This is a genomic window from Curtobacterium sp. NPDC090217 (assembly GCF_044746705.1).
Classification (GTDB): domain Bacteria; phylum Actinomycetota; class Actinomycetes; order Actinomycetales; family Microbacteriaceae; genus Curtobacterium.
Genome location: NZ_JBIVCR010000004.1, coordinates 328,783 through 386,453, shown reverse-complemented (window position 1 = coordinate 386,453; position 57,671 = coordinate 328,783). Strand labels below are relative to the sequence as shown.

56 protein-coding genes and 2 tRNA genes (2 of these 58 only partly in view) are annotated in these 57,671 nt (G+C 69.8%); 27 read left to right on the top strand and 31 right to left on the bottom strand.

Annotation, left to right across the window (positions count from 1 at the left end):
• The 19 genes from ACIPJ2_RS16085 to ACIPJ2_RS15995 all read left to right on the top strand — a co-directional run.
• Positions 1–183, top strand: the 3' portion of a protein-coding gene (locus ACIPJ2_RS16085) for a P22 phage major capsid protein family protein (RefSeq protein WP_402729646.1). 708 nt of this gene lie to the left of the window's left edge; only the last 183 of its 891 coding nucleotides appear in the window; the start codon falls outside the window, past its left edge; its stop codon occupies positions 181–183.
• Complete coding sequence (locus tag ACIPJ2_RS16080; RefSeq protein ID WP_402729645.1) at positions 183–650, top strand: head-tail connector protein; 468 nt, start codon at positions 183–185, stop codon at positions 648–650. Before ACIPJ2_RS16085 ends, ACIPJ2_RS16080 begins: the two co-directional genes overlap by 1 nt.
• 12 nt (positions 651–662) lie before the next feature.
• Positions 663–1,073: a DUF6093 family protein gene (locus ACIPJ2_RS16075; RefSeq protein ID WP_402729644.1), complete on the top strand. Its 411-nt coding sequence runs from the start codon at positions 663–665 to the stop codon at positions 1,071–1,073.
• Entirely contained in the window at positions 1,073–1,531 is a 459-nt protein-coding gene (locus tag ACIPJ2_RS16070) for a hypothetical protein (protein ID WP_402729643.1), read from the top strand. The genes ACIPJ2_RS16075 and ACIPJ2_RS16070 overlap by 1 nt, the downstream gene beginning before the upstream one ends.
• A complete protein-coding gene (locus ACIPJ2_RS16065) occupies positions 1,528–1,947 on the top strand; it encodes a hypothetical protein (RefSeq protein WP_402729642.1) in 420 nt (139 codons plus the stop codon). The genes ACIPJ2_RS16070 and ACIPJ2_RS16065 overlap by 4 nt, the downstream gene beginning before the upstream one ends.
• A 77-nt stretch (positions 1,948–2,024) precedes the next feature.
• Positions 2,025–2,531: a hypothetical protein gene (locus ACIPJ2_RS16060; RefSeq protein ID WP_402729641.1), complete on the top strand. Its 507-nt coding sequence runs from the start codon at positions 2,025–2,027 to the stop codon at positions 2,529–2,531.
• Positions 2,532–2,623: 92 nt separating this feature from the next.
• Positions 2,624–3,181 (top strand): hypothetical protein, encoded by a 558-nt coding sequence (locus ACIPJ2_RS16055; RefSeq protein WP_402729640.1) that lies wholly within the window; start codon positions 2,624–2,626, stop codon positions 3,179–3,181.
• Between the two features lie 113 nt (positions 3,182–3,294).
• Positions 3,295–3,486, top strand: coding sequence for a hypothetical protein (locus ACIPJ2_RS16050; protein WP_402729639.1), 192 nt, complete (start codon positions 3,295–3,297; stop codon positions 3,484–3,486).
• Between the two features lie 27 nt (positions 3,487–3,513).
• Entirely contained in the window at positions 3,514–6,612 is a 3,099-nt protein-coding gene (locus ACIPJ2_RS16045) for a phage tail tape measure protein (RefSeq protein WP_402729638.1), read from the top strand.
• Entirely contained in the window at positions 6,612–7,472 is an 861-nt protein-coding gene (locus ACIPJ2_RS16040) for a hypothetical protein (RefSeq protein WP_402729637.1), read from the top strand. Before ACIPJ2_RS16045 ends, ACIPJ2_RS16040 begins: the two co-directional genes overlap by 1 nt.
• Positions 7,473–7,486: 14 nt before the next feature.
• On the top strand, positions 7,487–8,458 hold the full coding sequence (locus tag ACIPJ2_RS16035; RefSeq protein ID WP_402729636.1) for a hypothetical protein: 972 nt from the start codon (positions 7,487–7,489) through the stop codon (positions 8,456–8,458).
• 18 nt (positions 8,459–8,476) lie between these two features.
• On the top strand, positions 8,477–9,943 hold the full coding sequence (locus ACIPJ2_RS16030) for a hypothetical protein (protein WP_402729635.1): 1,467 nt from the start codon (positions 8,477–8,479) through the stop codon (positions 9,941–9,943).
• Positions 9,940–12,600 (top strand): hypothetical protein, encoded by a 2,661-nt coding sequence (locus ACIPJ2_RS16025; RefSeq protein ID WP_402729634.1) that lies wholly within the window; start codon positions 9,940–9,942, stop codon positions 12,598–12,600. Before ACIPJ2_RS16030 ends, ACIPJ2_RS16025 begins: the two co-directional genes overlap by 4 nt.
• A 24-nt stretch (positions 12,601–12,624) precedes the next feature.
• Complete coding sequence (locus ACIPJ2_RS16020; protein ID WP_402729633.1) at positions 12,625–12,813, top strand: hypothetical protein; 189 nt, start codon at positions 12,625–12,627, stop codon at positions 12,811–12,813.
• A gap of 65 nt (positions 12,814–12,878) precedes the next feature.
• Positions 12,879–13,016, top strand: coding sequence for a hypothetical protein (locus tag ACIPJ2_RS16015; RefSeq protein WP_402729632.1), 138 nt, complete (start codon positions 12,879–12,881; stop codon positions 13,014–13,016).
• Complete coding sequence (locus ACIPJ2_RS16010; RefSeq protein WP_402729631.1) at positions 13,013–13,801, top strand: hypothetical protein; 789 nt, start codon at positions 13,013–13,015, stop codon at positions 13,799–13,801. The genes ACIPJ2_RS16015 and ACIPJ2_RS16010 overlap by 4 nt, the downstream gene beginning before the upstream one ends.
• Positions 13,801–14,076, top strand: coding sequence for a hypothetical protein (locus tag ACIPJ2_RS16005; RefSeq protein WP_402729630.1), 276 nt, complete (start codon positions 13,801–13,803; stop codon positions 14,074–14,076). Before ACIPJ2_RS16010 ends, ACIPJ2_RS16005 begins: the two co-directional genes overlap by 1 nt.
• A gap of 30 nt (positions 14,077–14,106) precedes the next feature.
• Positions 14,107–14,442 (top strand): hypothetical protein, encoded by a 336-nt coding sequence (locus ACIPJ2_RS16000; RefSeq protein WP_402729629.1) that lies wholly within the window; start codon positions 14,107–14,109, stop codon positions 14,440–14,442.
• Entirely contained in the window at positions 14,439–15,146 is a 708-nt protein-coding gene (locus ACIPJ2_RS15995; RefSeq protein ID WP_402729628.1) for a hypothetical protein, read from the top strand. The genes ACIPJ2_RS16000 and ACIPJ2_RS15995 overlap by 4 nt, the downstream gene beginning before the upstream one ends.
• 59 nt (positions 15,147–15,205) lie before the next feature.
• Here ACIPJ2_RS15995 and ACIPJ2_RS15990 read toward each other — a convergent pair whose 3' ends face one another.
• From ACIPJ2_RS15990 to ACIPJ2_RS15980, 3 genes are read right to left on the bottom strand one after another with little or no spacing between them, the layout of a single operon-like run.
• Positions 15,206–15,394 (bottom strand): hypothetical protein, encoded by a 189-nt coding sequence (locus ACIPJ2_RS15990; protein ID WP_402729627.1) that lies wholly within the window; start codon positions 15,392–15,394, stop codon positions 15,206–15,208.
• Between the two features lie 29 nt (positions 15,395–15,423).
• A complete protein-coding gene (locus ACIPJ2_RS15985; protein ID WP_402729626.1) occupies positions 15,424–15,564 on the bottom strand; it encodes a hypothetical protein in 141 nt (46 codons plus the stop codon).
• A gap of 29 nt (positions 15,565–15,593) precedes the next feature.
• Positions 15,594–15,992, bottom strand: a complete 399-nt coding sequence (locus tag ACIPJ2_RS15980; RefSeq protein WP_402729625.1) for a helix-turn-helix domain-containing protein — start codon at positions 15,990–15,992, stop codon at positions 15,594–15,596.
• Positions 15,993–16,282: 290 nt separating this feature from the next.
• Here ACIPJ2_RS15980 and ACIPJ2_RS15975 point away from each other — a divergent pair, with 290 nt between their 5' ends.
• Positions 16,283–16,627, top strand: coding sequence for a YciI family protein (locus tag ACIPJ2_RS15975; RefSeq protein WP_402729624.1), 345 nt, complete (start codon positions 16,283–16,285; stop codon positions 16,625–16,627).
• 298 nt (positions 16,628–16,925) lie between these two features.
• On the opposite strand, the gene ACIPJ2_RS15970 is transcribed toward ACIPJ2_RS15975, so the two are convergent.
• Together ACIPJ2_RS15970 and ACIPJ2_RS15965 are read right to left on the bottom strand one after the other, a co-directional pair.
• Complete coding sequence (locus ACIPJ2_RS15970; RefSeq protein ID WP_402729623.1) at positions 16,926–17,366, bottom strand: helix-turn-helix domain-containing protein; 441 nt, start codon at positions 17,364–17,366, stop codon at positions 16,926–16,928.
• Between the two features lie 174 nt (positions 17,367–17,540).
• Positions 17,541–18,479 (bottom strand): helix-turn-helix domain-containing protein, encoded by a 939-nt coding sequence (locus tag ACIPJ2_RS15965; protein WP_402729622.1) that lies wholly within the window; start codon positions 18,477–18,479, stop codon positions 17,541–17,543.
• An 864-nt stretch (positions 18,480–19,343) separates the two neighbouring features.
• Between ACIPJ2_RS15965 and ACIPJ2_RS15960 the strand changes: the two genes are divergently transcribed.
• Complete coding sequence (locus ACIPJ2_RS15960) at positions 19,344–20,399, top strand: BLUF domain-containing protein (protein ID WP_402729621.1); 1,056 nt, start codon at positions 19,344–19,346, stop codon at positions 20,397–20,399.
• A 96-nt stretch (positions 20,400–20,495) separates the two neighbouring features.
• Here the strand turns inward: ACIPJ2_RS15960 and ACIPJ2_RS15955 are convergent.
• The 10 genes from ACIPJ2_RS15955 to ACIPJ2_RS15910 all read right to left on the bottom strand — a co-directional run bounded on the left by ACIPJ2_RS15955 (position 20,496) and on the right by ACIPJ2_RS15910 (position 28,948).
• Positions 20,496–20,571 (bottom strand) — tRNA-Thr (locus tag ACIPJ2_RS15955).
• 44 nt (positions 20,572–20,615) lie between these two features.
• Positions 20,616–21,251, bottom strand: coding sequence for a TetR/AcrR family transcriptional regulator (locus ACIPJ2_RS15950; RefSeq protein WP_402729620.1), 636 nt, complete (start codon positions 21,249–21,251; stop codon positions 20,616–20,618).
• Between the two features lie 80 nt (positions 21,252–21,331).
• Positions 21,332–22,474: a DNA polymerase III subunit delta' gene (locus ACIPJ2_RS15945; protein WP_281265066.1), complete on the bottom strand. Its 1,143-nt coding sequence runs from the start codon at positions 22,472–22,474 to the stop codon at positions 21,332–21,334.
• Positions 22,475–22,526: 52 nt separating this feature from the next.
• Positions 22,527–23,159, bottom strand: coding sequence for a dTMP kinase (gene tmk / locus ACIPJ2_RS15940; protein WP_402729619.1), 633 nt, complete (start codon positions 23,157–23,159; stop codon positions 22,527–22,529).
• Complete coding sequence (gene topA, locus ACIPJ2_RS15935; RefSeq protein ID WP_402729618.1) at positions 23,156–25,921, bottom strand: type I DNA topoisomerase; 2,766 nt, start codon at positions 25,919–25,921, stop codon at positions 23,156–23,158. Before topA ends, tmk begins: the two co-directional genes overlap by 4 nt.
• The gene (locus ACIPJ2_RS15930; protein WP_402729617.1) at positions 25,897–26,400 is read right to left on the bottom strand and encodes an Rv3654c family TadE-like protein; all 504 of its coding nucleotides are present in this window, start codon (positions 26,398–26,400) and stop codon (positions 25,897–25,899) included. The genes topA and ACIPJ2_RS15930 overlap by 25 nt, the downstream gene beginning before the upstream one ends.
• Positions 26,397–26,747 (bottom strand): TadE family type IV pilus minor pilin, encoded by a 351-nt coding sequence (locus ACIPJ2_RS15925; RefSeq protein ID WP_402729616.1) that lies wholly within the window; start codon positions 26,745–26,747, stop codon positions 26,397–26,399. Before ACIPJ2_RS15925 ends, ACIPJ2_RS15930 begins: the two co-directional genes overlap by 4 nt.
• Positions 26,731–26,943: a DUF4244 domain-containing protein gene (locus ACIPJ2_RS15920; RefSeq protein ID WP_281265070.1), complete on the bottom strand. Its 213-nt coding sequence runs from the start codon at positions 26,941–26,943 to the stop codon at positions 26,731–26,733. Before ACIPJ2_RS15920 ends, ACIPJ2_RS15925 begins: the two co-directional genes overlap by 17 nt.
• A gap of 83 nt (positions 26,944–27,026) precedes the next feature.
• Entirely contained in the window at positions 27,027–27,836 is an 810-nt protein-coding gene (locus tag ACIPJ2_RS15915) for a type II secretion system F family protein (RefSeq protein ID WP_402729615.1), read from the bottom strand.
• An 86-nt stretch (positions 27,837–27,922) separates the two neighbouring features.
• Entirely contained in the window at positions 27,923–28,948 is a 1,026-nt protein-coding gene (locus tag ACIPJ2_RS15910; protein ID WP_402729614.1) for a TadA family conjugal transfer-associated ATPase, read from the bottom strand.
• 626 nt (positions 28,949–29,574) lie between these two features.
• Between ACIPJ2_RS15910 and acs the strand changes: the two genes are divergently transcribed.
• Positions 29,575–31,542, top strand: a complete 1,968-nt coding sequence (acs, locus tag ACIPJ2_RS15905; RefSeq protein ID WP_402729613.1) for an acetate--CoA ligase — start codon at positions 29,575–29,577, stop codon at positions 31,540–31,542.
• Positions 31,543–31,619: 77 nt separating this feature from the next.
• Here acs and ACIPJ2_RS15900 read toward each other — a convergent pair whose 3' ends face one another.
• Positions 31,620–32,081, bottom strand: a complete 462-nt coding sequence (locus ACIPJ2_RS15900; RefSeq protein ID WP_281265074.1) for a RidA family protein — start codon at positions 32,079–32,081, stop codon at positions 31,620–31,622.
• Positions 32,078–32,236: a hypothetical protein gene (locus ACIPJ2_RS15895; RefSeq protein ID WP_022907077.1), complete on the bottom strand. Its 159-nt coding sequence runs from the start codon at positions 32,234–32,236 to the stop codon at positions 32,078–32,080. Before ACIPJ2_RS15895 ends, ACIPJ2_RS15900 begins: the two co-directional genes overlap by 4 nt.
• A gap of 50 nt (positions 32,237–32,286) precedes the next feature.
• On the opposite strand from ACIPJ2_RS15895, the gene ACIPJ2_RS15890 reads away from it, so the two are divergent.
• Positions 32,287–34,920 carry a transglycosylase domain-containing protein gene (locus tag ACIPJ2_RS15890; RefSeq protein WP_402729612.1) on the top strand — a complete coding sequence of 878 codons (2,634 nt, stop codon included), beginning with the start codon at positions 32,287–32,289 and terminating at the stop codon, positions 34,918–34,920.
• The gene (locus tag ACIPJ2_RS15885; protein WP_402729611.1) at positions 34,917–35,870 is read left to right on the top strand and encodes a metallophosphoesterase; all 954 of its coding nucleotides are present in this window, start codon (positions 34,917–34,919) and stop codon (positions 35,868–35,870) included. Before ACIPJ2_RS15890 ends, ACIPJ2_RS15885 begins: the two co-directional genes overlap by 4 nt.
• A gap of 18 nt (positions 35,871–35,888) precedes the next feature.
• Here ACIPJ2_RS15885 and ACIPJ2_RS15880 read toward each other — a convergent pair whose 3' ends face one another.
• Positions 35,889–36,278 carry a peptidoglycan-binding protein gene (locus ACIPJ2_RS15880; protein ID WP_402729610.1) on the bottom strand — a complete coding sequence of 130 codons (390 nt, stop codon included), beginning with the start codon at positions 36,276–36,278 and terminating at the stop codon, positions 35,889–35,891.
• 129 nt (positions 36,279–36,407) lie between these two features.
• Here ACIPJ2_RS15880 and ACIPJ2_RS15875 point away from each other — a divergent pair.
• The 3 genes from ACIPJ2_RS15875 to ACIPJ2_RS15865 all read left to right on the top strand — a co-directional run bounded on the left by ACIPJ2_RS15875 (position 36,408) and on the right by ACIPJ2_RS15865 (position 38,239).
• Positions 36,408–36,481 (top strand) — tRNA-Pro (locus ACIPJ2_RS15875).
• 112 nt (positions 36,482–36,593) lie between these two features.
• Positions 36,594–37,619, top strand: coding sequence for a sensor histidine kinase (locus ACIPJ2_RS15870; protein ID WP_402729609.1), 1,026 nt, complete (start codon positions 36,594–36,596; stop codon positions 37,617–37,619).
• Positions 37,616–38,239, top strand: a complete 624-nt coding sequence (locus ACIPJ2_RS15865) for a response regulator transcription factor (protein WP_402729608.1) — start codon at positions 37,616–37,618, stop codon at positions 38,237–38,239. Before ACIPJ2_RS15870 ends, ACIPJ2_RS15865 begins: the two co-directional genes overlap by 4 nt.
• Here ACIPJ2_RS15865 and ACIPJ2_RS15860 read toward each other — a convergent pair.
• The 13 genes from ACIPJ2_RS15860 to ACIPJ2_RS15800 form a co-directional block, all read right to left on the bottom strand.
• Positions 38,236–38,856, bottom strand: coding sequence for a hypothetical protein (locus ACIPJ2_RS15860; RefSeq protein ID WP_402729607.1), 621 nt, complete (start codon positions 38,854–38,856; stop codon positions 38,236–38,238). The genes ACIPJ2_RS15865 and ACIPJ2_RS15860 overlap by 4 nt on opposite strands.
• 116 nt (positions 38,857–38,972) lie before the next feature.
• Positions 38,973–40,013, bottom strand: coding sequence for an LLM class flavin-dependent oxidoreductase (locus tag ACIPJ2_RS15855; RefSeq protein ID WP_281265084.1), 1,041 nt, complete (start codon positions 40,011–40,013; stop codon positions 38,973–38,975).
• Between the two features lie 357 nt (positions 40,014–40,370).
• Positions 40,371–41,003, bottom strand: a complete 633-nt coding sequence (locus tag ACIPJ2_RS15850) for a thymidine kinase (protein ID WP_402729606.1) — start codon at positions 41,001–41,003, stop codon at positions 40,371–40,373.
• On the bottom strand, positions 41,003–41,704 hold the full coding sequence (locus ACIPJ2_RS15845) for a response regulator (protein ID WP_281265086.1): 702 nt from the start codon (positions 41,702–41,704) through the stop codon (positions 41,003–41,005). The genes ACIPJ2_RS15850 and ACIPJ2_RS15845 overlap by 1 nt, the downstream gene beginning before the upstream one ends.
• Positions 41,691–42,851, bottom strand: coding sequence for a hypothetical protein (locus ACIPJ2_RS15840; RefSeq protein ID WP_402729605.1), 1,161 nt, complete (start codon positions 42,849–42,851; stop codon positions 41,691–41,693). Before ACIPJ2_RS15840 ends, ACIPJ2_RS15845 begins: the two co-directional genes overlap by 14 nt.
• Positions 42,852–42,880: 29 nt before the next feature.
• On the bottom strand, positions 42,881–44,110 hold the full coding sequence (locus ACIPJ2_RS15835) for a sensor histidine kinase (protein ID WP_402729604.1): 1,230 nt from the start codon (positions 44,108–44,110) through the stop codon (positions 42,881–42,883).
• A 157-nt stretch (positions 44,111–44,267) separates the two neighbouring features.
• Positions 44,268–45,404 (bottom strand): Rv2578c family radical SAM protein, encoded by a 1,137-nt coding sequence (locus ACIPJ2_RS15830; RefSeq protein ID WP_402729603.1) that lies wholly within the window; start codon positions 45,402–45,404, stop codon positions 44,268–44,270.
• A 37-nt stretch (positions 45,405–45,441) separates the two neighbouring features.
• Positions 45,442–46,929, bottom strand: a complete 1,488-nt coding sequence (locus ACIPJ2_RS15825) for a malate:quinone oxidoreductase (RefSeq protein ID WP_402729602.1) — start codon at positions 46,927–46,929, stop codon at positions 45,442–45,444.
• Between the two features lie 96 nt (positions 46,930–47,025).
• On the bottom strand, positions 47,026–48,081 hold the full coding sequence (locus tag ACIPJ2_RS15820; protein WP_402729601.1) for an aspartate-semialdehyde dehydrogenase: 1,056 nt from the start codon (positions 48,079–48,081) through the stop codon (positions 47,026–47,028).
• 11 nt (positions 48,082–48,092) lie between these two features.
• Positions 48,093–49,355, bottom strand: a complete 1,263-nt coding sequence (locus tag ACIPJ2_RS15815) for an aspartate kinase (protein ID WP_281265092.1) — start codon at positions 49,353–49,355, stop codon at positions 48,093–48,095.
• A 145-nt stretch (positions 49,356–49,500) separates the two neighbouring features.
• Positions 49,501–50,100: a recombination mediator RecR gene (gene recR / locus ACIPJ2_RS15810; protein ID WP_144763514.1), complete on the bottom strand. Its 600-nt coding sequence runs from the start codon at positions 50,098–50,100 to the stop codon at positions 49,501–49,503.
• Positions 50,100–52,787 (bottom strand): DNA polymerase III subunit gamma and tau, encoded by a 2,688-nt coding sequence (locus ACIPJ2_RS15805; protein ID WP_402729600.1) that lies wholly within the window; start codon positions 52,785–52,787, stop codon positions 50,100–50,102. The genes recR and ACIPJ2_RS15805 overlap by 1 nt, the downstream gene beginning before the upstream one ends.
• A 162-nt stretch (positions 52,788–52,949) precedes the next feature.
• Positions 52,950–57,671, bottom strand: partial view of a beta strand repeat-containing protein gene (locus ACIPJ2_RS15800; protein WP_402729599.1) — the 3' portion only. 2,820 nt of this gene lie beyond the right edge of the window; the window shows 4,722 of its 7,542 coding nt (coding positions 2,821–7,542); its start codon lies off the right edge, out of view — the gene reads right to left on this strand; it ends in the stop codon at positions 52,950–52,952.

Here is a 57,671-nt window from a genome sequence, read left to right as displayed (position 1 = left end):
CGCCCCTCGCGGCAGCCGGAGGGCGCGGCGAAGTCCGCGACCGTCGCCCAGGACGGCTACTCGCTGCGCTGGATCCAGCACTACAACCCGCTGCAGCTCGAGGACCAGTCGGTCGTCGACACCTTCTACGGTGCCAAGACGCTCGACGCCAACCGGGCTGTCTCGCTGACCCTGGCGTCCTAGTGGGTGCCCCGGCGACCACGCTCGCCGGGGTATCCGACCTCGGCGACTGGCTCAACGAGGTGATCGCGGGTGACTCGGCCGACGCCAAGCGCGCCGTGCTGTGTCTGAGGCTCGCGTCCGCCCTGGTTCGGAATGAGACAGGGCGGACGTTCCTCAACCCCGACGGCACGCTCGTCGACCCGATCCCCGACGACGTGCAGCTCGTCACGCTGTACTGCGCCGGACGGGTCTACGACAACCGCGAGGCACAGACCACCGGCGGCGTCGACGACGCCACGGAGGGCTGGAAGGTCGACGAGTCCGGCGCGTACCTCACCGCCTCCGAGAAGCGGATGCTCACCAGCTACCGCACCTCGAGCACCTTCGGCGGACTCGGCACTGTCAGCACCACCCGCATGCCTGACAGGCCTTCCACCGCCGGTTGGGTGCCGACACCCACGGACGGTGTCCTCTTCCCCTGGTACTGAACGGAGCCCGCTGTGCGCACCACGAGGATGACCAAGCGCGGCCGCAAGATGGCCGAGGACCGCATGCGCTCCTCCTGCCGCGTGCAGCGGGCCTCCGGGCAGCCAGCCGTCGGCACCGACGGTGAGGTCCACGCACCCACGATCACGGTGTACGAGGGACCCTGCCGACTCCGCACCGTCTCCACGGTCACCAGCGACATCGAAGCAGCAGACCAGCTGCTCGTCGGACAGGCATCCATCCTGTCTCTCCCCGTCGCCACGTCTGGGGACATCCGCCGCGGTGACACCGTCACGTTCATCCCGTCCAACGACCCGGACGACGACCTCGACCCGGCCCTCTTCGCGCACACCATGATGATCGCTGGCCTCCACTTCGACACCGACGCCACCGCACGTCGACTGCCCGTGAGGCTGGTGACCTGATGGCCGACGGCTTCACCGTCGACTTCCACGAACTCCACGAACTCGCGCAAGCGCTCGGCGAGGTCGCATCCTCCGCAGGCCCCTACGTCCGAGACGCGATGCAGACCACGGCGATCGACATCCGCGACGACTGGCGCGCCGCAGCGTCCGGGATGCGCGGACTCGGCGCGTACCCCGGGTCGATCGGCTACGACTTCACCGGCTTCCAGGGCTTCGGCGCGACCGTACTGACCTGTGAGATCGGCCCCGACAAGGGCCGCAAGCAGGGCGCGTTCGGCGCGATCGTGGAGTACGGAGCCCCGAACTTCGCGCCCCGCCATTACGGCGACCAGGCCCTCGACGCGCACACCGAGCAGTACGACGAGCTGATCATCCTGGCGCTCGAGAAGGCCGAGCAGGCCCTCACATTCGGCGGCATCGTCCGCTCCGTCATCGCAGGAAGGAACACGATCCTGTGACCCGGAAGCAGCACGTCGATGCGGTCCTCGCTCGACTACGCGAGCACCCCGCCCTCACCGGCCGCGTCTTCCAGGGTGTCGCCGTGACCGACCCCGCCACGGGGAAGCCGCGCACCCGCTACGTGACCCTTTGGGTCGGTACCCCGCGGCGCGACGTCGCCCGGTTCACGGGCCCGCAGTCCGAAGAGCGGTACCGGCTCACCCTGCACGCCGTCTCGCAGCTCGCCGACGACGTCGGTGACCTCGACGACGCCATCACCGAGCAGCTACTCGGCTGGACCCCGACGATTCCCGGCCGCACCTGCCGCCGCCTCGTCTCCGACGGCGGCGACGAGATGCAGTACGACCGCGACCTCACCCCGCCGCTGTACTGGATCCCCTCCACCTGGGACCTCACCTCCGAAGCCTCCGCCTGACGCGGGGGCTTTCCTCATGCCACCCGCGCCGCGGGCGAACGCCCTCAGCCGAGGGCACCACCACACGAAGGAGCATCATGCCCCCCACCTCGCCGTACCCGGCGTCCTCGGCCTCCGATGGTCGCCACAAGATCGCCTGGGTCCCGAAGCCGACCGACGGCAGCACCGTCAACCCGCTCTCGATCGCCGTCCTCGCCACCGCCATCGACGTGACGTACTCGTTCACCCCCACCGGGTTCAAGCACGACGTCACCCAGGCCGAGGCCGTCGACAAGCGCTACACCGCCCCGCAGGACCTCTCCCGCGGCGGCAAGACCTCCGAGAAGCTCGAGGTCCAGTACGTCGACTCCCAGGACCAGGGCTCCGCGGACGCAGTGCTCACGAAGGACGCCGAGGGGTGGTTCGTGCGCCGGAAGTACATCCCCAACGACGTCGCGTGGACGAAGGACCAGCTCGTCGACGTCATCAGCGTGCAGGCCGGTGTTCCTCGGCAGGATCCGCCCGCGGAGAACCAGGTCGACACGACCACGCAGGGCATGTTCATCACGCAGCCCACCGCCTACGCGCAGAAGCTCGTCGCCTAGCTCGAGCGCGCCAGACCCCTGGCCGGGACGCTTCCACCGTCGTCCCGGCCAGGCCCCTCACTCGCACGGTGGAGAACGGTGGACACAGACTCATGGGCTTCTCCGAAGACCTCGCGGCAGGCAAGACCAAGACGGCATCCCACGAGGACGTTGACGTCCTCATCAACGGCAGCGCTCACACGCTCCGCTTCAGGCCGGCTGGTGGCATGGAGTGGGCGGAAGCCGTGGACCGGTCTCCGCTCCGCATGGACGTCGCGCTCGACCGCGTCTACGGCTACAACCTCCGCTCCGCGGTCCGTCACGTCGCACCCCAGACCGGCAGGCTCCTCGTCGACGGCGAAGAGGTGCCGCTGCGCGTCGACCCATTTACCGAAGACATGGACGACGAGGCCATCGCCGCTCGTGTCGACGAGTGGGAAGACGTCTTCGCGCAGATATCCGGCCACGACGCTCAGCGCATCACCGACGCGGTCTGGGGGCTGAACGAGCGCCGCCCGCAGCTCGCGCTCGAGGCAGCAAAAAAAGCTCGGGGCGACTCGAGCAAGAGCTCGACGTCGCCGTCCGCCTCGGACTCGCGCCCCGCCGTCTCTGGGGCTGGGAACCGCGCCGCACGACGACGTACCGGTACGACGAAGAAGGCCGGCTCCTAGGCGAGACAACCGAACTCGAAGCGGAGTGGGACGAGGAACAGCTCACCCTCGTCATCCAGCACCTCCGAGCGCAGGCCGACCGCGGGCCCCACGGTCAGCCCCTGTCGGAAGCGATGGATCCGCGCGGCAGTCGCAAGACCGACGGCGGCTGGCACTACGAAGCCTCCCCCAACGGCGTCACCGACAACGCGCAGCTCGCGATCAACGAGGCGCGAGACGCCTACTTCGCGCAGTGGGGCGAACGACTCACCGACGGACAGAAGGCCGCCATCCACTGGACCGTCACGAAGGTCCTGGACGAGTAACCGACAACTGAACAAGGGAGCGTCGCCGTGGCGAACCGTACTGTCAAGACCTCCCTCGTCGCAGAAGTCAACGGCTACATCTCCGGGATGCAGTCTGCCGCCCGCGCGACCCGCGAGCTCGGCACGGAGAACGAGAAACTCGCCCAGAAGCGCGAAGCCCTCAGCACCCTCGCAACCGGTGTCGGCGTCATCGGCACCGTCGCGGCCGCGTCACTCGGCCTCGCCGTGGCGAAGTCCGCCGAGTTCAGCGCACAGCTCTCGAAGGTGCAGGCAGCCACCGGGGCCGGCGCGATCGACATGGGGAAGTACCGCGAGCAGGCACTCAGCGCCGGCGTTGCCTTCGGGTACACCGCCAGCCAAGTCACCGAAGCGCAGATCGAGCTCGGCAAGGCCGGCCTCGCAACCCGCGACATCCTCGGCGGCGGCCTCACCGGCGTTCTCGCACTGGCCGCATCGGACAACGTCGAGCTCGGCAAGGCCACCCAGATCGCGTCCGTCGCGATGAAGCAGTTCAACCTTGAAGGCAAGGACGTTCCGCACATCGCGGACCTCCTCGCGGCCGGGGCCGGTAAGGCCCTCGGTGGTGTCGAGCAGCTCGGTGACGCACTCAACCAGTCCGGTCTGGTGGCATCGAACTTCGGGTTCTCGCTCGAGGAGACCACCGGCGTCCTGTCCGCCTTCGCCGACGCCGGTCTGCTCGGGTCGGACGCCGGAACGTCGCTGAAGTCGGCGCTGCAGGCGCTGGCGAACCCGTCCAAGCAGTCGGCGGACCTGATGAAGTCCCTCGGCATCAACGTCAAGGATTCGAACGGTCAGTTCCTCGGTGCCGCCGACCTTGCGGAGCACCTCCGCGAGCGCCTCGGCGGGCTGACGGACGCCCAACGGCAGCAGGCGCTCGCGCAGATCTTCGGCTCGGACGCCGTCCGCGCGGCCACCGTGCTCTACAAGGAGGCCGGCGACGGCATCCAGAAGTACATTGACCAGAACAACGATGCTGGCTACGCCGTCGAGCAGGCGCGCATCAAGAACGACAACCTCGTTGGCGACCTCAAGAAGCTGCAGTCCGCCTTCGAGGGCGCCCTGATCCGAACCGGGTCCTCGGCCGACACGCCCCTCCGCGCACTTGTGCAGACGACGGACGACCTGGTCACCTCGTTCAACAACGCACCGCCGGCGCTGCAAGCGACCTCCCTCGGTGTGCTCGCCGTAGTCGCCGCAGTCGGCCTTGGCGGAGCGGCGTTCCTCGGCATCGTTCCGAAGATCGCCGCGACGAAGGTCGCTCTCGAGACCCTCGGGGTCACGGGTGCATCGGTCCGCGGACGTCTCGGTGGCATCGTCAGCTTCCTCGGCGGGCCGTGGGGCATCGCGATGCTGGCCGCCACCGCCGCGGTGGTCAGCTTCAACATGGTGATGAACGAAGGCCGCATCACCCAGGACGAACTGATCAACCGCCTGTCGACCTCGGAAGATGCCCTGAAGAACTTCGCCGCTGCCGCCCAGCAGGGCAGCACCTCGAAGACCTTCCTCGGCAGCTACAAGGACGAACTCAAGGACCTCCCCGGGCTCCTCAAGAAGGCCACCGGCAACGGGGTCGACGACTTCCTGAACCTGACCTTCCGCCAGCAGGGAGCCGTCACCTCCATTAAGAAGTACGGCGACGCCCTCGCGTCCGTCGCGAACAGCGACCTCCCGCGAGCGCAGAAGCAGTTCGCGCAGCTAGCCGACTCCCAGAACCTCTCCGCGGGCCAGCAAACGAAGCTGCTGAACCTGATGAGCGGCTACAAGAACGAGCTCACAACGCAGGCGACGCAGCTCGGCCTCACCGCCGACAAGCAGACGCTGCTGGCGCTCGCTACCGGTGACTACACGCCGAAGATGCAGGCTGCGATCGCTGCGTCTCAGGAGAGCAAGGGTGCGTCCGATGGCGCTGCCACCGGGATGGATGGTGTCGCGGACTCCGCGGAGGACGCCGCGCAGGCGGTCGACCAGGTCGCGAAGGCACTGGCGGGACTGACTTCACCCACGCTCGATGCTCGACAGGCGCAGCGGCAATTCGAGGCCGCGCTTGACAGCGTCGGCGAGGCGATCAAGTCAAACAAGGACGCCTACAAGGACGCCGGCACCAGCCTGGACATCGCCACTGAGGAGGGGCGGAAGAACCAGGAGGTCCTCGACGGGATCGCGTCCTCGGCGCAGGACGTCGCGAGCAAACTCTTCACGCAGACCGGGTCTCAGGATCAGGCCACCGCGGCGATGCAGCGAGGGCGCGACGAGCTGGTGAAGGCGCTCGAGCAGTACGGCATCACCGGTCAGGCCGCCGAGGACTACGCGAACGAGATCATCGGCACGCCGACGCAGTGGGCCACCGTGTTCCAGAACAACGCGACCGGGCAGCCGCTCGGTGACGTTGCCACGTACACCGGCTCGATCTACGGCGTCCCCAACGCCAAGGAGACGCAGCTGAAGGCTGAGATCGCGCAGGCGACTCAGAACCTGCAGAACCTGAAGAACCAGATCGGCAACGTGCCGGCCGCGAAGGAGACGGAGCTGCGGGCGCAGATCGCCGCCGCAGAGGCGAACCTTCGTGCCCTGAAGGGTCAACTCGACGGCATCCAGTCGAAGTCCGTCACGATCACCGCGAACTACGTCTACAACAACCTCCGGACCGGCGACGGAACACCGGGCAACGGGCTCGGCGTGATGAAGGCGGACGGCGGCGTCGTCGACTACTACGCCGACGGTGCGATCCGAGGCAGCGAGAACCACGTCGCCGAGATCGCCCCAGGTGGGGCATGGCGAGTGTGGGCGGAACCCGAGACCGGTGGTGAGGCGTACATCCCACTCGCCCCGTCAAAGCGGTCCCGTTCTCTCGCGATCTGGGAGGAGACGGGCCGCCGCCTGCAGGCATTCGCGGACGGCGGCACCTACGGGGAGCCGACGTACGTGCCGACCCCGCCCCAGGTGGTCTACGCGCAGTCGCCGGCCGCGAGCGGGAGCAGCGGCGGCAACGGCTCGTCGTCGGTGTTCGCGCCGTCGTTCGTGTCGTCTGGGAGCACCCGCCGTGACATGGAAGAAGCCCGCTGGGCATTCGACCGCTACGAGAGCAAGAGGAACGGTGGCCGCTGATGCCAGGACCCTGGGCACTTCGCTACCCCGGCGTTGACGTCACGTTCGACGACGAGTCCGGCGTCTACCTTCGGGTAGCGCCGGACCTCGCCGACTACGACATCACCGACGCGGACTACGACAACGCTCGAGCGGACGGGTCGCAGGTTGGGCAGGACTTCCACGGCGGACGCACGATCGGTGTGACGTTCGGGATCCTCGGCCGAACCGAGGCGGAGATGTGGGACCGGTTCGACCGGCTCGCGTCGTACTGGAACGCTGCGGCGATCCGGACGACGCCGGGTGCTGTCGCGGAGCTCGTCTCCGATCGTGGTCGGTCCGCGTTTGGCCGGCCCCGGAAGATCGCACCCTCGGACGTGTTCCCCGAAGCGGGGATGATGACCGTCGAGACGACATTCCGGCAGGTCGACAAACTCTGGTACGGCGCACCGGACCAGCTGACCGTGCCGTTCGCGATATCGCAGGGCGGTGGCCTCGTCGAACCGTTGAAGGAGCCGCTCGTCGCTCGCGGCTACACCACCCGCGCAAACACGTTCACCGTAGGCGGCACGGAGCCGACACCGTTCGTCGCGACGATTCGCGGCGCGATCCTCAACCCTGGCATTGAGATCGCGGGCGTCGTCCGCTACGCGGCGCAGACCTCACTCGCCTACGACGAGACCCTCACGATCGACACCAGGCCCGGGCGCATGTCGGTGCTGCGGAACGGCTCCCAAATCGCGTCCCTCACCCGCAACTCGGACCTCCTCACCGACGGCATCCTCCCGCCTGGCGCAGGGTCGCTCGTCCTCACCGGCTCGTCTTCGACGGGCAACCCGACCGCGACGCTCGAGTGGCGCTCGGCGACTCTCGCCCCCTGACGAAAGGCACTCACATGGCGCTCGACGGCGTTCCCTGGTTCATCGGCGGACAGGCTGAGCACGGCGGCGACGTCGCCCGGCAGCTTGCGTACCTCGCCTGCGGCGGCAGCGAGGGCGTCACCGCACCAGGCGATCTGAAGGTCGTCCCGCTCGATCAGGCCGGCCCTGGCGTGAAGGTCCTCGCGGGGTCCGCGTCGATCCTGAACCGGGTAAGTCCGCAGCAGGCGTACACCGTGCGGAACCCAACCGCCGACCCGGATTCGGTGAAGATCGCCGGGACCGGTTCGACCGGCGGGCGCGCGGACCTGGTGGTGTGCCTGGTCGACAACCCCAACATCGACTCGAACGCCCAGACGCCAGCCGACCTCGGGAAGGGCCCCTACGACCGGTTCGACATCATCGCAGGCGTACCTGCCGGCACGCGCCGGCTGCAAGACCTCGACGCGTACAAGGGCACCTCCGGGTACGCGCTCGCTCGCATCGACCAGCCGGCGAACAACGCCGTGATCACGTCGGCGATGATCACTGACCTCCGGAAGCTCACGCGTGCTCGAGAGACGACGATCCCTATCTCGGACCTCGGCGTCTCCACGGCGACACTGTCGGCCACGGCGGGCACGGTATTCCCACCGTTCCAGCCGACCGTCGAGGTACCGGACTGGGCGACGTACGTCCGCGTCGAACTGTCGATCGCGGGACTCTCCGCGCTGGGCAACTCGACCGGCTTCTACAACGTGCAGCTCCAGAACGCCTCCGGCGGCAACGTGATCGCCGGCAACACCATTGCCTACAACGCGGACGCCGTCGTCACATCAACCCGCATGCCCCTCCTGGGCCTCGCCGAGGGTGACGTCACCGCGCTCCGCGGGCAGACACTGCGCCCCACGGTCGTGATGCGCAAGAGCGCCGCCGCTCAGGCGAACCTCAAGTACGACGCGTCCTCGCAGCTGCTGTTCCGGGTCACGTTCTACGAACGCATCAGCTGACCCCGGAGGGCACCCCGCATGACCGAGCGCTTCATCATCCAGCGGGCCACGACGAAGCAGGTGCTCTCCTACGACTTCCCGAACATCAGCCGCGGCCCGGTCAGCACACCACTGTCCGCCGTTGGTTCCCTGACGCTCACGCTCGGACCAGCAGCAGCGCAGCAGACCGCCGCAGATGGGTACCCGGTGTTCTGGGAACAGGGCACCATCGTCACGCTCGACGATGAGGGAACCATCCGGTTCCGCGGCATCGTCGACAAGATCACCTACCCGGACCAGTCCGCGGAGGTCGTCGTGAAGTCGATGACGCGGTACCTGTTCGGTAAGCCCTACGAAGGTGACGCCTACTACGGGGCAAAGGTCGACCCGGCCGACATCGTCCGCCTCCTCGTCGCACACGTGCAGTCGTTCCCAGACTCCGACATCGGCCTGACCGTCACCGGCGCGACCACCGTACGCGTCGGGACGTTCTCGACGCAGAACAAGGCGGACACACTCGCCGCGTACACCGCCGCGGTGAACAGCTACAACGCGGAGAACGCCAAGCTCAAACCCCTCCGCGACGCGGTCTCCGCCGCACGGTCGGACTACTCCGCCATCGTCCAGCAATCCGAATCAGCCAACGCGGAACTGTCGGCCGCGAAAAAGGCGAAGGATCAGGCGCGAATCACCGCAGCGCAGACCGCCGTCAACCAGGTCACGAACGCCAAGGCCGCGCAGCAGAACGTCATCAATCAGCGGGTCGCCGCAGTCAACGCGCAAGCTGCGATCGTCGCCGGCAAGAAGGCCGACAAGGACAAGGCATACACGGCCAAGGTCGCCGCATCGAAGGCCGCGAAGAACGACGGCGGGGCCTACGCGCTCCTGCCGTGGGAAGCACCCGACTGCGGCAACAAGCTCAACGACCTCGCCGACAACACCCCGTTCGACTGGTACGAGCGCTCCACCTGGGACAGCAACGACCTCCCACAGACCGAGCTCGTCGTCGCCTACCCCCGTGTCGGCCGGCGGCTCTCCCGTGACGGAGACCCATCATTCGTGCAGGGCGTCAACATCATCACCGACCTCGAGCCCGAGACCAGTGACGACGCCGCGAACTCCGTCTACGGAGTCGGCGCGGGTGAAGGCGTAGGAGCGATCCGCAGGACAATCACCGTCCGCGACGGGAAGCTGCGTCAGGTCGCCGCGTTCACGTCGAAGGACGTCAAGAGCGCCACAGACATGGACACACGTCTGCGTGCTGAGCTCGCCGCCCGGAAGGCAACCCTGTCTGTCTCGAAGATCACCGTCACCGACCACCCGAACTCACCACGCGGGTCCTACAACCGCGGCGACGACATCTTCGTGCAAGGCACCGTCCCCCGCTACGGACGCTTCGGCCTGTGGCACCGCATCGTCGAGCTCACCGAGAACGCCGACGGCACCACCGACTGCGACCTCGAACTGACCGACTCGTTCACCTACGGGACAGGAGTGCCGGAATGACCGACCTCGACCCCCGCGTCCCCGCCCTCTGGGCCGACTTCGAATGCCGACTCAAGGCGCTTGAGGCCACTCAGCAGCTGTCGACCTCCACCGTCGGCGACACGGACGAGGACGCGGTCCCGGTCGATGAGATCGTCGCTGACGCCGCGCTCTCCGTCGACGCCGTGTTCGACCTGCAGGACAACGTCGCCGCAGCGAACGACGGGGTATCACAGCTCGGCGACCTGATCGCTGCGAGCATGGCCGAACTCGACACTCGGCTCGAGCTTGCGGACACGAACCTCGACGTCGCCCGCGGCGAGCTCGAGGAGTCGCAGCAGGACATCACCGACGCGTTCGGGCAGCGCATCGACGGTCTCTCCGACGACGTCGACGCGGCGATCACAGCGGCGGGCAGCGCACGGACGGAGGCGCAGGCAGCATCCGATGCTGCGCTGGCGGCGGCTGGCCTCGCAGCGGCCAAGGGCGAGACGATCGTGCAGGTCTCCGCCCCGACCGGGTCGAGGGCGAACCCGGCGAACCTGTGGATCAACACCAGCCTGGACGCGAATGGGAACCCGAAGAACACCCCGAACACGTACACCGTCTACGCAAACTCCTCGCCGGCGGACCCGGCCACGCTGCTGAAGCTGATCGACTCGGCCGACCCGATCGCCGAGATCGTCGTCCCTGGCATGACTGCCACAGTCACGCCGGGGAAGCCGGTCGCGGCGACGGTGAACCTGTCCGTGTCGATGGACCAGAACGGCGTGCAGAAGCAGACCGTCGCGCTCCTCCGCGACGGCCGCGACGGAAGCACGATCGCGTCGCAGGTGTTCACCGACATGGGCGACAGCGCCACCGGTGACGTGCAGTCGTTCACGTTCTCCGGGACCGTCACTCCGACGGCCGATCAGCTGGTCGTCACGCTGCAGACCACCCTCGACACGCAGCCGACGGTGTGGTCCCTGCACCGGAAGCTGACCGCCGTCGGTGGGTCCTGGTCGCCCGTCACGGACCGGCAAGTCATCGACGCGGCGTCGGCCGCGGCGACTGCCGCGGCTGCGGCGCAGGCGGCGAAGGACACGGCGGATCAGGCGAAGGCTGCCGCCGGGGTCGCTCAGCAGGCGGCGTCTGATGCGAACACGCAGGCGCTCGCGGCCGCGGGGATCGCGAACGGCAAGGGCAAGGTCATCCCGCAGGTGTCCAAGCCGACCGGCGCGAACGCTGCCGTCGGGAATCTCTGGATTCGCACGACGGACAACACGCCGTGGGTCTACGACTCGTCCGCGTCCGATTGGGTGCAGGTCACCGACCAGACCGCGAAGGACGCTGCCGCGAACGCTGTCGCGGCCCAGCAGACGGCGACCGCCGCGGCGAACGCGGCAGCTGCGGCTCAGGCGACCGCTGACGGACGACCGCAGATCCTGTTCTCCTCGAGCGCCGGACCGTCTGGGACCGCGCCGACGGGGACGATCTGGTTCCTCTGGGATTCGGCGAAGAACGTCGCAGGTCAGTGGCTGCAGTCGGGAACGCTCGCGGCCCCGGTGTGGACGCCGCAGCAGATCCGGTCCGAGGTCATCGCGAACCTCGACGTCGCGAAGCTCACCGCAGGGTCCGCGGCGATCGCAGATCTCGTGGCGCAGAAGATCGCGGCGTCGACGGCGAATTTCCAGACCGCGAACGTGTCGAACCTGTTCGTCACGTCCGGCGCGACCATGTCGCAGGCGGTCATCGACTTCCTGTTCGCGAACGTCGTGCAGGCGAAAAAGATCACCGCCGGCATGATCGACGTCGGATCCTTGACCGGCGTCATCTTGACCGGCATCACAATCAGTGGTGGAACGTTCACCACGACGAAGTCCACCAGCACGCAGCCCTGGCTCCGTGTGGCTTCGCAGTCGGTGACGTTCTACGATGGCTCCGACACGATGCGCGGGTACGTGCAGGCGGCGAACGGTCGCCTTACGATCGCTGGAACCTCCGACACTGCGTCCTCGTTCTTCATGGTCGGGCGCACCACTTTCACCGTCCCCGGGATCGCGTTCAACCAGTCATTCGTGTCGGACGTGAACATGGGCGACACCTACGTCAACGGCGATCTCATGACGTCCGGTCAGGTGCGAGACTCATACTCGAGAACGCCGATGAACCAGACGGTTGGGGGATCGGCCGGGGGACGTCGTCTCGTCGCTAACTCGTTCACCGTGCCGACGACCGAGGCGGCCGCCGCAGATCAGACGCAGGTCGTCGACGTCATCCAGTACAACCGCACCGACGGCAAGGTCTACGTCTACGCGGACGTGCTACAGAACCGCGCGACTGGGGCCCGTTTCCTCGACGACACCGGCTGGGTGTTCCCCACCCTGAACGCGGGAACGAACGATTCCAACGACCCGTTTCGAGTCCGTCGCCTCAACGGCGTCGTCTACTTCGGTGGTCTGATCACCCCGACCGCAGCCAGCCAGACGGCAATCTCGGCGCTCGCCGCGCAGTTCCGGCCGCTCGCGTCGATCGGCGCGTACCTGAACCGCGGCGGCACAAGCACCACCGCCGGCCAGTGGCTCGTCCGCGTCGGCAGCGCAGGCAACGTCGTGCTGGTCGGTGCCGGGAACTCGCCTGGCGGCACAGGAAACATCGACATGGCGGGCTTCCCCCCGTTCCCCGCCGGTCAGTGATCTACGACATAAGAGAGGAACCGCATGACCGACATCGCAGATCTCGTCGAGGCGCTCCCACCGTCCCCACCGACGATCGCGAGCATCGTGCAGCAACAGATCGACGATGCCCAGGCTGAAGCGACAGCCTGCCGAGCATGGGCGGACCAGTACTCCGCGCGGGCCGCCGCTGCTGAAGCCCGCGTCGCACAGCTGCAGGCGCTCTCCGACTGACCCCGTCCGCGCATCACCATCACGCCGTCCCGACTGGGGCGGCGTTCGTCATGAAGGAGGCCCTGATGGGCGACACGAACACTCCCGTGGTGACGTTCCCGGACGACGCCTACGTGTACACCGCCGCCGACGAGCTCGACACCACCTCCGCTCCCGTTGAGAACGGGACCGGCGACCAGACCGACGGGATGGGCGCACTGTGATCCTCGACTCCGCAGCAGCCATCCAGCGCGCCCGCGGCCAGGTCGGCAAAGCCGACGGAGCCGGTGCCTGCCTCGCGAACGTCTACAAGTGGTTCGGTGGCCCCGCCTGGTCCTCGACCGGCCCCGGTGCCGGCCAGTACAACTGGGCGATCAAGGTGTGGACCTTCGCCCAGCACAAGCACCCCGGCGACTACTACCCGCCCGCTGGCGTTCCGGTCCTCTACGGCCCAGTCGGCTCTCCACGGTGGCGTGGCGACGTGAACTACCCGTGCGGCGACATCGGCCTCTCCATCGGGGGTGGCTTCGCAGTGTTCACGGACTCCCCAACGGGGAACACCGGGATCATGTCGATCTCCGCACGCGCCGCGCAGATCGGCCGCCCGTACCTCGGCTGGACCGAGGACCTCATGGGGTACGACACCACTGCCGGGCAGGCCGCTCGAGCGCCCCAACCCGCGCCGACGCCGGTCGTCGTCGTGGTCCCAACCATCCCACCCACCCCGACCGTGGAGACAGACATGATTTACGTCAAGTCCGACAAGTCCAAGACGAACTACATCATCGGCGAGACCACCGTGATGCAGGTCACCGACTCCCGTGCTCGCACCTACTCGGCTGCGATCCCCGGCGACACGCACCTGTTCGCGACGCTCTCGTCCGCACGGTGCGCTGGCCTCATCGACGACTGCCGTCAGCGCCGCGACCAGGCGAACCTCGCAACGTCGAAGGTCATCGTCGACGCGCTGCACGCCGAGGACGCCCCAAGCGACGAGGTGGCCGGCTGATGACTACCGACGGGAAGCACGAGGACACCACCCGGCCCTGGTGGGCGAAGTTCGCAGCGCAGCTTGGCGCTCGAGCGAAGAAGGCATGGTCCGCCGGCGTTGCTGGCGCGGCGCTCGCGATCGGCGGGATCTCTGTCGCCGGGTTCTGGGCGGACGGGCACATTGACACGCAGAAGGTCGCCGCGGCGGCCGGGACGGTCGTCGTCGGGTTCGTCGGCGGGTTCCTCGCCGCGTTCCTACCCCGCAACGCCACCACACCGACGGACAAGCAGTAGCCGGACACCGTCCCGCTGAGAGGGGAACTGATGCCGGAACCGCAGGGACCTGAGCCCACCGGATGGGAGCTCATGCGCGGCCTCGACTCCCTGCGGGAGGAGATCCGTGCGATCGGCGGGAAGGTCGTCACCCAGGACACCTACCAAGCCGACCGTCGTGCGCTCGACGCCCGGATGAAGGACATGCGTGACGAGATCGACGGCTTCCACACGAAGTCCGCCGAGCGCGACAAGGCCGAGGCGGCGCAGCGTGCCGAATCGGACCGGATGCGGAAGACGGCGACGCTGTCGATCGCGCTCGCCATCGCGGGCCCGATCATCACCGCGATCGTTGGAGTCTTGATCGCTCGAGGAGGTGCGCCGTGACCCGTTCACGACTGGCTCTGCGGTTCGTCCGCGGCCTTTTCACGGCGGCGTGGCAGTCCGTGGTCACGTGGGTGGTGGTTGTCGCCGCGATCACGGCTGTTGTGGCGCTCGTCGCGTCGCAGTTCTCGACGATCGACGCGCTCCGGACACGGAACTTCCAGTTGGGCTCGGCGAGCACGGAGGGGTCGAAGCGGTACGACCGGCTGTTCGACGAGTACTCGAAGCTGTACGACGAGTCCGAGCAGCAGGGCGTGAGGCCGTCTACGACGGACCCGTCGGACGTTCCCTCGAAGGCCACGTCCGGTAGCACTCCGGGCGCGACAGGGGCTACTGGAGCGACGGGCATTCCTGGCGCACCTGGGAAGGACGGCCGCGACGGGAAAGATGGCGAGGACGGCGCTGACGGCCTCAACGGCAGCGACGGTAGGTCCGGTGCGACAGGAGACATGGGCATTCCGGGTCAGACTGGCGCGGCAGGCCCAACAGGTGCGACCGGACCGCAGGGCCCGACCGGCGCGACCGGTCCGGCCGGCAAGGACGGCACTGACGGGAAGGACGGCCGCGGCGTCGCTTCCGTGACGTGCGTTGCTACTGACGCCGGTACCGCGTATCGGTTCACCTTCACGGACAGCACGACGGCGGATGTCGCGGGAGCCTGCGTGCCCCCGGTGACGCCGACGGATCCAGTAACGCCGGCTGAGTGACACGAGACCCCCACCGGGTTCCCTCACGGGAGCCTGGCGGGGGTCTTTCGTCGTTTGGTTCAGCGTCGTCCGCGGGTGACGATCACGTGGGTGATGGCTAGGCCGATGCTGCAGACGACGATGAGTGAGCTCGCGGTGAAGACGATCCGTGCGATCCACCATGCGGTGCCGCCTGCTGGGTACCAGTGCGCGAAGAGCGCGAACCAGGAGGCGACGTTAGCGAGGCAGGTGCCCGCGACGAATCGCACGGCCCACGTCGGAACGCCATCGAACACGCTCACCAGAAGCGGCCGACGCCGTAGAGGTAGACCATGCCGCCGACGGGCCACACGGCAGCGAGCATGCCGCCGATGAAGTAGAGACGGGCTTCCGATCGCTCGTACGGAGTCGGCTCCTCGTTGACGCGTTGAATCGACATGGTGTCCTTCCTTTTGAAGGCTCAATCGTTCAGGAAGGGTGGTCCAGGGGCTCCCGCGGACGTCGCGCGAGCATCTCCGAAGGTGACTCTCCGTAGACCTCTCGGTACTGGATCGCGAACTCACCCGGATGCCGGATCCCGACCGCCGCTGCGATGTTCCTCACCCCGACGTGCCGCCATGACCGACGCATCAAGTGATGCGCTCGCTGCAGACGCAGCTGCTTGAGTACTACGAAGGGCGACACCCCGAGCGCAGGAGCAAAGAGCTTCTGCACGTCCCGCTTGCCGCAACCGATCACTTCCGCCAGATCCGCGGAGTCGATGGGCGCGGAGAGGTTGTCGACGATGAAGCGTAGAGCCGTTTCGACCTTCGGGGGTTGTGCACCCAGATCGATACCGATGCCAGCGAGCTCGTCTTCCGCGTTCATAAAACGAACCTAGACCGCCCGGTTTGGCTCAGAACAGTCGGGGAGCTGCAGGGTCGTCACCGGGCCCTTTGACTGACTCGAGATGAGACCAGGCCGGCCGTCCACCGCCACTCATGCGCGCTTGCCCCCCCCACTGACCTTGTGCCCACGTTGATGGCAACCTATGCTCCTGACAACTTGCCCGGACCCCGCTGGCCGAGCGCGGATGCCCGTCCGCACTCACAGAGGGGCCATGCTCTTGAATGTTCAGGGCTCGAGCGTGGCCCCTCGCCCTCACAAGGGAGCGAACGATGAAGTACCTCGCGAACGTCCTCGACGGCTCACCGATCACGGATGGGCAGACCTCCGGGCTCGCCTCCGACGCCGAGATGACCGCCATCGACGCTTTCAACGACCGACTTCGTGCAGACGGACATTGGATCTTCGCCAGTGGTCTGGCGGCTCCAGAGCACTCGACTGTTGTTGATAACCGGCGGGACGCCGGTCTCGTAACGGCCGGTCCTCACATCGAGACCCAGGAGTTCGTCGCTGGTCTCTGGATTTGGGACGTTTCTGACTCCGACGTGGCGCTCAGCCTGGCGGCAGACGCGTCGAAAGCGTGCAATCGGAGGATCGAGGTCCGATCGATCCTCTGATGGCAGCTACGCATCGCGGAGAACGTTGGGGAAGGGCAGGAACGCATCAACTTCCGGGATGACACGTCCCCGCCCTCCGAACGCGCGCACCCTGGATCAGGGACAGGCGGCGCTCTTGTCGGTAACCAGCCGACTGGTACCGAGCATGCCACGGATCCCCGGAACCAGCTACAGGAGCCTGGGTCCTGCCTATTGCCGCGGTGATGCCGCCTGATCGCCGGCACCACCGCGGCGCACCGCATCCTGGAGCGGCACTGACCCAGGAGCATGCTCTAACCGGGCTTGCAGCGAGGATAGGTCACGCGGAGTTCCAAGGGAAGGGCGTCCGGGAACTCTTCTTTGCCCGCGCTGCCCACCGCTCATCCAGCCGCCATCGAAGCGTCTCAGTCGGTGTTTCCCCGTACCGCTCGTGGTACCGGACTGAGAAACGGCCTGCGTGCGGCATTCCAGACGCGGCGGCGACGTCCTTGATGTGTACGATCCCGGCGGTCTGCTGCAGGAGGTACTGCCGCGCCCACTGCAGCCGGAGCCGCTGGATCGCCTCGAGGGGTCGCATACTCAAGTCAGCCCGGAACCTGTCCTGTAGAACTCGCTGACTGCAACCCGCCGCGGCTGCTACGTCGTCAACGGTGATTGGTTCGCGGTAGTGCTCGGCGATGTACACGAGAGCACGTACGACGCGCGGTCGCTGAGAACTGAGGTCGATTCCGACGTCGGCGAGCTCAGTGTCGACCGTCATGGGCTGACGATAGCGCGAGGTGCGCACTGCAACATAGAGTGATCGCGGCGGGCAAAGGGTTCCGATCACCTGACGCCCGCCCGGGCGTGCCCCTGCATGTCCGGGGGTCGCCGCCCCTCCCGTGAACGGGATTTCCGGCCGAGGCGACAGCGGCGACCCCGACCAACACCATCGTCAAGATCCGCTCCTGAGTGTCTCGCTGGGGAGCTCGCCGAATTCCGCCTGATATGCCGCGGCGAACCGACCAAGGTGCCCGATTCCGACGGAACGGGCAACTGCGGCAACGGAGTCCGAGTAGCCGGATCGGAGCCGTTCGCGAGCGAGCAGCAGCCGGATCCCCCGCAGATACGCGAGCGGTGTCATTCCGTGCACGCGCTGGAAAGCACCCTGCAGCCCTCTCGAGCGCAGCCCCGCGGCGACGGCGACGTCCTCGACGCTGATCTGGTCCGCGATGTGCTCCAGCATGAAGGCCTCCGCCTTCGCCAGGCGTGTCCGCGCGGGGGTCTCCTGCCTCTGTCCGACCGGCCAGTGTGGGATCGCGGTCAGCAGTCCGACGGCCGCGAGACTGGCAAGTTCGCGCTCTCGTGCCGCGGGAATCTGCCCCGTCGTGCTGAGGATTTCGGGCGCGACGGCGCGGACCATGAGCCACCATGCCGCAAGCGGGGCTCCTTCCGGCACGTGATGCGGTTTGAACTCCAGCGGACCCGGAGTCCAGCCGCCGCGTTCCGCTGCTACATGTTCGACGAGTGCGCGGTCGATGCGCAGCACGTCCTTCTGGAAGTTCTGCCAGGAGATGTCCTGCCTGCCGGACCGGTACAGCTTCGGGGTCCCGACTCTCAACTGGTCGCCGTCTACCGAGGCACGACCCGCTTTGAGCCACGCCACAATGATGTTTCCATCTGAAGCGAGTTCGCCGCGCACGCTTCCGCGGCACGCCGTCGATTCCAGCGACAGCAGCGACGTCCCTGTGACCGTCCGCTCAAACGAGAACGGCTCGTTACCAGCCGTGACCTGCAGGCCAAACGTCACATCGTTCTCTGCGACCAGCTTGCTCGCGACAACAGTCGAGGAGGTCTCAGCGACGGATTTCGTTCGTTCCACGAGCACATCCATAAGCATCACCTTCGCCGCGCAGGCCAGATGGTGCAACTCACGCGCCCGCGAGCGACGTAGGCGGCGGATAAATCATCGCTACGACTCTGTGACCCTCCTAGCGACCGAGCCGCAGCGCACCAGGCTCCTCCCGGAGGCTCCGCCACAGCGGAGTGAACAGAAATGGGCAAAGCACGCCCCCGACTGGGCACGGCCGCAACGCCTCGACACCGGGCACCTGACAGGCGAGCGGCTTCGCAACCCGAATGCGTCACCGCTCGCACCGTCCCTTGGACCCGCACCGCCGTCGCTGAGCTGGAGCGCGGCTCACGACGGTGGGGTGTGGTGCTGGACGTCCCGGCGCGACCGCAGCGGTCGCTGCCGGTCGGGTGCGACTACCAGCACCACACGCTCATGTGTAACCGCAACCAGCGGAGTGCGGACCGGTTCTACCCGATGACTGGGGGTAAAACGCCCCCATTGCCGGCCGCGAGGTGCGCTGACTGGCTATGTCGGTCGTGGGTAGTAAGAAGATGCGAGGGCGTCTGCTGACTGGTTCGGGTCCGGCAGCAGACGCCCTCGCGCTACGACGCCGTCGGGTTCGACGCACGTGGTGGTCGTGACGAGGCCAGCCCGAGAACAGGGAACCGGGCCACCGCGGCTAGGGACCGCAGCGTAGCAGGCAGCGACGTTACAGGTCGATTGCGCCGGTCCTCCCAGACAAGAACACGAGCCTCTTGCATCTGGCGCGACTTCAGGCCACAAAACGCAAGAACGATGGCGGTGCGGACCTGCCCTCAGAATGCGGGGTTGTCAGCACAAAGCCTGCCCTGTTGACTCGACTCGCGAGCCCAGATGCTCGTTGAAGCCCCAGGAGGCCGATCCATGCGTTCCATCGTCTACATCAGCACGCAAACACATCCCCTCACTGATGCTGAACTTGCCCAGATCCTTGTTGTAGGTCGAGAGAAGAACACGATCGCCGGGGTCACCGGAATTCTCGCGCATCGCGACGAGAACTGCCTCGGCATCCTCGAGGGCGATGACGCCGCCGTTCGGGCTCGCTTCGAAGAAGTCCGTCAGCACCCGTCACACACGAACGTGCAGCTGCTCTGCGACGACCCAATCGAAGATCGGGCGTTTCCCACCTGGTCGATGGCGTTCCAACCGCTGGACCCGCTCATCCGTGACGTCCCGGGCTTCGTTGATCTCTTTGCGAAGGGCCGACCGACCGAACACGAGATCGGTGCGTCACGGGCCAGGGCGCTCCTGGAGTGGTTCCGCACCCACCCACTCGCGCCACTGACCAGCCGCGTCTCTGATGGCTCAGCACGCAACCGGGCCGTGAACGGGGCAATCTCTGTGCTGCGCGAAGTCGGGCCGGAACGACTGACCCACGAAGACGTTGCGTACCACGCGGGGATGCCAGTCTCCGAGGTGCGCGGCCTCTTCACACACCCCGTCGACATCGCAGCAGCAGCCCTGACACAGTGGATCACCGCCGTCGCGACCCCGATTCTCCCGCTCGCGGCCGAACGCGGTGCGGTTGCGTACCTGCACGCTCTGATCGGCGCGTACGCGGAAGAGCCCGGACTGGACCGGCTGATCGTGTCCGCGCTCGCCTCTGCTGCTGACCCGAACGCGCCTGCCGCGACACGGTACCGAGAGGCCTACAGCGACTTCGTCGGCAACGTGCGGGACGCACTTGCTGCAGACGCCGCCACCGGGCGAGAACCAGCGACTATGAACCCGGACCGCGGTGCAAAACAGCTCGTGGCCCTCTTCGACGGCCTCCGCATCCACGCGCTCCTAGTGCCAGGAACAGACGTCGTCGACGAGTTCGACCGAGCCGCAACCCGAATGCGGCGCGGCTGGTCCGAGTCATACGAGCAACCCGCCTACTGGGACATCTCACCGGTCTACGACCTCGACGCTCCCTGAGAACCAACTTCGGCGTTGTGTGCACTGCCGTGTGCACCAGAAACAAAAGAAGCCCCGGCCAGATTCCCATTGAGGGCATCTGACCGGGGCTTTTCCTGGAGCCGCCTGTCGGAATCGAACCGACGACCTATTCATTACGAGTGAATCGCTCTACCGACTGAGCTAAGGCGGCGGACGCTCCGTTCCCGGAGCGGCACGGGTCACAACTATACAGGTTCAGACGAGCGAGCGCGAAACGAGCGCCCCGAGCTCGTCGAAGGACCGCCGCAGATCGTCCACCAGGTGGGACTCGGCCGGGGACTCCGACCACTCCCACCACGCGTGCCGCAGTGTGGCGAGTGACACCAGCGAGGCGAGCCGGGCGCGGCGACGGAGCGAGGCCCCGTCCTCGGCGAAGGTCGGGTCGTCGTTCGCGAGCCGCCGTGCGATCACGGACTCGAGGGTCGACTGGAACTCCTTCATCGACGCCATGCGCTGGCTGAAGAGCTCCGGGTAGGCGCGGAGCACCTGCTGCCGTTCCTCGATCAGACCGCGCTCCTCGATGAGCTCCTGCGTCGAGTGCACGAGCAGGGCACCGACGTCCGCGAGCAGGTCCCCGGCCGGACCGCCGGCGACGAAGGCGTCGAGCACCTCGTCCTCCGGCAGCGTCGGGTCGTCCCCGAGGATCGCCTGCTCCTTGCTCGGGAAGTAGTTGAAGAACGTCCGCGGCGAGATGTCGGCGCGGCGTGAGACCTCGTCCACGGTGACCGCGGCGAGGCCGTCCTCGACCGCGATGCGGAGGGCAGCCTGCTGGATCGCGAGTCGGGTGGCGCGTCGCTTCCGTTCACGCAGGCCTGGTTCTGCATCGGGCATGGGCTGATTGTCCCACGTCTGGGTCAGGTCCCCACGCCTCGGTCAGGTCCCCACGCCCGGGTCGGCTGCTCGCGCCTGCGTCAGCGCAGCGCCCGGACCACCGTGACGAGGAGCGCTTCGAGTGCCAACAGTGCCGCCACGTTCGCGGCGATGCGCTGCCGCGCCAACGCGATCGCGTCGAGGATCTCGAGGGCGGCGGCCGGTGGGACTGACTGCTTCACCCGGTCGAGGTCGTCCTGCATGGCGAGGTTCACCGGCTCCCCCGGTGCACCGAGTCCGATGAGCAACAGGTCACGGTACAGCGAGGAGACGTCGACCAGGATCCGGTCGAGGCCGTCACGGAGACTCCGGGTGGCACGACGCTTCTGGTCTTCTTCCATCGCACGGAGCTGCGACCGGAGCGCCGGCGGCACCGTTCCGCCCGGCTCCACCCCGAGCGACCGGAGTGCTGCGTCCCGCTCTTCGGCGTCCCGCTGCTGGGTGATCGCCTTCGCGTCTTCGTCGGCGACCGCGAGGAGTTCCGCCGCGGCCGTCACGGCGTCACCGACGCTGCGGATCCGGAGCACGGTCTGCAGGGTCCGTCGCCGGCGGTCCCTGGCGTCTTCGCTCGTGGCCAGGCGCTGCGCCATGCCGATGTGGCTCTGCGCCTGCCGGGCGGCGTCCATGGCGAGCGAACGGTCGACACCGGTGCGCGCGACGATGAGGTCCGCGACGGACTCGATGCCGGGGACCCGCAGCCGGACCGACCGGACGCGGGAGCGGATCGTCGGCAGCAGGTCGGCTTCGCTCGGTGCGCAGAGGATCCAGACCGTGCGCTCCGGCGGTTCCTCGAGCGCCTTGAGCAGCAGGTTCGACGTGCGCTCCGTCATCCGGTCGGCATCCTCGATGATGACCACGCGCCAGCGGCCGACCGACGGCGAGTAGTACGAGGACGTGACGAGCTGGCGGATCTCGTCGATGGTGATGATGACCCGCTGCGTCGTGAGCACGGAGACGTCGGGGTGCGTGTGGGCGGTGATCTGCCGCAGGGTGTGGTCGTCGTCCGGGCCGGAGCCGACGAGGGCCGCGGCGAACGCGGTCGCGACGTTCGACCGTCCTGACCCTGGCGGGCCGGTGATCAGCCACGAGTGGGTCATGCCACCGGTGCCGTCCGGGGCCTCGGCGGCGCTGCGGAGGGCGGCGACCGCTTCTTCCTGACCGGTCAGGCCGTCCCACACGCTCACAGCGAGATCCTCGCAGGGACCACCGACGCCGCGGATCGAGCCACGAGCCCGGTCACGCGTCGATCCCGACGAGCGGGGCGAGTGCGCGACGGATCCGCTGCTGGACCACGTCGGCGGGCTCGGCAGCGTCGACGACCAGGAACCGCTCGGGCTCTGCCGCGGCCATGCTGAGGAACGCCGAGCGGACCGATTCGTGGAACGCAGCGGCTTCGGACTCGAGGCGGTCGAAGGTGTCGCCGCGGGCGGCCGCCACACGGGCACGTCCCTCGGTCACGTCGAGGTCGAGGAGCACCGTGCGGTCCGGCACGAGGTCGTCGGCCGCCCAGTCGGACACTGAGCGGATGCGCTCGGCACCGAGGCCGCGTGCGACACCCTGGTACGCCACCGATGAGTCGATGTAGCGGTCCTGCAGCACGACGTCGCCGCGGGCGATCGCCGGACGCACGACCGTCTCGACGTGGTGGGCACGGTCCGCCGCGTAGAGCAGTGCCTCGGCCCTGGCGGACACGTGGCCGCGTTCGTGCAGCACGATCTCGCGGATGCGGAGCCCGAGGTCCGTCCCCCCTGGCTCACGCGTCCGAACGACGGTGCGTCCGTTCGCTTCGAGCCACTCGGTGAGCAACTCGGCCTGGGTGGTCTTCCCCGCGCCGTCGCCGCCCTCGAGGGTGATGAACCGACCGGTCACTTCTTCTTGGCGGGAGCGCGCCGGGTCGTCGTCTTCTTCTTGACCGGGCCCTTTGCACGCTTGTCCGCGATGAGCTGGACGGCACGTTCGAAGTCGACCGCGTCCACGTCCTCGCCGCGCGGGATGGTGGCGTTCGTCTCACCGTCGGTGACGTAGGGACCGAACCGGCCGTCCTTCATCTTGATCGGCTTGCCGGACACCGGGTCGGCGTCGAACTCCTTGAGCGCGGCGCTGGCCGCACGCTTCGCGCCGTACTTCGGCTGCGCGAACAGCTCGAGCGCACCGGCGAGGTCGACGTCGAAGATCGCGTCCTCGCTGGGCAGCGTGCGGGTGTCCGTCCCCTTCTTCAGGTACGGGCCGTAGCGACCGTTCTGCGCGGTGATCTCGTCGCCGGACTCGGGGTCGGTGCCGACCGTGCGGGGCAGGTCGAGGAGCTTCAGCGCCGTCTCGAGGTCGACCGACTGCGGGTCCATCGACTTGAACAGGGACGCCGTGCGCTCCTTCGGCGCTGCGGCCTTCTTCGTCGTCTTCTTGGCCTTCGTTGCGGGCTCGGCCTTCGTGGCGGTCGCCGTCGCGGTCGACGCGCTGCTGCTCAGGACCTCTCCCGTGGACGGGTCGACCTCGGGTTCCGGCTCCGGCGTGCGCTCGGTCACGTACGGGCCGAACCGGCCGTCCTTGGCGAGCACCTCTTTCCCGCTCTCCGGGTTGATGCCGACGACGCGGTCACCGACGACCGGTGCCTCGACCAGCTCGCGGGCCTTCTCGGCGGTGAGCTCGTCGGGGGCGAGGTCCTCGGGGACGTTCACCCGACGCGGCTTCTCCGGGTCGTCGCTCGGCGTCTCGATGTACGGGCCGTAGCGGCCGATGCGGAGCGTGAGGCCGGGCGAGAGCTCGACGGAGTTGATCTCTCGCGCGTCGATCTCGCCGAGGTTGTCGATGACCGTCCGGAGACCGCGCTGGTCGCCACCGCCGAAGTAGAACCCGTTGAGCCAGTCGACGCGGTCTTCCTCGCCGCTGGCGATGCGGTCGAGGTCGTTCTCCATCTCGGCGGTGAAGTCGTACTGCACCAGGTCGCCGAAGTAGTCCTCGAGCAGTCGCACCACGCTGAACGCGATCCAGTTCGGCACGAGCGAGCTGCCGCGGGGCGTGACGTACCCACGGTCCACGATCGTCGAGATGATCGCCGCGTAGGTCGAGGGTCGGCCGATGCCGAGCTCTTCCAGGGTCTTGACCAGGCTCGCCTCGGTGTAGCGCGGCGGGGCGGACGTGTCGTGACCCTTCGCCTCCACCTCGTCCACGCCGAGGTGGTCGCCTTCGGTCATCGACGGCAGCTTGGCGTCCGCGCCGTTCGACGATGCCTCGTGGCGTTCCTCGTCCTTGCCTTCTTCGTACGCGTTGAGGAAGCCGCGGAACGTGATCACGGTGCCGGACGCGGTGAACTCGACGTCCGTGCCGTTCGCGGTGGAGGCGATGCCCTCGACGGGCTCCGTCGAGGTGATGCCGAGGACGACCGACGCGGTCGATCCCTTCGCGTCCGCCATCTGCGAGGCGACCGTGCGCTTCCAGATGAGGTCGTAGAGCTTCCAGTCGTTGCCGCGGAGCACCTTCTCCATCTGCGACGGCGTGCGGAACACGTCTCCGGCCGGGCGGATCGCCTCGTGGGCTTCCTGGGCGTTCTTGCTCTTGCCGGCGTAGCTGCGGGGCTTGTCCGGCACCGTCTCGGCGCCGTACAGATCGGCTGCCTGCTTCCGGGCGGCGGCGATCGCCTGCTGCGAGAGCGACGCGGAGTCGGTTCGCATGTAGGTGATGTGGCCGTTCTCGTACAACGACTGCGCGACGCTCATCGTCTGGCGAGCCGAGAAGCGGAGCTTGCGAGCGGCTTCCTGCTGCAGTGTCGAGGTCGTGAAGGGCGCGGCGGGACGACGCGTGTAGGGCTTCGAGTCGACGCTGCGGACGACGGCGTCGCCGGCGCGTTCGAGCACCGAACTCAGGGCGGTGGCCGAGGCCTCGTCGAGGACGACGGCGTCCGAGGTCGTCGTGCCCCGGTCGTCGAAGTCACGGCCGGACGCGACGCGGGTGCCGTGGATCCGCGCGATCCTGGCGGTGAACGCGCTGTCCCCGGCCTTCTCGAACCGTGCGGTGAGGTCCCAGTAGTTCGCCGAGACGAACGCGAGACGCTCGCGCTCACGATCCACGACGAGGCGGGTGGCAGCGGACTGCACACGACCGGCCGAGAGCCCCGGGCCGACCTTGCGCCACAGCACAGGGGAGACCTCGAACCCGTAGAGGCGGTCGAGGATGCGGCGGGTCTCCTGCGCGTCGACGAGGGCCGTGTCGAGCTCACGCGTCGCTTCCTGGGCGCGCTGGATCGCTTCCTTGGTGATCTCGTGGAACACCATCCGCTTGACGGGCACCTTCGGCTTCAGGACCTGCAGCAGGTGCCACGCGATGGCTTCGCCTTCGCGGTCTTCATCTGTTGCGAGGTAGAGCTCGTCGGCGTCCTTGAGGGCACGCTTGAGTTCCGCGACGGTCTTCTTCTTCGCGTCGGAGACGACGTAGTACGGCTCGAACCCGTTGTCGACGTCGACCGAGAACTTGCCGAGCGAGCCCTTCTTCAGCTCTGCCGGGAGGTTCTTGGGCTCGACGAGGTCACGGATGTGTCCGACTGACGCCTGGACTTCGTATCCGTCACCGAGGTATTGCGCGATCGTCTTCGCCTTCGCGGGGCTCTCGACGATCACGAGCTTCTTCGTGCCTGGCACGTGACTCCTTGATCGATGGTGCTGTCGGCCCTGGGACACGGAAGCGTCCGGGTCGACCGGGACATCGATGACCGGCGGGCCGACAGGCACACCATACACACAGTGGCGGGGATGCCCGCCGGACGATGTCGGACCGGTCGATCGGCAGGGGTCCGTCGGGGACCGGCGACCGCGGTCGCCCCGAGACGGAGCGGACCGGACCGGAGCTCGACGACGACGCGGACGAACGCGCCGCTCGTCGAGCAACCGGTGAGGTCCGCCCCGCCGCGCCTGGCCACCCGCGACGCGGCGTCGCACGGTGCACCGGACACCAACCGGACGGCGGCCGCGGCACCGGCGAGCGCGGCGGCGTCCGCCGTCGTCTGCGCACGGACGGTCACGACCCGACCACCGGCGGCGGTGAGCACCGAGCCGACGACGATCGTGGCCGCGGCGACGACCGCGACGAGCGCGACCGTCGCCGACCCGTGCTCGTTCACCGGCCGCCCGTCGGCGCGCACGACGCACCACGGAGGGTGATCGCCGCGAGCGGCCCCGGCCCTGACCGACGTTCGGCGACGACGCACACGAGTTCGTCTGACCGGGTCACGGAGCTCGTCGCGCCCGGGGCGATCCCGGCGAGCGCCGCTCGTGCAGCAGCGTCGTCGTCACGGCCGTACGCCCTGGCGGCAGTCGCTGCAGCAGACTGGAGCCGTCCCTGCCCGTCGACGAGCACGACACCCCCGATGGCCAGCGACACGACGACCGCGAGCACGGGGAGCGCGACCGCGAACTCGACGGTGACCGCCCCGCGCTCGTCGGAGCCGTGCTCACAGCGACAGGGCACCGCGGACGAGTTCGGTCAGGATCGCCTGGACCTCGCCGGAGCGCATCACCGCGACGAGGACCCCCGCGAACGCCACGGCGGCCAGGATGACGACGGCGTACTCGGCGGTCGCGGACCCACGGTCGTCGCGGAGTCGGGCAGCGAGTCCCGAGGTTCGGCGAGCTGGTGCGGATGGTGGGTTCGGTCGTTCGGTCATGATGGGGTCCCTTCTGATCTGGTGCATCCAGCCTCGCGATCCTCCGTCGGGGCCGGGCCACGAGCGGCGAACCCGTGGAGCGATCACCCCTTTCCAGTCACGGTGGAGGAGAGGATCCCGACGACGACGGGCACCACCCCGACGAGGACGAACGCCGGCAGGACGCATGTCCCGAGCGGCAGCACGAGGCGCACCGCGAGCCGCTCCGCCACCGCGAGCGACTCCGACGCGACGTCGTCCCGCAGGTCCTCGGCCGCACTGCGCAGGAGCGCGGCAGCCGGCACCCCCGCGCGCCGTGCGAGGTCGAGCACCTCGGCGAGCCGTCGCCGTTCCGTCGCGTCCTCGGCATACGGCAGGGCCGCGCGCACGGCGTCCCCGGCGCCGGACCAGGACCCGCCGCCGGACAGTGCAACGGCCCAGGCGTCGAGCAGGACGCCGGGGATCCGTCCGGTGGGCGTCGCTGCGCGGACGAGTCGGGTCGACCAGGCGCGGCCGACCCCGACGAGCAGGGCTGCACCGGTGCAGCACGCCCAGCCGATCGGCGTCCCGGTGAGCACGCCGACCGTGTCGATCCCCCACAGCGATCCCAGCACCAGTCCGAGCACCGGCAGCGTCAGGACCACGTTCGCGCTCGTCCGGGGCCCGGCGAGCGCCACCCGGACGGCTCGGTCCCCTGCCGCTGCCCGCCGGAGCGCCGCGGCCAGGGCACGGAGCGTCGGCGCGATCGGCGCACCGGTCCTGGTGGCGACCGTCGTGACGGCGCGCACGTCCTCCCATGCGGGGCCGGCGACCACGGGCGGGCCGGCCGCCGCCGCGAGCGCCCACGCCCGGGACGGCAGTACCCCGGCGGCGACGAGCGTCGCGACACGGTCGAGCAGCCGAGCCGCACCCACGGCGTCCGCTGCACCAGAACGAGCAAGACGAGCAGGACGAGCAGGACGAGCAGGACGAGCAGGACGAGCAGGACGAGCAGGACGCGTCATCCGCGCCGACCGGACCGGCCGGTGCTCGTGACCACGAGTTCGACGGTGAGCCGCCCTGCCGGGTCGACCCCGAGCCTCCCGGCCCCTGCGAGCCGACGCACGCCCCGCCGACGCTCCACGTGGAGGACCAGGTCGAACGCACTGACCGCCTGCCGGGACAGCACGGTCGGCCCGAGCCCAGCGAGCGCGCCGAGCGCCTCGAGGCGTGCGGGGACGTCGTCGAGTCCGTTCGCGTGGACCGTGCCGGCTCCACCGTCGTGTCCGGTGTTGAGCGCGGACATGAGCTCGCGAACCTCTGCCCCACGGCACTCCCCCACCACGATCCGGTCCGGGCGCATCCGGAGGGATTCGCGGACGAGCCGGTCGAGACCGATCGCTCCGGCGCCCTCGGCGTTGGCCTGCCGCGATTCGAGCGACACGACGTGCGGGTGGTCGATCCGGAGCTCTGCGACGTCCTCCACCGTCACGATGCGCTCGTCGCGCGGCACGGTGGACAGCATCGCGGCGAGGAGCGTCGTCTTCCCGCTGCCCGTCGCCCCGGACACGAGCACGTTGCGTCGGCGCTGGACGGCGTCCTCCACGAGACCGCGCGGCACCCGCTCGAAGGTCCCGTTCCGCTCGAGCGCATCGAGCGTCGGCGGTGCACCACGAGGCAGGCGGAGGGACAGTGTCGTCCCCCGCACGGAGACCGGCGCCAGGACGACGTGCACCCGGATCCCGTCACCGTGCCGGACGTCCGCGACCGGGGTGCTCTCGTCGACGTGCCGGCCACCGAGCGCGACCAGTCGTGTCGCGAGTTCGCGTGTCCGTTCCTCGTCCAGCACGATCCCGGAGTCGACGAGCCCGTCGCCCCGGTCGATCCACACGCCCAGACCGCCGGACACCAGCACGTCGGTGACGCTGTCGTCCGCCACGAGCGGAGCGAGTTCCTCGAACTCGACCGGGTCGATCCCCGGTCGGGCGCGTCGGGGCACGGCCGCACCCGGGAGGAACGGCGAGGGGACGGCGCGGTGGCGGTGCATCTCCGGAACGCTAGGTCTGCGCGCCGCTCTGCTCGCCGCTCGCCGCGAATCGGGGAGGACGGGCTCGTCGTCCACACCAGTGGACAGTTTTGTCCCCCGATCACAATGCGCGTACCCCGGAGCGCTCGGGCGCCGGTCGACGCCGCGGTGCGACCCGTGCAGCGCCGACACGCGCCGTCCGAGGAGCCGCGGAGTCGGCCCGACGCCTCCGGAGGTCCATGCAGCAGCATGGACCGGTCTGTCCACCGTTCCGCGGACGGACGCGGATCGTCCCGAACGGAACCGGTCCGTCGTGCGGCGCTGCACGGCGGACTGGTCCGGGGAAAAGAAGAGGCGGCACCGGTTGGGGGGAACAGGTGCCGCCAGGACAACGGAGGATTGGGGGGAATCCGATCCGATGCCGCCGGAAACGAGTCCGGCGGGATCTACTGTACCCCACGACGAGGCCCTGCGGGCAACCCCGACGCGCCGAGTCCTCACCGAATCCCTCCGACCGGAACGAGGACCCGTCGACGACACACGGGTTCCACGGCCCGGAACGCCCTGGCGGCACCGCGCACGACGGGTCCACACCGAGGGGTAGTCTCCGTTTGCACCCCCGGACGCAACGACGCGAAAGGACATCGATGTCCACTCCGACCAACGTCGACGAACGACACGACGACGGCCACCACGACGACAGCAGCACCTTCCCGCCGCCCCCGGAGTTCGTCGCGGACGCCGTCGCGGACCAGGGTCTGCACGACGCGGCCGCCGCCGACCGCGAAGCGTTCTGGGCCGAGCAGTCGAAGAGCCTGCTGGACTGGCGCACGCCGTTCACACGGACCCTCGACTGGTCGGGGGCGCCGTTCGCGAAGTGGTTCGACGACGGCACGTTGAACGTCGCCGAGAACTGCCTCGACCGGCACGTCCGTGCTGGCAACGGCGACCGGGTGGCGATTCACTTCGAGGGCGCTCCCGGCGACACGCGGCGCATCACCTACGCCGAGCTGACCGCCGACGTGCAGCGCGCCGCGAACATGCTGACGGATCTCGGCGTCGAGCAGGGCGACCGGGTCGTCGTCTACATGCCGCTCATCCCCGAGGCCGTCGTCACGATGCTCGCGGTCGCCCGCATCGGCGCCGTGCACTCCGTGGTGTTCGGCGGGTTCAGCGCCGAGAGCCTCCGCGCCCGCATCGAGGACGCCGGCGCGAAGCTCGTCGTCACCGCTGACGGCGGCTGGCGCCGCGGGGCCGTCGCCCCGCTGAAGCCCGCGGTCGACGAGGCGCTGCAGGGCGAGGGCACCGACAGCGTCGAGCACGTCGTCGTCGTCAAGCGCGGCGGCAACGACATCGCGTGGAACGACCGCGACCTCTGGTGGCACGACGAGTTCGCCAAGGCGGACCCGACCCACGAGCCGCACGCCTTCCCCGCGGAGAACCCGCTCTTCATCCTCTACACGTCGGGCACGACCGGGAAGCCGAAGGGCATCGTGCACACCTCGGGCGGCTACCTCACGCAGGCCGCGTACACGCACAAGAACGTGTTCGACATGCACCCGGGCAAGGACGTCTACTGGTGCACCGCCGACATCGGCTGGATCACCGGGCACACGTACGTCGTCTACGGCCCGCTCGCGAACGGCGTGACGCAGGTCCTGTACGAGGGCACCCCCGACGAGCCGAAGCCCGGCCGCTGGTGGGACATCGTCGACGCGTACGGCGTCACGGTCCTCTACACGGCACCGACCGCGGTCCGCGCCGCCATGAAGGGCGGGCGCCAGGTACCGGACGCGCGGAGCCTGGACACCCTGCGACTCCTCGGCAGCGTCGGCGAACCGATCAACCCCGAGGCGTGGCACTGGTTCCGCCAGGTCATCGGCCACGACCGCACGCCCATCGTGGACACGTGGTGGCAGACCGAGACCGGCGCGATCATGATCTCCGCGCTGCCCGGTGTCACGAAGCTCAAGCCCGGCGCGGCGCAGACGCCGCTGCCCGGCATCGTCGCCGAGATCGTCGACGACGAGGGCCACCGTGCCGACCCCGGCGAGAGCGGCTACCTCACCATCACCGAGCCGTGGCCGTCGATGGCGCGCGGCATCTGGGGCGACCCGGACCGGTTCGTCGAGACGTACTGGGACCGCTTCCCCGGCCGGTACTTCGCCGGCGACGGGGCGCGGCTCGACGGGCAGGGCGACATCTGGGTGCAGGGCCGGGTCGACGACGTCATGAACGTCTCCGGACACCGCCTCTCCACCGCGGAGATCGAGTCGGCGCTCGTCGGACACGAGGGAGTGGCCGAGGCGGCCGTCGTCGGCGCGGCCGACGAGACCACGGGTCAGGCGATCGTCGCGTTCGTGATCCTGACGTCCGAAGCGGCGGAGGGCGTCGACCGCGACGCCGTCGCCGCCGAGCTCCGCGCCTGGGTCGGCACGCGCATCGGAGCGATCGCGAAGCCGCGGCAGATCACGATCGTGCCGGAGCTGCCGAAGACGCGGTCGGGCAAGATCATGCGCCGGCTGCTCCGCGACGCGGCCGAGGGCCGTCGCATCGGCGACACGACGACGTTGGCCGACCCGACGATCATGGCGACCATCGCCGAACTCATGTAGTCCCGTTCACGTGAGCAGGGCCTCCAGCCCGTACTGACTGGAGGCCCTGCTCACGTTCGCTGTTCCGGTTGCTGCCGTCAGGCGGTCAGCTCCACCACCAGCTCGACCTCGACCGGCGCGTCCAGCGGGAGCACCGCGACGCCCACCGCGCTCCGCGCGTGGACGCCGGCGTCGCCGAAGACCTCGCCGACGAGCGTCGACGCGCCGTTGGCGACGCCGGGCTGTCCCGTGAACGACGGGTCGGACGCGACGAACACCGTGACCTTCACGACACGGGCGACGTGCTCGAGCGACCCGGCGACGGACTGTACGGCCGCCAGCGCGTTCAGCGCCGCCTGTCGCGCCTGTGCCGTCGCGGTGTCCGCGTCGACCTCGGAGCCGACCTTGCCGGTCACCGGCAGCGCGCCGTCGACGAAGGGCAGCTGCCCTGCCGTGTAGACGTACTGTCCGGTCACGACCGCCGGGACGTACGCGGCGACGGGGGCCGCGACGGTCGGGATCTCGAGGCCGAGTTCGGCGAGACGTGCCGCGACGGTCATGCGTCGGCCTTCGGGCGCTTCAGGTACGCGACGAGCCCACCCTCGGGGCCGGTGACGACCTGGACCAGCTCCCAGCCCTCGTCACCGAAGTTGTTGAGGATGGCGGTGGTGTTGTGGATGATCAACGGCGTCGTGAGGTATTCCCAGCGAGTCATGCGGTTCCTTGCCAGCCTTCCGGTCGTGGGTGTCGTTTAGGCTGCATCCTATGTCTGCCCAGAAGACGTCTGCCTCGCGGACCAAGCCCGTCTCTGCAGTCGGCGCCTTCATCGGATTCGTCGGCTTCAGTGTGCTCGCCGGACTCCTGGTCACCATCGGCGTCACCCCGGCGATCGCCGTCGCAGGTGTCACCACGACCTCGACGATCGGTGTGTTCGAGTCGCTGCCGGAGTACATCGAGATCGGCGACCTCCCGCAGCGCAACGAGGTCCTCGCATACCAGAACGGCCAGCCGGTCCACCTGGCGACGGTCTACGACCAGAACCGTCAGGAGCTGAAGTTCGACCAGATCAGCGACCAGCTGAAGAACGCCGCCATCGACGGCGAGGACAAGCGCTTCTACGACCATGGCGGCGTCGACATCACCTCGCTCGTCCGCGCGGGTGTCGGCTCGCTCGCCGGTGGGCTCGGCGAGTCCGGTGGTGGCTCCACCCTGACCATGCAGCTCGTCCGCAACATCAAGATGCAGCAGGCACTGGAGCTCCCGACGCTGGAAGAGCAACAGAAGGCGTACAAGGACGCCGTCGAGCAGACCATCCCCCGCAAGCTCGAGGAGATGAAGCTCGCGATCGGGCTCGCGAAGAAGTACACCCACAAGGAGATCCTCACCGGGTACCTCAACATCGCGTACTTCGGCGACCAGACCTACGGCGTGCAGGCCGCCGCACAGCACTACTTCAACAAGAACGCGACCGACCTCACCCCGCAGGAAGCCGCGTCCATCCTGGCGATCGTGCAGTCGCCGAACACCAGGAACCTCTCCGACCCGAAGTACTACGACGCCAACGTCGCGCGTCGCGACGTCATCCTCAAGTCGATGTACGCCCAGAAGCACCTGACGAAGGAGCAGTTCGACGCGGCCATCGCCTCGAAGCCGGCGGACTACGTGCACCTCACCGCGCCGACGCAGGGCTGCAAGGCCTCGGCCGGTTTCGGGTCGCAGTTCTTCTGCGACTACGCGGTGCAGGTCGTCAAGGAGATGCCCCAGCTCGGCGCAACCGCGAAGGAGCGCAAGGCTGCTTGGCGCAACGGCGGCTACACCGTGCAGACGACGCTGGACGTCGGTCTGAACAACCAGCAGAAGGACCTCATCGACAGCTACGCGCCGAACACCGAGGCGCGGTTCAAGCTCGGCGGCACCATCGACTCCGTCGAGGTCGACACCGGGCGCGTGCTGACGATGGTGCAGAACAAGAACTACAACCAACTCTCCGGGTGCGACGTACAGGGCGCCGACCCGAACGCGTGCGCCCCGTCGACGGACTCGGGCATCAACTTCAACGTCGACTCGAAGTACGGCGGCGGTGAGGGGTTCCAGACCGGGTCGACGTTCAAGCCGTTCACCCTGCTCAACTGGATCCAGAACGGGCACGGTCTCAACGAGATCGTCAACGGGACACCGCGCACGTTTACCAGCTTCACGCAGTGCGGAGAGCGCATGGGCGTCAACTACCCGGTCAAGAACGACGCACCCGGTGAGGGCGGCAACATGACCGTGGAGAACGCCACGTACCGCTCGATCAACAATTCCTACGTGCAGATGGCGCAGAAGCTCGACTACTGCGACATCCGCAAGACGGCGGAGAGCCTGGGCGTCCACCTCGCAGCTCCGCGGGCGACGTCGGCGGAGTTCGCCGATGACATGTCGCAGAAGACGACGACGGACATCAAGACCAATGCGTCGTCGGTGCTCGGCACGAACTACATCGCGCCGCTCACGATGGCCGCCGCGTACGCCGGGATCGCGAACAACGGCACGTTCTGCCGACCCATCGTGATCGACAACGTCACGAATGCCGAGGGGAAGGCGCTCGGCGGCCAGCAGAAGGACTGCACGCAGGCCATCGACCCGACGGTGGCGAAGACCGCGATCTACGCGCTCAAGAAGGTGCTCACGATCGGTACGGCGGGCGGCGCACGGACTCCTGACGGATACGACGAGTTCGGCAAGACCGGTACGACGGACGACGCCGACCAGATCTGGCTCATCGGTTCGAGCACCAAGGTCGCCACGGCCACCTGGCTCGGGAACATCGAGGGCAAGACCAGCCTCCGCAAGGTGGCCGGGCCGAAGGGTACCTACTCGCTCGTCCGGACGGCGCTGTGGCGCCAGGCCCAGTCGATCGTCAACGCGCAGAACCCGGGCGGACAGTTCGAGGCCCCGACCGCTTCCTCCATCCGCGGGAACAGCATCTCGGTACCGGACGTCGCGGGGAAGACGACCGACGAGGCACGCGCCGCGATCAGCGGTGCCGGCTTCACCTACGTCGACGGCGGCACGCAGCCAGGGGCAGGGACTGCCGGGACCGTCCTGTCGACTTCCCCGGCCAGTGGTTCCGCACTGTCGAAGGGCTCGAGCGTGACCGTCTACACCACGGACGGTTCCCAGTCGACGGTTCCGGAGGTCGCGGGCAAGTCCGTCGGTGACGCCCGCTCGGCGCTGAACGGCGCCGGCTTCGGGAACGTGAGCGTCTCCGATCAGTACCAGCCGGGGGACGGCAAGAACCAGTGCAAGGTCGCCGCGGTCGATCCGGGTGCAGGGACCGCTGCGTCGAAGGACACCACGATCAACCTCACCCTGTTCGGCAACAAGGACGGCAAGGCCCCAAAGGACTGCAAGTGACCCGCGGCCGGGCAGCGCTCGGCGTCCTCGCCGCAGGAGCTGCGGCCGGCGCCGGCGCTGCCGCGTGGGGCACGCTCGTCGAACGGCGGCGGTTCGAGATCCGGTGGGAGACGATGCCCATCCTGCCGCCCGGTTCGCGTGACGTCGTCGTCCTGCACCTGTCGGACATCCACATGGCGCCGTGGCAGGCGGACAAGCAGCAGTGGCTGCGCGACCTGAGCCTGGTCGAACCCGACTTCATCGTGAACACCGGTGACAACCTCGGGCACCCGACGGCGAACGCAGCGGTCGAGTACGCGCTCGAGCCGTTCCGTGGTGTCCCCGGCGCGTTCGTGTACGGCTCGAACGACTTCTACGGCCCCTCCCCCCGGAATCCGCTGAAGTACTTCGGCGGCCCGAGCAAGCTGCACGCGTCCGGGAAGCCGGTCGACCTCGACATCGAACGCCAGACAGCGTTCTTCGAGTCGATGGGCTGGCTCGACCTCAACGACAAGGCACATGCCATCGAGGTCCGTGGCTCGCGCTTCGAGCTCTTCGGCACGTCCGACGCACACCGCGACTGGGACCGCCTCGACCTGCTCCCGACGAACGTGGACGAGATGCGCGGCGACGTTCCCTGGTCCGAGGAGGAAGACGGTCCGGCACCGGTGTCGATCGGCGTCACGCACGCCCCGTACCGCCGCGTGCTCGACGCGTTCGTCCGACAGGGTGCCGACGCGATCTTCGCCGGGCACACGCACGGCGGGCAGGTCGCCGTCCCCGGTGTGGGTGCCCTCGTCACGAACTGCGACCTCCCCCGCAAGTACGCGAGTGGCCTCCACCGCTGGCAGAACCGGACGCACTGGGCCTGGCTGCAGGTGTCGGCCGGCCTCGGGACGTCGATCTACGCGCCGGTGCGGTTCGCGTGCCGCCCCGAGGCAGTCGTCGTCACCCTGACCGCCCGCGTCTGACCAGCCGCTCCAGTCCGATCAGAGCGTCGCGCATCCCACCGAGACCTGCATCGCGGTGAACCCGGCGGCGTCCGGCACACAGAGGACGCGCCAGGTCCCCGGGCCGACGATCCCGTCGATCGTGATCCACGATCGGCTCTGCACGACACGGACCCGACCGTCGGTGAGCGGCCCGAACCGCCGGTCGACGGCGATCGGTGCTTGCCCGTAGCGGAAGCGGTCGTAGTTGAGGAGTGACTGCAGTCGGGCGACGCAGAACTCGTCGGCGATCCCCGCGCGCAGGACCTTCGACACGCACCCGGCCGGTGCCGCGGAGGCCGAGGGCGGGGCGGCGATGAAGGGTGTCGCGGTGGCGATGGCGATCACCACGACGACGAGGAAGAGCCGTGTGCGTCGGTTCAGGGTCACGGGCTCATCCTGACCGATGTGGAATGTGACATGCAAGCAGATGCGACAGGATTTGCCGTCATGGTCGTGAGCACCCCGGATCATCCGCTAGACTTCTGCAGGTCGCTTCACGGAGTGACCAGCACACCTCGGGGTGTGGCGCAGCTTGGTAGCGCGCCTCGTTCGGGACGAGGAGGTCGCAGGTTCAAATCCTGTCACCCCGACAGATGAAGGCCCGGATCCGCACGGATCCGGGCCTTCTCCGTGTGCCCGGGGACACACCGACCGGTGCGCCACGACGTGGCCCCGCCGGCCGACGCTAGCCTGATCTGCGACATGGAGACCCCCGACCGCCTCGCACCCGTCGTCGCCCGCATCGGCACGATGTTCCCCGAACTCCGAGACGACCCCGTGATGGCCGCCAGCCTGTTCGAGAACGTGACGTCGATGCTCGCAGACGCCCATCGTCGCTACGCGGAGGGGCTCGAGGGGTCGATCACGAGCGACCTCCTCCTCGCCGACGAGCACCTCGCCACCGGCGCCCTGCACGCCGAACACATGCAGCACCCGGCAGGGGCGATGCTCGCGGCCGAGGTGCTCTTCGACGAGTACCTCCCGGTCTTCGTCGAGGAGGTCGGCGCCGGCACCCCTGCTGAGCTCCTGCGTGCTTCCAGGGCCCTCCACGGGGGTATCTGGAGCCGGTTCCCCGCCGGAGCGGTCGCCTACACCGAGGCGCTCCGGCAACGCGTCACGACGGCGAACCTCGACTCGCGTGCGCACATCGCCCGCGACCTGCACGACCGGGTCGCGCACGGGATCCTCGCCGGACTGCAGCGCATCGACCTGGCGCTGCTCACCGATCCCCCGGCCCCGGAGCGCACCGCTCAGCTCGAGGCCGCCGCGACGCAGCTGCGCCGCGCGCTCGGCGACGTCCAGAACCTCGCCGTCGCCCTGCACGCCCGCGTCGGGGGCGACGTCCTGGACGCTGCGCTCGCCCGGCACGTCAAGGACCTGTTCCCGGACACCGAGCGGGTGACGATCGAGTCGCACGGCACGGCGGCGCCGCTCGTGAACTGGCGGGCGGAGGAGTCGCTGACGATCCTCCTGGAGGCACTCACCAACTGGTGGAAGCACGCGCGCGACGCCGCCGTCCACGTGCGGTTCGACTGGGGTGCCGATGCCCTCACCGTGAGCGTGCGGGACGAGGGCCCCGGATTCGACACCGACGGGAGCGTCGACGGCCGGCTCGGTCAGTCAACGATGCGGGAGCGCGCTGCGCTGATCGGCGCACGGATCGACGTCACGAGCGCGCCGGGCACCGGGACGACCGTCACGCTCGTCGTGCCGAAGGGAGCGCTGTGAACGCGACCGTCACGCACGTCGCGATCGTCGACGACCACCGGCTCTTCCGCGAGGGCCTCGCGACGATCCTGTCGTCGGTCCCGACCATCCGCGTCGTCGCGCACGGCGAGCGTCCGGCCGACGTCCTCGACGGGCCAGAGGCCGCCGCGATCGACGTGCTGCTCCTCGACGTGGAGCTCGACGGTCCCCCGGCCCGCACGACCATCGCGACCGTGCGCAGGAACCATCCGGGCATCGCCGTCGTCGTCCTCACCATGCACCGTGACGCCGTGCTCCGCCGTGCGCTGCTCGACGCCGGCGCGGTGGACTTCGTGACGAAGGACACCCCCAGCCGCGAACTCGTCGAGCGCATCGTCCGCGCGAGCACCCAGCCCGCCGCACCGGTGACGTTCCCGGTCGACGTCGTCACCGACGCCCGTGCCGGCTCACCGCTGAGCGACCGCGAGATCGAGGTGCTCCGGCTCGTCGCCGCTGCGCGCTCGAACGCCGAGATCGCCACCGACCTCGGTCTCGCGGTCGGGACGGTGAAGCGCCACGTCTACAACGTGTTCCGGAAGCTCGACGTGACCAGCCGGGTGGGAGCCGTGGCGACGGCCACGCGACTCGGCCTGCTCACCTAGCCCGAGCCTCCCGGCAGGGGAAACCGCATCTCCTGACGGCCACCGAGGGTGAACCTGACCACAGCCTGACCGTGCTCCTCCGTGAGGCGGTAACCGTCGGTCCTCGACGGTGGCCGCCCACCCGGGAGCCCGTCCACGGTGACGAACGCGTGCTCGCCGGTGGCCATCCGCACCCAGAAACCGTCGCGGATCCCGATCTGTGTGCTCAATCCACCCAGCGAGGTCGACTCGCTGACCACGACGGTGTGCCCGTTGACGGTGCCGACATCGACGTACGCCGGCGGGGCCCCGAGCATCGCAACGAAGAACAGGGTCGCGACGGACCCTGCAGCAGCGACGACGAGAGCCGACGACACGAGGATGCGCACGGCGATGCGGACCGCGCTCGGAGCCCGTCGTGTACCGCGCCAGGTCCACCCGGAGGCTGCCACGATGAGGAACACCACCCCGACGACCCACACGACCACGGAAAGCGAGCCGGTACCCATCGAACCCACGACGAACCGCTGTCCGGGGGAACCGGCCGCCGCTGCGTCGAGGGCGCACCATGCGGCGGCCGCGAGCGCCAGACCGAATGTTGCGGCCCCGAGGACGGCGGTGGAGGTCGGAATGGCCACGACCTCATCGTGCCGTGTTCGACCACGGCCAGCGACGTGTCTCGCCGGCTTGTGTCATCGGACACAGGCTCGACAGTCGGCGGACCGGATCAGCGCGGACGGACGAGCGGCGCCCCTCAGCCGACCGCGACCGACGGCCGCACCAGACGCCCGGCCTCGTGCAGCGACGCGACGACGTCGAGCGCCTGGTGCCGGTACCGCGCCTGTGCCGCACCCGGCGCGACGATCACGCCGTTCGCCCCGGTGGACTCGAGCAACGAGTTGATCTTCGAAGCGACCTGGTCCGCGGACCCGTACGCCTGGCGTTCCGTGCGCGCCGCGATGAACCGGCGCTCGAGGTCACTGAACTCGTAGGCACGGGCCTCGTCCATCGAGACCGGCTCGGGCTTCGCCCCCTGCCGCATCCGGATGAACGAGATCATGCCGGGGGCACTCTGCTCCTCGATGACGGCGGGGTCCTCGTCGGTGACGACCTGCACGCCGATGAGCGCGTTCGGCTCCGACCGGAAGCGCGACGGACGGAACGAGTCCCGGTAGAGCGCGAGCGCAGCCTCGGTGTTGTCGGACGCGAAGTGGTGCGCGAACGCGAACGAGATGCCGAGCGCACCGGCGACCTGCGCGCTGTAGCCGGAGGATCCGAGCAGCCAGAACTCGGGCACGTCGCCGTACCCGGGGACGGCGCGGATGCGCGCGAGCGGGTTCGACTCGTCCATGCCGGTGAAGAACCCGATCAGGTCGGCGAGCCGCTCGGGGAAGTCGTCGACGTCGAGCCGGTCGGTCCTGCGGAGCGCCATCGCGGTCGCCCCGTCGGTCCCGGGGGCACGCCCGAGACCGAGGTCGACGCGGTCGCCGTAGAGCGCGCGGAGGGTCCCGAACTGCTCGGCGACGACGAGCGGCGCGTGGTTCGGCAGCATCACGCCGCCGGAGCCGATGCGGATGGTGCTGGTCGCGGCCCCGACGGCGCTCAGGAGCACGGCAGGAGCCGACGAGGTGATCCCGGGCATGCCGTGGTGCTCGGCGACCCAGAACCGCTCGTAGCCGAGCTTCTCGGCGTGCACGGCCATGTCGATGGAGCCCTGCAGCGCCTCGGTGTTGGACTGGCCGTACTCGCGGGTCGCCAGGTCGAGGACGGACAGGTGCACGGATGCGTCGCTCATGTGGGCGGCAACGCCGCGGACCGCGCGCGCATTCCGCGGTGCGCAGGTGCAGCGCTGCCGGAGGGCCGAACGGTCACGACACACCGCCGCCCGTCCGCCGGGTGGTCACGATTCGTCGCGCGGCGTCGCCGACGACGACGATCTGCGGCCGCTCGCCGGACGCGAGCGGTGTGTCGTGACCGGTGACGACGGCGGACCGGTGACGACGACGGGCCGGAGACGACGGCGGACGGGAGGCCCGTGGCGTGCTCGCACCGGGCCTCCCGTCCGTCCTGTGGCCGGGTCGGGAGCCGCGCTCGCCGCCACGACGGACGGTCGCGTCGCCCCCGGTGCAGGCATCGCACCCCCTGGGCGCGGTCAGGCCAGCTCGCCGTCGAGACGGCCGCCCGACTCCGTCAGGTAGCAGTTCGCGCAGAGGGACTCGTACTCGACGTCGACCCCGTCGATCGCCACCTGCGACCCGTCGAACACGAAGCGGCCGTCGACCTTGCGGGCGTTGAACACGGCCTTGCGGCCGCAGCGGCAGATCGTCTTGAGCTCTTCGAGCGAGTGCGCGACCTCGAGCAGGCGCCGGCTGCCGGGGAAGGCCTCTGTGCGGAAGTCGGTGCGGATGCCGTACGCGATCACCGGGATCTCGTCGAGGACCGCGATGCGCAGCAGGTCGTCGACCTGGATCGGGGTGAGGAACTGCGCCTCGTCGACGAGCACGCAGCTGACCGGACGGACCATGCCGTCGAGCCGGTCGGACTCGGGGTCGGTGGCACCGGCGTCGGTGACCGCACCACGCACGTCGACGTCGGCCGGCAGCACGATGTCGACCTCCCGCGTCACGCCGAGGCGGGAGACGATCTCGCGGTCCCCCTTCGTGTCGACGGACGGCTTCGCGAGGAGCACCCGGTGCCCGCGCTCCTCGTAGTTGTACGCGGCCTGCAGGAGCCCCGTGCTCTTGCCGCTGTTCATCGCTCCGTAGCGGAAGTACAGCTTCGCCACTAGGAGAGGAAGCCGTCCTCCGCCGCGCGACGGATCAGGTCGGACTTCTTCGACGCGGGACGGCCGACCTTGGCGTACTTCTCGCGGACGCGGCGCAGGTAGGTCTTCGCGGTCTCGTACTGCACGTTCATCTGCGACGCGACCTCGTTCGTGGAGTAGCCGGACACGTACAGCCGGAGCGCCTCTTCCTCGCCGTGGCTGAGCTTCGGGCGCTGGTGGGCCGTCGCGCCGGTCGGGAGCGGACGCCATTCACGCTGGGTCGGGGTCTCCCGCTCCACGCCCATCACGTCGCGCGCGACGTCCATCACCTCGCGCATCGGGAGCGACTTCGACAGGAAGGCGGCGGCACCGGCGGCGAGCGCACGGTCGCGGGACTCCCGCGTGTCGACGCTCGACAGGACGATGACCTTCGCGCCGGCGGCGCGGCAGGTGCGGACGCGGGCCTCGATCGAGACCGGTTCCTTGAGCTGGAAGTCCAGGAACACCAGGTCGGTCGGGAAGCTGTCGCTGTGCACCATCTCGAGCCAGGTGTGCGCGGTGAGGGCCAGGTCGAAGTCGAAGGCGTTCACGGCGATCCAGCTCGACAGGCTGTCGAGGAGGACTTCGTGGTCGTCGAGGATGGCCAGTCGTACCCGGCGGGATCCGGGGTTCGGCAGGGCTGGCATCCCTTCCGTCAGCCTGTTCGGGTCAGTGCTGGTCATACGAGAACCTTAGTGCGAGGGACGAGGGACGGACCGCGACGTCGAGGTCGGGGAAGGTGACGCGGAGGACGGCGAAGTAGGGGTCGAACGTGCGGTGGATGCCGACGTCCGAGTCGGCGACCGCGACGTCGAGGGCGATCTCGACGCGGCCGTCCGCGACGCGCTGCACGGAGGCGCGGAAGCCCGCCGGATCGACGGTGGAGGCGCGGAGCGCGGCCCGGACGAACGTCCGGACGACCGTGCGTTGGTCCGCGTCGAGCGTGCTGATGAGTCCGTCGGGATCGTCGATCGCCGCTCCCGCGCCGCCCTCGGCACGGACGGCCTGCTCGAACCACGTCCGGTCGGCGTCGGCGACCATCGCGCGGCGGATCCCGTCGGCGATCGACCTGGCACGGGCCCGGTCCGCGTCCGTGATCGTCTCGCGGGTGCGGAGCTCGGCGAAGAACGGTGCGACGTCCCGCGCGAGGATGATCGAGCGGTCCTGCTGCACGCTCGCGGCGATGCCGTCGCGCTCGGCTCGCGCCACCGAGTACGAGCCCGCGCGGATCTGCACACGCTCCGCGAGACCGCCGAACGTCCAGGCGAAGACCCCGGCCGCCGCGGTGAGGACCAGGGTCGGAGCGGCCGCGAGGAACGCCGCGACGGCCACCGGCACGCCGTTCGGAAACTGTGCCGCCGCGACGCCCCAGGCGACACCGTCGACCACCGCGAGCGCCACACCGCCGACCACGAGGTCACGCCAGGGGCGGTACGGGGCCACCATCACGATGCCCGTCGCCGTGAGCAGCGACATGAAGTCGTTCAGTGCGCTCTCGTCCGGACCCCACTGCGCGGCGACGCTCGTCACCGCGGCCAGCGCGAGCAGCCCCACGTGGAGGACGAACGCCCAGCGCGGGAAGGGCGCGCGGAAGGGGCTCGACGCCGTGATCACCACCGCTGCGGACGCCGCGAGGAGCAGGACGGTCAGGGCGCTGAGCGTCGGGCTGCCGACGACGTCACGGTCGAACACCGAGACGATGATCGCCCACACGACGCCGACCGCACCGAGGACGACGGCAAGCGGCCTCGATCCCATCGCCCCGAGCGGGTCGTACTGCTGCGCGGTCCTGCCCAGGACCGCGCGACGGATCGTCCTCCGCGTCGTCACGTCCGGCGCCGACCCGCTCCGGCCGCCGCTCACGACGCGGACTCCAGGTGGTCGTCGCCGTCCGTGCGACCGATCGACCGGACGGATCCGGTCAGCGCGCCGTACGGCACCGTCATCATCACGCTCGTGCCGGTCCCGGGTGACGACCACACCTGCACGTCGCCGCCGACACGGCCGACGCGCTCCCGGACCGAGTTCCGCAGCCCCATCCGGTCGGCGCCGGTCTGCTGTTCGTCGAAGCCGCGGCCGTCGTCGACCACCATGACCGTGCACGCGACGCCGTCGTCGAACACGCTCACCTCGGCGGTGTCGGTGCCGGCGTGCTTCCGCACGTTCGCCAGGCACTGCCCGACCGCACGGACGAGGGCCGTCACCGCGGCCGGCTCGAGTCGCGCGATGGCCGACGGGTCCCCGGTCACGACGACCTCGAGCCCGTGGGCGCGGTGCTCCTCGACGACGTGCTCGAAGGCCTCGACCGCCGCTCCCCCGTCGGCGCGCGGCTCCGGAGCGAGCCACGCGCGGCCGGTGAGCATCGCCACGTCGGACTCGACGGTGCGTGCGAGGTGTTGGTCCATCGGGCCGTCCGGTGCCAGCGCGATCGCGCCGAGGTGGTTGAGGACGGTGTCGTGCAGGATCGCGGAGGCCTCTGCCTCGACGCCGGAGCGGTACGCCGACACGTGCTCCTCTCGCGCCGAGCGGAGGAGCTCCGGCTGGACGCGCTGCGACCGTGCCGTGCTGCGGCCGGCGACCAGCACGATCGCCACGACGAACGCGAGCGTCACCCACGCCAGGACCAGCGGATGGCCGGCGCCACCCACCTGGACGGTCGCGAGGGTGGTGGCGATGCGGCCGACGACGAGACCGGCGATCGACCAGAGGACGACCCTGCCCGGCACCGCGCCGGCCCCGCCGACGAGCACGAGCGGGATCACGACGAGCGACAACAGGTACGAGGCCACCCACGGCACGGCGATCTCGCTCTGGACGACGTGCGTGAACCACCAGGCACACGCCCCGCCGACGGCCAGGAAGGCGATCGCCGACCGCCACGTGCCGAACTGCACGTGGACGCCGATCATGCCGAGCATCGGCACCAGCGCGAGCACGGCGCCGAGGACGCGGACATCAGGGTCGCTGGCACGGAACAGCAGCAGGGTGATCGCTGCTGCGACGAGGGAGCCGATGGCCGCCGCGTGGAACGCCCGCACCGTCGACCACGCGTTCACGCGCGGAGCGAGGTGCGTGGGGATGCCGAGCACGGTGCATCGTCCTTCCGGGAGCCAGGGAGCGCCGCCCACGATCCAACCACCGATGGTCCGGCCGTGTACCCCGGATCGGGCACCGGGCGACGACTGGGTCGATGATACCGGGCATGGCTGCACCCCTGCTGTCCCCCGAACGCGCACCGAGCGATCGTCAGAAGAGCGTCGGCACCCCGTTCGTGATGCCCTGCACCCGGGGCCTGGTGGGTGCGAGCGCCTGCTGCCTGAGCCCGCGTTCCCAGCCCGGATCGGCGCGCTTGAGCGGCGAGACCCCCGCCGCCCGGTCGCTCCCCGGGCCGTCCACCGAGAACCCCATCGAGCCCGTCGCCGGGTCCATCCGCCCGAGACCGACGCCGTGCGCCCGCATGATGGGGCGGATCCGCTCGCCGAGCCACCGTCGGTAGTCCTTCGGCGGGTAGGTGTTGTCGAGGTACATCGACCGGTACCTGCCGACGAGGTCCGGGTGCGTGCGCGCGAGCCAGTCCATGTACCAGGGCTTGACGCCGGGCTTCAGGTGGAGCGCGGAGTACATGACGCTGGTGGCACCGGCCGCCGCCGCGCGGCCGATCGCGTCGTCGAGGTGCGCCTTCGTGTCGGTGATGAACGGCAGTACGGGCATCAGGAACACCGAGCACGAGAGCCCGGCGTCCCGGACCGCCCGCACCGTGGCGAGCCGTGCCGTCGTCGTCGGGGTGCCCGGCTCGACGGACTGCTGCAGCTCGTCGTCGTAGACCGCGATGGACATGGCGAGGTCGACCGGGACCTGCTCCGACGCCGCGACGAGCGCCGGGATGTCCCGCCGCAGGAGCGTGCCCTTCGTCAGGATGCTGAACGGCGTCCCCGAGGCAGCGAGGGCGTCGATGATGCCGGGCATGAGCCGGTACTTGCCCTCTGCCCGCTGGTACGGGTCGGTGTTGGTGCCGAGCGCGACGGGGTGGCGGTCCCAGGTGGGCTTCGCGAGCTCACGCCGCAGGACGTCGGCGACGTTGGTCTTCACGACGATCTGCTGGTCGAAGTCCGAACCGCCGTCGAACTCCAGGTACGTGTGCGTCGGACGCGCGAAACAGTAGACGCACGCGTGCGAGCACCCGCGGTACGGGTTGATGGTCATCCCCCACGTGCCGCCGTCGACCGCGCCGACACGGTTCAGGGCGGACTTCGCAAGGACCTCGTGGAAGGTCACGCCGGCGAACTCGGGCGTGGTGACACTGCGCACGAACCCGCTGTTCGACTCGAGCCCGGGGAGCATGTCGCTGCCCGACGCGTCGATCGCCTGTCCGTCCCACCGCATGCAGCCATTCGAACACACGTTCGAACGGATGGCAAGGTCAGTGGTGCAGGCCGAGCACCTTCGCCGTGCGCTCGAGCGTCTCGTCGGCGAGCTGCGCGTCGTCGCCGAGGTCCTTGCCGTAGGTCGGGACCATCACGCGGACGGCGTCCTCCCAGCGGTCCCAGCGGTCCGGGAAGCACTTGCGGAGCAGTCCGAGCATGATCGGCACGGCGGTGGACGCACCCGGCGACGCACCGAGCAGCCCGGCGATCGAGCCGTCGGCGGCCGTGATGACCTCTGTCCCGAACTGCAGCACCCCTCCCTTGTCCTTGTCGGGCTTGATGACCTGCACGCGCTGCCCGGCGATGATCTTGTGCCAGTTCTCCGGCTGCGCCGCCGGCATGAAATCACGCAGGGCGTCGAACTTCGTCGACTTCGACGCCAGCAGCTGCCCGATCAGGTAGCGCACCAGGTCGAAGTTCGAGAACGCGACGCTGAGCATCGGGCGGAGGTTGTGCGGCCGGATCGACCGGACCAGGTCGAACAGCGACCCCTGCTTCAGGAACTTCGGGCTGAACCCGGCGTACGGGCCGAACATCAGCGATGCACTGCCGTCGACGATGCGGGTGTCGAGGTGCGGCACGGACATCGGGGGCGCGCCGACGCTCGCCTTGCCGTAGACCTTCGCCGAGTGCTTCTGGACGACCTCGGGGTCGTCGGTGCGCAGGAACTCCCCCGACACCGGGAAGCCGCCGTACCCGCGGATCTCCGGGATGCCGGACTTCTGCAGCAGGTGCAGCGCCCCGCCGCCGGCGCCGACGAAGACGAACTTCGCGGCGATCGACTGCTTCGAACGACCGACCTCGTTCAGGACGTCGAGCGCCCAGCCGTCGAACACCTTGCCGCGGCTGATGTTCGTGACCTGGTGGTTCGCCTCGAACTCGACGCCGTCCACCTCGAGCTGGTCGAACAGCTGGCGGGTCAGCGACCCGAAGTCGACGTCGGAGCCTGCCGCGGAGTACGTCGCCGCGATCGGCTGGTCCTTCTTGCGACCGGGGATGAGCGCCGGTGCCCACCTCCGGATCTGCTCGGCGTCGTCGCTGAACTCGAGCCCGGCGAAGAGCGGATGGTCCTTCATGGCCTCGTAGCGGGCACGCATGTACTCGACGTTGTCGGCACCCCAGACGAAGGAGATGTGCGGCGTCGGGTTGATGAAGTTCTTCGGGTCCGGCAGGGCGCCGGTCTCGACGAGGAACGACCAGAACTGGCGCGAGACCTGGAACTGCTCGTTCACGACGACGGCCTTGGCGATGTCGACCCGGCCGTCCGGCAGCTCCGGGGTGTAGTTCAGCTCGCAGAGGGCGGAGTGACCGGTCCCGGCGTTGTTCCACGGGTTCGACGACTCCTGCGCGACGTTGCCGAGGCGCTCGTACACGCGGATCTTCCAGCTCGGCTCCAGCCGGTGGATCAGTGCGCCGAGCGTGGCGCTCATGATGCCACCCCCGATGAGGACGACGTCGATCGGTTCCACCTGCTTCACTGCCACCCGACGATCCTACCGGCGTGCGCTGACAAGGCGACCAAGGAAACGGACGGGAGGCTCGTGGCGGATCCGCCACGAGCCTCCCGTCCGTCTTGCTGGTTACGCGGCGACCGCGCGACGCGCGACCACGACCTCCGCGATCTGCACCGCGTTCAGGGCTGCGCCCTTCCGCAGGTTGTCGTTGCTCACGAAGAGCGCGAGGCCGTGGCCCTCCGGTGCGGACTGGTCGGCGCGGATGCGGCCGACGAACGTCGGGTCCTGCCCGGCGGCCTGCAGCGGCGTCGGGACGTCGGAGAGTTCCACACCCGGAGCGCTCGCGAGGATCTCCGTCGCGCGCTCCGGTGTGAGGGTCCGCTCGAACTCCGCGTTCACCGAGATCGAGTGCCCCGTGAACACCGGCACGCGCACGCAGGTCCCGGCGACGAGCAGGTCGGGCAGCTCGAGGATCTTGCGGCTCTCGTTGCGGAGCTTCTTCTCCTCGTCGGTCTCCCCCAGTCCGTCGTCGACGATGCTGCCGGCGAGCGGGACCACGTCGAAGGCGATCGGGCGGACGTACTTCACCGGCTCGGGGAACGTGACCGCACTGCCGTCGTGGGTGAGACGAGCGGTGTCCTGCTCGAGCGCGGCCTTGGCCTGCCCGAGGAGTTCGTCGACGCCGGCGAGCCCACTGCCCGACACCGCCTGGTAGGTCGTCGCCACGAGACGACGGAGCCCCGCCTCGGCGTCGAGGACCTTGAGCACCGGCATGATCGCCATGGTGGTGCAGTTCGGGTTCGCGACGATGCCCTTCTGCGCCGTCTCGATCGCGTGCGGGTTGACCTCGCTCACGACGAGCGGCACCTCGGGGTCCATCCGCCAGGCGCTCGAGTTGTCGATCACGAGCGCGCCCGCTGCGGCGAACTTCGGTGCGAGGGCGCGGGAGGCCGTGGCCCCCGCCGAGAAGAGCGCGATGTCGATGCCCGACGGGTCGGCGGTCTCGGAGTCCTCGACGACGACGTCCTGCCCGCGGAACGACAGCGTCGTGCCGGCGGAGCGGGCGCTCGCGAAGAAGCGGACCGAGGTGGCGGGGAAGTCGCGTTCCTCGAGCAGGCGGCGCATCACGGCGCCGACCTGGCCGGTGGCGCCGACGACGGCGACGGTGAGCTCCTGGGACATGGCTGCTCCTCTCAGCGGCCGGTACCGGCGTACACGACGGCTTCGTTGTCGGCATCGAGACCGAACGCCTGGTGGACGACGCGCATGGCGTCGTTCAGGGTGTCGGCGCGGGTGACGACCGAGATGCGGATCTCGGACGTGGAGATCATCTCGATGTTGATCGACGCCTGGTGCAGCGCGCGGAAGAGCTCGGCGGAGACGCCGGCGTTCGTGCGCATCCCGGCGCCGACCAGGGCGAGCTTGCCGATCTGGTCGTCGTACTGGATCCCCTCGAAGCCGATCTCCGACTTCGCGACGCCGAGTGCGGTCAGGACGCTCTGGCCCTGGTCCTTCGGGAGGGTGAACGAGATGTCGGTGCGCCCGTTCGAGGCCGACACGTTCTGCACGATCATGTCGATGTTCGCACCGGCGCGGGCCACGATCGTGAAGATCTCGGCGGCCTTGCCCGGCTGGTCGGGCACGCCGACCACGGTGATCTTGCCCTCGGAGAGGTCTCCGGCGATGCCGGTGATGATCGGTTCTTCCACGGTTTCCCCCTCTGCAGGGTTGTAGACGATGGTTCCCTCGACGTTGCTGAACGACGAGCGGACATGGAGGGTGACGCCGTGCCGACGGGCGTACTCGACGGCACGGATGTACAGGACCTTGGCACCGGAGGCTGCGAGTTCGAGCATCTCCTCGCTCGTGATGCGGTCGATCTTGCGGGCCTTCGGCACGACACGGGGGTCGGCGGAGAAGATGCCGTCGACGTCGGTGTAGATCTCGCAGATGTCCGCGTCGAGGGCGGCTGCGAGGGCGACCGCCGTCGTGTCCGAGCCGCCGCGCCCGAGGGTGGTGATCTCACCCGTGGTGCGGTTGAAGCCCTGGAAGCCCGCGACGATGGCGACGTGGCCGGCGTCGAGCGCCTCACGCACGCGCTTCGGGGTGACGTCGACGATGCGGGCCTTGCCGTGCTGGGCGTCGGTGAGCATGCCTGCCTGGCTGCCCGTGTACGACGAGGCCTCGACGCCGAGGCTCTTGATCGCCATCGCCAGGAGCGCCATCGAGATGCGCTCCCCCGCGGTGAGGAGCATGTCGAGCTCACGGCCGGCCGGGATCGGGGTGACCTGGTGCGCGAGGTCCACCAGTTCGTCGGTGGTGTCGCCCATGGCGGAGACGGCCACGACGACGTCGTTCCCCGCCTTCTTCGTCTCGACGATCCGCTTGGCCACGCGCTTGATGCTCTCGGCGTTCGCGACGGACGATCCACCGAACTTCTGCACGATCAAGGCCACGGGTAGGTACTCCTGGGGACGACGGTTCCGCGACGATGCGCGGCTTCCACAATGGTAGGGGGTGTTTCGGGGATGTTGCGTGTGAGCGGGTGTCCACGCAACGATCGTGCGTGACGATGCCCGCGCGGCACAGCGGTGACGCGGTTCAGCCCCCGACGAGCCGGCGCCCCTCGAAGGCGCGCCCGAGGGTGACCTCGTCGGCGTACTCCAGGTCGCCGCCGACGGGGAGGCCGGACGCGAGCCTGGTCGTGCGGATGCCCATCGGCACGAGCAGGCGGCTGAGGTAAGTGGCGGTCGCTTCGCCCTCGAGGTTCGGGTCGGTCGCGATGATCACCTCTTCCACGGTGCCGTCCGCGAGCCGGGTCATGAGCTGCTGGATCCTGAGGTCGTCGGGGCCGACGCCGTCGATCGGGCTGATCGCGCCGCCGAGGACGTGGTACAGCCCGCGGAACTCGCGGGTGCGTTCGATCGCGGCGACGTCCTTCGCTTCTTCCACGACGCAGATCACGGCGGGTTGGCGTCGCGGATCGCGGCAGATGCTGCACCGTTCCGACTCGGTCACGTTGCCGCAGATCTCGCAGAAGCGCACCCGCTCCTTGACGTCGGCCAGGAGCTCGGACAGCCGTGATGGGTCGAACGACTCGCTCTGGAGGATGTGGAAGGCGATCCGCTGCGCCGACTTCGGACCGATGCCGGGCAGACGACCGAACTCGTCGATGAGGTCCTGCACGATGCCGTCGTACATCAGATGCCCTCGCTCAGGGAGGTCTCCTCGATGAACTGCGCGCCGAGGATCTCACGCACGACGGCCTCGCCGTACCGACCGGGGACGGGCGGGCGACGGACCTGCGGAGCCGCCTGCTGTGCGGGTGCGGCGGGTGCCTGGGCCGGTGCAGGTGCTTGTGCCTGTGCCTGTGCCTGTGCCGGTGCCGGTGCCGGTGCGGGCGCGGTCTGGGTGTTCCGCGCCGGTGCTCCGCCGGGCCCCGGGTCGGGGAACGGTGCGCCGTCGTCGAACGGTTCGTCGTCCAGCGGGTAGTCGTCGACGGGGACGTCCGGCGCCGCCGGTGCCGGTGCCGGCTGCGCGACGGGCCCACGGCCGCCGGCCTTCAGGGCGTCGAGGGCCGCCTGGGTCTCGGCGACCGGTCCCGACGTGGGCGTCGAGGCGGGAGCGACGGTGTCGTCCGGACCGATCGAGCCCATCGGTGCGGCCCAGGTCGGTTCGACGTCGTCCGGGACGGCACCGACGGTGGGGTCCGTCGCCGGGATGGTCGCGACGGCCCACTCGGTGACCGGGCCCGACGGCGCCGGGGTCTCGCGTGTGCGCGCTGCGGCGGTCTCCGCGGCGGGTGCCGAAGCCGGTGCAGGGGTGTCGGTGTCGGCGTTCGTCGTCTGCACGGGTGACCGCGGCGCCGAGGACGGCGCCGCCGACGCGGGCGCCGGCTGCGCCCGGTCCGTGTGGGACGACGTCGGCTCGGACGGCGCAGCGGCCGACGCAGCAGGAGCGGCCGGGGCCGGGGCCGACGCAGCAGGAGCGGAGGCGGGCTCGGGCGATGTCGGCGTGTCCTGGCGCGGGGCCGGACGCTGTGGGGCTCCCCCAGGGCCACCGGGACCACGCGCGACGAACTTCACGCGGAACCCGAGCACGTCGATGATCGCGGCCCGGACGAGTTCGCTGACGCTGGTCGCCGGGTCGGACATCTCCTTGAACGAGGCGACGTCCTGCTGGCTCGGGAACGTCAGCGTGAGGACGTCGTCCCGCAGGGCGGTGACCTGCGCCGGCTGGACGACGGTCCACGCCGACCGCTTCGCGCGCTGGACGTGCTCGAGCACCTGCGACCAGGCGTCCCGCATCTGCTGCAGCCCGACCGCGGCGATCGGCTGGATCGCGGGCTCGGTGCCGATGACGGAGCCCATGCCCGTCGACGACGCCGATGCGTGCCCGTCCGGTTCCGGAGCGCTCGGTGCGGGTGCGGGTGCAGGCGCGGCCTCGGGTGTACCCGGTGCGACGGCCGCCCAGGACGCAGCCGCGTCCTGCGCGGCGTTGGTCGGAGGCGTGGCCTCGACCGGCGCGGGTTCGGCGCGACGCGGTGCAGCAGCCGGCGTGGTCGAGGGTTCGGGACGGCGCTGCTCCGGAGCGGTCTGCGCCGCCGGAGCGGCCTGGACGGACGGAGCTGCCTGGGCGGTCCGAGCGGCCTGGGCCGGGCGGGGAGCTGCCACGGCTGACCCCGACGGCACGGCTTCCGGGCCACCCTGGTGTCCACCGGCGTCGCCGACACCGACCCGGCGCTCGAGCCGCTCGACCCGTGCGAGCGCACCACGCTGCGTGTCGTCGGCTTCGGGGACGAGCATCCGCGCGATCATCAACTCGAGGTGCAGGCGCGGCGAGGTCGCCCCGGTCATCTCGGTGAGGGCGCGGTTCGCGATGTCGGCACCACGGGACAGCCCGTTCGCGCCGAACACGCCCGCCTGACGGGTCATCGTGTCGAGTTCTTCCGGCGAGACGCCGCGGAGCACCGCCCCGGCGCTCTCGTTGGTGGCGGCGACGACGATGAGGTCGCGGAGCCGCTCGAGGAGGTCCTCGACGAACCGTCGGGGGTCCTGCCCGGTCTGGATCACCCGGTCGATCGCCGCGAAGGCGGAACCAGGGTCGGCGACCGAGAGCGCGTCGACCACGTCGTCGAGCAGCGCGCTGTCGGTGTACCCGAGCAGGGCGACCGCACGTTCGTACGCGATCGCGCCGTCTTCGCTGCCGGCGATGAGCTGGTCGAGCAGCGAGAGCGTGTCGCGGACGGAGCCGCCGCCGGCCCGGACGACCAGCGGCAGCACACCGGGCGCCACCGACACGGACTCCTGCGTGCAGAGCTGCTCGACGTACTCGAGCATCGCCGCCGGTGGGACCAGGCGGAACGGGTAGTGGTGCGTGCGGGACCGGATCGTCCCGATCACCTTCTCCGGTTCGGTCGTCGCGAAGATGAACTTGACGTGCTCCGGCGGTTCCTCGACGAGCTTCAGCAGCGCGTTGAAGCCCTGTGGCGTGACCATGTGCGCTTCGTCGAGGATGAAGATCTTGTAGCGGTCACGAGCCGGCGCGAACACGGCCCGGTCGCGGAGGTCACGGGCGTCGTCGACACCGTTGTGGCTGGCGGCGTCGATCTCGATGACGTCGAGCGAGCCGCTGCCGCCGCGCGCCAGCTCGACGCAGCTCGGGCAGACGCCGCACGGGGTGTCGGTGGGGCCTTCCGCACAGTTGAGGCAGCGCGCCAGGATGCGGGCCGACGTCGTCTTGCCGCAGCCGCGCGGGCCGCTGAACAGGTACGCGTGGTTGACCCGGTTGGTCCGGAGCGCGGTGCGCAGCGGGTCGGTGACCTGCGACTGCCCGATGAGCTCGGCGAAGTTCTCAGGCCGGTAACGGCGATACAGGGCGGTGACCACGCGACAAGGGTAGCCGGGACGACCGACAGCCGGGGCCGGTGTGGAGAGCCGCCACGCGGGGTGGACCCGACCACGTCGTGACGCCGGGTGCGTGCGTGGACGGCACCGCGCCTCCCGGCCGTCAGGACGACGACCGGGAGGCGCGCTGCGGGAGGTGCTGACCTACCCCTGGTTGCGGCGGCGGATGCCGCGCGCCAGCCGGGAGAGGCCGAGCAGCAGGAACCCGAGGACCACCAGGCCACCAGCTGCCCCGGCGAGCGGGGCGACGTCGGCACCGGTGAAGGCGAGACCACCTGCGGTGCTGCCGACGCCGTTCCCGGAGCCGCCGTTGCCGTTCCCGGGGCCCGATCCGGGCAGGCCCGGCGTACCGGGTGCGCCGGGGGCTCCCGGGGTCCCTGGTGTGCCGGGGCCGCCCGGGTCGACCGCTGCGTCGACGATCATCGTCCACACCTGCGGCTCGGACGTCGCGCCGTCGACCGTCTGGGTCGCCGTGATCCGGTGCGTGCCGACCGCGAGGCGCAGCACGACCCGCCAGGTCCCGTCCGTCCCTGCCGTCACCGTCACGGGGTCGCCTCCGTCCGCCGTGACCGTCACCGTCGCGCCGGGTTCGGCGGTACCCGTCACGGGCCAGTCGACGTACCCGTCGCTGCCGGTGGTCCGGTGCGACCCGGACGGCGGCGAGGTGACCGCGAGCGGGTCGACCGCTCTGACGACGATCGGGACCTCCGGAGCGGTGCTGTTCGTGCCGTTCACCGTCTGCACGGCGCGGATCGTCCAGCGTCCCTCCGGGACGCGGTCGAAGCTGACGCTCCAGTTGCCGTTCGCGTCGGCCGTCGTCGTGCGCACCTGCCCGGTCGACAGCGTGACCGTGATCGTGGCACCCGGTGTGGCGTGGCCCGTGACCGTGAAGGACCCGGTGTCGCCCGCCCCGGTGCCGGGGATCAGCTGGCCGGGGACCGGCGAGGTGATCACCACGTCCTCCGGTTCGGCGACGACCACCGTCACCCCGCTCGTGACGGGGTCGGAGGTCCGGCCGCCGACCGTCTCGGTGACGGACACGGTGTGGTCGCCCGGCGGGACGTCGCCCACCGTGACGGTCCACGACCCGTCGGTCCCCGCGGTCGTGGTCACCGTGGTGCCGTCGATGTCGACGGTCACGGTGGCCCCGGGCTCGGCGGTGCCGCTCACCGGGATCGACACGCTGCCGCCGGTGGTCGGGACGACCTGACCGTCCGCCGGGCTCGTCACCGAGACCGGCGTCGCGGCGACGACCGAGAAGCCGACCTCCGGAGCGGTGACGTCCGTGCCGCCGACGGTCTGCGTCGCGCGGATCGTGTGCTGCCCCTCCCCGACACCCGGCACGGTGACCGTCCAGGCCCCGTCGCCGTTCGCCGTGGTCGTGACCGGCGTGCCGCCGTCGATCGTGACCGACACCGGTGCGTCCGGAGCGGCCGCTCCGGTGACGGTGACGTCCGTCGACCCGCCGAGCACCCGGTACGTCGTCCCGGCTGCCGGCGACGTGACGACGATCGCGTCGGCGTCGGCGATCGCGACCGAGAACCCACGGCCGACCGGATCGGACGTCGTGCCGTTCACGACCTGCGTCACGGACAGGGTGTGGTCTCCCTCGCCGAGTCCGTCGACGGTGGTCGTCCAACGGCCGTCCTGACCGACGATCGTCTCGACCGGGTCGCGCCCGTCGGCGACGACGCGGACCGTGGCGCCCGGTTGGCCGCTGCCGTTCACGACGACGTCAGCACCCGTGGCGCCCGCAGGAACCGTGATGGTCGACCCCGCTGCCGGGGCGTCGATCGCGAGCGTCGTCGCGCCGGCGACGGTGAAGCGGGAGGTCACCGGTGCCGAGGTCGAGCCGCCGGTCGTCTGGGTGGCCCGCACGGTGTGCTGGCCGGTCCCGACGCCGTCGAACTCGACCGACCACGTCCCGGCGTCCGTCGCGGTGACCGTCTGCTGGTCACCGTCGTCGAGCGTGACCCGGACGGTGGCGCCCGGCTGGGCGGCGCCGGTCGCGGTGACCGTCGTGGTCTGGTCGTCCTCCGCCACCCGGATCGTCGAGTCGGCGACCGGGGTCGCGATCGTGATCGGGTCGGCGACGACGACGTGGATCGGCACGGTGACCGGAGCGGACTCCGTGTCGCCGATGCGCTGCGTGACGCTGACGACCGGGTCGCCGGCGCCGACGTCCGCCACGTCGACGCTCCACGCGCCGCCGGTCCCGGCCGTGGTCGACTCGCTCCGTCCGCCGCCGAGGTCGACGACCACGGTCGCGCCCGGTTCGGCGGTGCCGCTGACCGTGATGGTGGTCGTGGCGTCGTCGTCGGCCACGGTGTACTCCTGGTCGGTCTCCGGCGTGGTCACCTCGACCGGTGCACCGGCCTCGACGGTGAACGTCGACTCGACGGGGGTCGTCGAGGTCGATCCGGCGACCGTCTGCGTGACGCTGACGTCGTGGTCCCCGACACCCAGGCCGTCGACGTCGAGCGCCCACGTGCCGTCCGGTCCGGCGGTGACGTCGACCGGGTCGCGGTCGTCGATCGTCACGGACACCGTTGCACCCGGCTGGGCGTCACCGGCGACCGTCACGGTCGTCGTCTGGTCGGCGTCCGCGACCGTGATCGGCTCGTCGGCGTCCGGCTGGCGGATCGTCAGGTCGGCGGCGGGGACGACGGACACCGGTCGTTCGACCGCGGCGCTCGTCGTGCCGTTCAGCGCCTGGGTCACCGATGCCGTCCAGGACCCGGTCGGGATCCCCTCGACGGTCGCCGCCCAGTCACCGTCGTCGTCGACCGTCGCCGTCGCCGACCCGCCGGCACCGAGGTCGACGGTGACCGTCGCACCGGGTGCACCGGTTCCGGAGAAGTCGAGGTCGGTCGTCGCGTCACCGTCGGCCACGGTGACACGGGTGGCGCCGGCCGGGTCGGTGACGGTCAGTGCCGCCCCGGCGACGACGGACACGCCGACGCTCGCAGCGGGCGACGTCTGACCGTCGAAGCGTTCGGTCGCCGTCACCCGGTAGTCGCCGACCGGCTTGTCCGCGAAGGTCCACTCCCAGTCGCCCCCGTCGCCGGCGGTGACCGTGTGGGTGGAACCGTCCGAGAGCGTGACGGTGACGTCGGCGCCCGCCTGCGCGGTCCCGGCCACACGCACGTCGGCCGTCCCGCTCGGGTCCGCGACGGTGAGCTGCTGGCCGTCCGTCGGCGCGTCGATCACCACGCCGTCCGCGGCCCGGACGTCGACCGTGCGGTCCGGACTGGAGGCAGTGGTGCCGTTGACGGTCTGGGTGGCGGTCACGGGGACCACACCGACACCGACGTCGGTGAACGTGACCGTCCAGTCGCCGTCGCCGTTCGCCGTCGTGGTGACCTCGTCGTCGCCGAGCCGCACCGTGACGGGTGCGTTCGCCGCGGCGGTGCCGCGCACCGTCACGTCACGGGTGCCGTCGTCACCGACGACGTACAGGACGTCACCCGCCGCCGGGTCGGTGACGGTGACGGGGTCGGCCGCCTCGATGCGGACGGTGCGGTCGACGGGGCTCGACGTGGCGTCGCCGATCGTCTGCGTCACCGAGACGGGGTGCTCCCCCACACCGAGGCCGGGGAAGGTGACCGACCAGGTGCCGTCTGCCCCGACCGTGGTGGTCTGGTCGTCGGCACCGTCGGTCCCTGCCGTGATGGTCGCCCCCGGCTGCGCCGTGCCGGAGACCGTGACGTCGGTGGTGACGTCCGGTCCTGCGACGACCGTCGTGGCGTCGGCCCCCGGTGCGGTGATCCGGACCGGCGACGCGGTCACGACCTGGAAGGTGGTCGGGAGCGCGCTCGTCTCGACGTCCTCGATCGACTGCGTCGCGTTCACCGTGTACGTGCCGGTGGGCGCGAGCCCCTCGGCTGTGACGGTCCATGCCCCGCTCGTGGCGTCGGCGGTCGTCGTCAGCGGGGTACTGCCGCCGACGGACACGGAGACGTCCGCACCCGGCTCCGCGGTCCCCGTGATCGTCACGTCCGCGCTCGCGTCCGCGTCCACCACGACGAACCGTGAGCCGGTCGGCGGGGTGTCGATGGTGATGGCACGACCGGGCACCACGGTGAAGTCCCGTTCCACGGTGGGACCGTCGGTACCGTTCACGGTCTGGGTGGCGCTGACGGTGTGGCTGCCGATGCCGAGCGTCGTGCTGCCCGTCGCCGGAGCCGTCCAGCGGCCGTCGGCTCCTGCCGTCACCGTGATCGGGTCACCGTCGTCGAACACGACCGTGACGGTCGCTCCGGCTTCGGCGGTGCCGCTCGCGATGACGCCGGCGGTGCCGTCGCCGCCCGCGGGGACCTCCTGCGCGTCGGTCGGCGTGTCGATGGTCAGGGCGTCTCCGGCTTCGACCGAGAAGTCCCGGTCGACGGCGGCAGAGGTCTGTCCGCCGACGGTCTGCGTGACGGACACGGTGTGGTCGCCGGTCCCGACGTCGGGCAGCGTGACGCTCCACGCACCGCTGTCGTCCGCGGTCGTGGAGACCGGAGTCCCGCCGTCGACCACGACGCTGACGTCGGCGCGGGGCTCGGCGGTCCCGGTCACCGGGACGTCGATCGTCGAGGAGTCCTGCGCGACCGTGGTCGTCGAACCCTGCGCCGGCGCGGTCACGGCGAGCGCCGCTGCTGCCCGCACGGTCACCACCTGCCGGAGCACCGGCGAGGTGGTGCCGTTCACGGTCTGCGTGGCCGCGATCGTGTACCGGCCTGCCGGGACGTCGTCGACGGTGACCGACCAGTCGCCGTCGTCGTCAGCGGTCGTGGACGCGGTCCGGCCGCCGCCGAGGTCGACCGCGACGTCGGCGCCGGCCTCGGCGGTCCCGGAGACCGGGAGGTCCGTCGTGGTGCCCGC

Coding starts and splice junctions, on each gene's coding strand:
- ACIPJ2_RS15960 (WP_402729621.1), top strand. CDS start 19,344: ATGCGTTCCATCGTCTACATCAGCACGCAAACACATCCCCTCACTGAT.
- ACIPJ2_RS16055 (WP_402729640.1), top strand. CDS start 2,624: ATGGGCTTCTCCGAAGACCTCGCGGCAGGCAAGACCAAGACGGCATCC.
- ACIPJ2_RS16015 (WP_402729632.1), top strand. CDS start 12,879: ATGGGCGACACGAACACTCCCGTGGTGACGTTCCCGGACGACGCCTAC.
- ACIPJ2_RS15980 (WP_402729625.1), bottom strand. CDS start 15,992: ATGAACGCGGAAGACGAGCTCGCTGGCATCGGTATCGATCTGGGTGCA.
- ACIPJ2_RS15820 (WP_402729601.1), bottom strand. CDS start 48,081: ATGTCCCAGGAGCTCACCGTCGCCGTCGTCGGCGCCACCGGCCAGGTC.
- ACIPJ2_RS15830 (WP_402729603.1), bottom strand. CDS start 45,404: ATGCGGTGGGACGGACAGGCGATCGACGCGTCGGGCAGCGACATGCTC.
- ACIPJ2_RS15975 (WP_402729624.1), top strand. CDS start 16,283: ATGAAGTACCTCGCGAACGTCCTCGACGGCTCACCGATCACGGATGGG.
- ACIPJ2_RS15900 (WP_281265074.1), bottom strand. CDS start 32,081: ATGACCGTCGCGGCACGTCTCGCCGAACTCGGCCTCGAGATCCCGACC.
- ACIPJ2_RS16060 (WP_402729641.1), top strand. CDS start 2,025: ATGCCCCCCACCTCGCCGTACCCGGCGTCCTCGGCCTCCGATGGTCGC.
- ACIPJ2_RS15895 (WP_022907077.1), bottom strand. CDS start 32,236: ATGACTCGCTGGGAATACCTCACGACGCCGTTGATCATCCACAACACC.
- ACIPJ2_RS15965 (WP_402729622.1), bottom strand. CDS start 18,479: ATGGATGTGCTCGTGGAACGAACGAAATCCGTCGCTGAGACCTCCTCG.
- ACIPJ2_RS15950 (WP_402729620.1), bottom strand. CDS start 21,251: ATGCCCGATGCAGAACCAGGCCTGCGTGAACGGAAGCGACGCGCCACC.
- ACIPJ2_RS15910 (WP_402729614.1), bottom strand. CDS start 28,948: ATGCACCGCCACCGCGCCGTCCCCTCGCCGTTCCTCCCGGGTGCGGCC.
- ACIPJ2_RS16040 (WP_402729637.1), top strand. CDS start 6,612: ATGCCAGGACCCTGGGCACTTCGCTACCCCGGCGTTGACGTCACGTTC.
- ACIPJ2_RS16070 (WP_402729643.1), top strand. CDS start 1,073: ATGGCCGACGGCTTCACCGTCGACTTCCACGAACTCCACGAACTCGCG.
- recR (WP_144763514.1), bottom strand. CDS start 50,100: ATGTACGACGGCATCGTGCAGGACCTCATCGACGAGTTCGGTCGTCTG.
- ACIPJ2_RS16020 (WP_402729633.1), top strand. CDS start 12,625: ATGACCGACATCGCAGATCTCGTCGAGGCGCTCCCACCGTCCCCACCG.
- ACIPJ2_RS16050 (WP_402729639.1), top strand. CDS start 3,295: ATGGATCCGCGCGGCAGTCGCAAGACCGACGGCGGCTGGCACTACGAA.
- ACIPJ2_RS15870 (WP_402729609.1), top strand. CDS start 36,594: ATGGAGACCCCCGACCGCCTCGCACCCGTCGTCGCCCGCATCGGCACG.
- acs (WP_402729613.1), top strand. CDS start 29,575: ATGTCCACTCCGACCAACGTCGACGAACGACACGACGACGGCCACCAC.
- ACIPJ2_RS15920 (WP_281265070.1), bottom strand. CDS start 26,943: ATGACCGAACGACCGAACCCACCATCCGCACCAGCTCGCCGAACCTCG.
- ACIPJ2_RS15970 (WP_402729623.1), bottom strand. CDS start 17,366: ATGACGGTCGACACTGAGCTCGCCGACGTCGGAATCGACCTCAGTTCT.
- ACIPJ2_RS16005 (WP_402729630.1), top strand. CDS start 13,801: ATGACTACCGACGGGAAGCACGAGGACACCACCCGGCCCTGGTGGGCG.
- ACIPJ2_RS15985 (WP_402729626.1), bottom strand. CDS start 15,564: ATGTCGATTCAACGCGTCAACGAGGAGCCGACTCCGTACGAGCGATCG.
- ACIPJ2_RS16000 (WP_402729629.1), top strand. CDS start 14,107: ATGCCGGAACCGCAGGGACCTGAGCCCACCGGATGGGAGCTCATGCGC.
- ACIPJ2_RS16025 (WP_402729634.1), top strand. CDS start 9,940: ATGACCGACCTCGACCCCCGCGTCCCCGCCCTCTGGGCCGACTTCGAA.
- ACIPJ2_RS15855 (WP_281265084.1), bottom strand. CDS start 40,013: ATGAGCGACGCATCCGTGCACCTGTCCGTCCTCGACCTGGCGACCCGC.
- ACIPJ2_RS15845 (WP_281265086.1), bottom strand. CDS start 41,704: ATGACCAGCACTGACCCGAACAGGCTGACGGAAGGGATGCCAGCCCTG.
- ACIPJ2_RS16035 (WP_402729636.1), top strand. CDS start 7,487: ATGGCGCTCGACGGCGTTCCCTGGTTCATCGGCGGACAGGCTGAGCAC.
- ACIPJ2_RS15890 (WP_402729612.1), top strand. CDS start 32,287: ATGTCTGCCCAGAAGACGTCTGCCTCGCGGACCAAGCCCGTCTCTGCA.
- ACIPJ2_RS16030 (WP_402729635.1), top strand. CDS start 8,477: ATGACCGAGCGCTTCATCATCCAGCGGGCCACGACGAAGCAGGTGCTC.